Here is a 53112-nt window from a genome sequence, read left to right as displayed (position 1 = left end):
CAGTGGCGCTGTCGGCAGGCGTACGGCCATCGGGCAGATAGGCTTCGGCCGGCAGCATGTCGAAGGCTTTCGACACGGCCAGACCATCATCAGCGATAATCGGGAAACCGGGGTTGGCCTTGCCGTATTCCTCGATGTCCTTTTTCCACTTCTTGTGGTCCTCGACACCATCGACCGACACACCAATGACCTTGGTGTTCCGCGCCGCCCATTCGTCGTTCAACTGTGCAACGGCCGAAAACTCGGTGGTGCAGACAGGGGTGAAGTCCTTGGGGTGCGAGAACAGGATGGCCCAACTGTCGCCAATCCAGTCGTGAAACTGAACGGTGCCCTGATCCGTTTCAGCGGTGAAATTCGGGACGGTATCGTTGATGCGCAAACCCATTAGGAATCTCCTTTCCTGTGAAAAACTCCGAGTCGGTTGATGCCAACCTAATCACTTTGCGCAGAGGTTAAACCATTCATGTTGCTCTGTCAGAAGATTTGGCAGATACATAATTTGATCAAATTATGATTTCCCACTTGCCCCGCATCGGGTCGGGTGACAGAGTGCCCTAGAAAACCGACCGATCGGTCGATTGATTTCTGCTCCGGAGGATGAGCCATGATCGAAAAACGCGATTTCTATATCAACGGCAAATGGGTCGCCCCCTCGGCGGCAAATGATTTCCAGGTAATCAACCCGTCGACCGAAGAGCCCTGTGCCGTGATTTCTCTGGGGGCCGAAGCTGATACGAATGCTGCGGTCGCCGCCGCCAAGGCAGCGCTGCCCGGCTGGATGGAAACGCCAGTGGAAGAGCGTATCGCGCTGGTGGAAAAGCTGATCGAAATCTACCAGACCCGCGCCGAAGATCTAGCGCAGGCCATGTCGCTGGAAATGGGCGCGCCGATCAACATGTCGCGTACACAGCAGGTTGGTGCCGGGACCTGGCATCTGAAAAACTTCATCCGAGCAGCCAAGGCGTTTCAGTTCGATCGCCCGCTGGGGGATCATGCCCCCAACGACCGCATCATTTATGAAGCCGTAGGTGTTGCCGCGCTGATCACGCCATGGAACTGGCCGATGAATCAGGTCACGCTCAAGGTCGGTGCAGCAGCCATCGCAGGCTGCACGATGGTGCTGAAACCATCCGAGCAGAGCCCGCTGAACGCGATGATCTTTGCCGAGATGATGGATGAGGCAGGCTTCCCCGCCGGTGTCTTCAATCTGGTGAACGGGGACGGTGCCGGCGTTGGTTCGCAGCTTTCGGGGCACCCCGATGTGGATATGGTCAGCTTCACCGGTTCGACCCGCGCCGGAACCGCGATTTCCAAGAATGCAGCCGATACGCTGAAGAAGGTGCATCTGGAATTGGGTGGCAAAGGTGCGAATGTCGTCTTTGCCGATGCCGATGAAAAGGCGGTCAAGCGGGGTGTTCTGCACATGATGAACAACACCGGCCAGAGCTGTAACGCACCCAGCCGTATGCTGGTGCAGCGCCCGATCTACGATCAGGCTGTTGAGACTGCGGCAGAGGTTGCAAACAAAGTTGCTGTTGGCCCCGCTCAGGACGAAGGTCGCCATATCGGTCCCGTCGTGAACGAGGTGCAGTGGGGCAAGATTCAGGACCTGATCCAAAAGGGCATCGATGAAGGTGCGCGTCTGGTTGCAGGTGGCACCGGACGCCCCGAAGGTCTCAACAAGGGCTATTATGTACGTCCGACCGTCTTTGCCGATGCGAACAATCAGATGACCATCGCGCGCGAAGAGATATTTGGCCCGGTTCTGACCATGATCCCCTTCGACACCGAAGAGGAAGCCATCGAGATTGCCAATGACACCCCTTACGGCCTGACCAACTATGTCCAGACACAGGATGGCGCACGCGCCAATCGGATGGCACGGCATCTGCGCTCGGGCATGGTCGAGATGAATGGCCAGTCCCGCGCGGCTGGCTCACCCTTTGGCGGTATGAAACAGTCAGGCAACGGGCGCGAAGGCGGCCTTTGGGGTCTGGAAGACTTTCTTGAGGTCAAAGCGGTTGGCGGCTGGGCTGCAGAGTAAGCATTCCGCTTGCTGATGATCTAAGGCGAGGCACGGTTTCGTGCCTCGCTTTTTTCTGTCAGGCAGGTCGCACGATCAGCTGTGGCTCTCCGTTCGATGTATGCCGGGTGGATCGGCCGTCCCAGCCAATTTCGCCCGTAACACGCTGACGAAACGCCGAGAAACTGTCGAATTGAACCACGTCTACCGGCGTATCAAAATGCAGGGTTATGCGTCGATGAGAGCCGTCGCCCATCATGGTTAAACCCCGGATTTCTGCTGAAAAAGACTGTCCGAGATAGCGGCCCTCGACCCGGTCGCCGACCCGAAGCCGCATCCGGTTGCCCGCCATTGCATGCAGCGTATTCCAGTCCTTTACACCATGCTGATGCGCAACTGTTTCCAGCGCCTCGCTGTGGGACAGCTTAACACCAGCGCCGCGCAGTCGTTCACGCAGCCGCCTCGCCTGCGTCTTCAATTCTTCAATCGAAGCGATGTTTTTCGTATTTGCCATTCTTTGCCTCGTTTCCTTTAACGGGCGCGAAGTCTGGACGGTGTTCGCATTGCCATCCGCGCGCCAGAAATGGGGCATCAGATGTTAGTTCAATCGGGTTTCACCATGGCCAACGACCGCGAACGGCAGGGTTCCCGAACCTGCGCAATTCCTGACATCGGTCACACGAACTGTCAATTGGCCACCGCTGCCTTCAGCTCAGAATCCGGCTCGAGATGGATTACAAATACCGACCCCGGGTATTTTTTCAGCAGCGCCTCTTCGATATCGTCGCAGATGTCATGAGCAGCAGCCACTGACATATCGCCGGCTACGACAAGGTGGAACTCGACGAAAATGACGCTTGCTGACCTGCGACCCCTCAGATCGTGATACTCCAGCGCGGGTCCGAGATTGGCATCGATCGCTGCGCGAACGGTTTGCAGATCCTGTTCAGACAATGAGGCATCCATGAGCCCGTCAACAGAGGAACGAATGACTTTCCAGCCCTCCCAAAGGATGTTCAGAGCGACCAGAATGGCGATAATCGGATCAAGGATCAGCCAGCCCGTAGCCAGCGCAAATAGAAGACCCACAACAACCCCGACAGAGGTCATGACATCGGTGAAAATGTGCTTTGAGCTGGCCTCCAGCGCGGGCGATTTCTCGCGTCTTCCAACGCGCAGCAGAATGACAGCCCAAGCGCCGTTGATGCAGGTCGCGACGGCGTTGACAGCTATTCCGATCATCGGAGCATGATCCAAATGCGGAGATGGCAGCGCCGAGACAGCCTCGCGAATGATCAACAACGCCGCCAGAACGATCAACGTCCCTTCAGCAACGGCCGAGAGATACTCGGCCTTCTTATGCCCAAAAGGGTGTTTCTTGTCCGGTGGTCGGCCCGAAATCTGCACCGCAAAATAGGCCAGAAGTGCGGCCGCAACATTCACAATGGACTCGAGCGCATCCGAAAGCAGCGCGACCGAGCCAGTCAGCCACCAGGCCAACAGCTTCAGCAGCAACACGGCAAGGGACACCGGAATGGACCAGGCGGCAAACTTCTGAGACATCAGCCTAATTTCTTGCGTCATCCCCTATCGTCTACCACAAGGGTCAGGCTTGGGGGCGGCTTTTTTCAGCCGACGCCTATGCGTCGGCCTGCGCTGCCTCATAGGCCAGCATCGCACGCTTGACGGGCAGCCCCCAGTGATAACCACCCAAGCCACCGGATTTGCGCAAGGCGCGATGGCAGGGGATCAGCCAGCTGACCGGATTGCGCCCGACCGCCGTGCCCACCGCGCGAACGGCTTGTGGCGATCCCACTCGCTGGGCGATCTCGGAATATGTCGTGACCTGGCCCGATGGTATTTGCATCAACGCCTCCCACACTTTGATCTGCAGCGGTGAGCCGATCAGAAAGAGCGGTGTAGGCTCTAACCTTTCACTTTCTGCCCCGAATGCACTAAGCACCCATGGTCGCAGAAGCATCGGGTCTTCGACAAATCTGGCCTTGGGCCAGCGAGAGAGCATGTCTTCCATCGCTTCTTCCTCGCCAGTTTCCGCACCAAAAGCCATGCCGCAGATACCCTTGTCGGTGCCCATGACCAATGCAGGGCCGAACGGGCTTTCGAACCAACCCCAATAGATGGTCAGGCCTTCGCCCTTGCGGGCATATTCGCCGGGGCTCATCGCTTCCCATTTGAGAAACAGATCGTGCAGGCGTCCACTGCCGGACAGCCCCACATTGTGGGCGGTTTCCAAAGTCGTGAACCGTTCCCGCAACAGCGCCTTGGCATGCCCAAGGGTCAGGTATTGCTGATATCGCTTTGGCGAAACTCCGGTCCAGCGTGAGAACAGCCGCTGAAAATGCGCAGGGCTCATATCCATCTGACGTGCAAGTTCATCAAGGCTGAGCGTTTCACCGCCCTGATCGATCAACTCGATCGCGCGCCGCATGACGTTGTAGTGATAGCCGGTTTCTGGGTTCTGTACGTTCATGTTGCACCTCTTCGCTTACATAAACATTACCTCGCCCTGACCAATGCCGCGACCCGGAACCTGCGCATATATTTGTCAACTGAGTTGACGAATCGCTTTGCGCCTATCTAGATTAAGGGCATGGGACATTCATTGGATCAGCTCTATCAGGCAGTTCAGGCCACGCGGCCCCTGCTGCGCAACATCACCGCCGCGGTTGAACGCGGCAGCAATCGTGAAGGCGTAACTGTAGGACAACGTGCCATCCTTGAGGGGCTATCCCTTTTCCCCGGAGCGACAGCCCCGCAGTTATGCACCGAGTTGCAGCTGAAACGGCAATACGTCGCGCGCATCCTGCAGGAAGTGATGAAGGCCGGTCTGATCGACAGTCGCGCCAACCCCAAGCGCGCGCGTTCTTACTGCTATCGGCTGACACCCACAGGCCAAGACATCATCACCGCGATCCGAGCAGATGAGATGTCAAAACTGGCCAGTTTTTCCAAAGACTTCTCTCCCGAAGAGCTTGCGACTTACCATAAGGTACAACTGGCGCTCACACGGTTTTTTGCCGATCTGGCTGAGGAGGTATGAGATGTCGGTTCTTTGGATCATCGTCGCCGGAATTGTGATCGCGGTTCTCTATATTCTCATTGAAATTCGCAGGATCGGTACACCCACAACAGGACCGGCAATTGATTTGGCCGTGCGCCCGAAAACAGCGCTGGTGGTGATCGACATGCAGACTGACTTCACCTCGGCACCCGGATGGGATGCCGCTGAGTTGGATGCAGCAATTTCGAACATAAGAGACTCCGTCAAGCAGGCCCGCGAGGACAGGATGCCCGTGATCGCCATTCGGCACGTTTTCAAGGGCAAGCTGGCGAACCTGCTGAACGGCTGGTTCAATCAGGGGCGTGGCAATGAAGGGTCGGCCGGGATCGAGACCGATCCGCGCCTCGGACTGAATGCGGATACGGAGTTTGTAAAAACCGTAGGCGATGCCTTTTCCTCGACCGCGTTTGAGCAGTTTTTGGAAGACAACCAGATCGGAACCCTGATCCTGACCGGACTTGATGGATGCCATTGCGTCAACAAGACAGCGCAGGGGGCGCTGAACCGGGGCTATCGGGTACACATCGATCCGACAGCTGTTCTGGCAGCCAATCCAGCACATTGGGCGAAGGTTAAAGAGAAACTGGAGGTAAAGGGGGCGGAACTCCGCGGGCTATCGGCGTGATACTCCTATAGCAGCCACCCAACACTCAGCCATTCGTGTTGCCAATTCCCGGCCTTTTCAATTGCGAGCAGCGATCCGGCAGGGCATACCGTGCTGGATGGCTAAACAACTCGACTACCACACGATCCGCGAGATCTTTACACGCTTTCAACAGGCCGACCCGGAACCCAAGGGCGAGCTTGATCATGTGAACGTCTACACCCTGGTCGTGGCAGTGGCGCTGTCAGCGCAAGCGACCGATGCGGGTGTCAACAAGGCGACACGCGAACTGTTCAAAATCGCTGACACGCCGCAGAAGATGCTGGATCTGGGCGAAGAGGGTCTGATCGAACATATCAAGACCATCGGCCTGTTCCGTCAGAAAGCCAAAAATGTCATCAAGCTGAGCCGCATTCTGGTCGAAGACTACGGCGGTGAAGTCCCTAATTCTCGTGCCGCCCTGCAATCTTTGCCCGGCGTCGGGCGAAAAACCGCCAACGTGGTTCTGAATATGTGGTGGCATTATCCGGCGCAGGCAGTAGACACGCATATCTTTCGGGTCGGTAACCGCACCGGTATCTGTCCCGGTAAAAACGTCGACGTTGTTGAACGCGCTATCGAGGACAACATACCAACCGATTTTCAGCTGCATGCGCATCACTGGCTGATCCTGCATGGCCGCTATCACTGCAAGGCACGCAAACCGATGTGCCCCACCTGTATCATCCGCGATCTTTGCGAATTTGAGGATAAAAACCTATGAAAACTTACCAGCTGACGGGCATCGGGAATGCCGTTGTGGACGTGATTTCCCAAGCCGACGACAGTTTCCTGGAGCTGATGGGCATTGAAAAAGGCATCATGCAGCTGATCGAGCAGGAACGCGGCGAAGTGTTGTATGCCTCGATGGAATCACGGGTGCAGACGCCCGGCGGCTCGGTTGCCAACACGATTGCGGGTGCCGGTGCGCTGGGACTGGATGCAGCCTTTATCGGCCGCGTGCATGACGATGCGCTGGGTCGGTTCTATGCGGATGCGATGAATGAAGACGGTGTTGATTTTGTGAACCCACCGGTGCCGGGCGGCGAGCTGCCAACCTCGCGTTCGATGATCTTTGTCTCGCCCGATGGTGAGCGGTCGATGAACACCTATCTGGGGATTTCTTCGGAACTGTCATCCGAGGACGTGTCCGGGGATGTGGCAGGCAACAGCCAGATCATGTTCCTGGAAGGCTACCTGTTCGACAAGGAAAAGGGCAAAGCCGCGTTTCTTGAGGCAGCGCGCAATTGCCACAAGGGCGGCGGCAAGGCGGGCATCGCGATTTCCGATCCGTTCTGCGTCGAACGCCACCGGGTCGATTTCCTGCTGCTGATTGAGAACGAGCTGGATTTCGTCATCGGTAACGAAGCGGAAATCAAATCGCTGTTCGAAACCGATGATCTGGAGGACGCACTGGCCAAAACCGGTGAGATCTGCCCGCTGGTTGTTTGCACCCGTTCCGGTGACGGGGTGACCGTTCTGAACGAAGGCAAGCGCATCGACGTGGCAGTGGAAAAGGTTGTACCGGTGGATGCAACCGGCGCAGGCGATCAGTTCGCTGCCGGCTTCCTGTTCGGAATGGCCACAGGCCGCGACTATGAAACCTGCGCCCGTATCGGCAATGCCTGTGCCCGTGAAGTGATCAGCCACATTGGCCCACGGCCCGAAGCAAACATGCTGGAGCTGCTGCGCGAAGAAGGGCTGCTGTAAGCGGTCTTTCAGGATCCAGCGGCGGCATCATTCAGCGCCCAGTCATACTCATATCCGCTGATGCGGGAGGTTTGAGACAGACGGGCGCTGAGAGCCGGATCCGCCGCAGTCGCAAGATAAGCAAGCACGGCCCGGTCGTCTGGCCCGAAATCCTCTCGGAACCAGATGTAGATCTTTGACAGGATCAGCCGCCCGCGGGTGTCAAACCTGACGCCGCGCGGGTCGTTAACGTAGGCATTTTCGGCGACCGAGAAATCACGTTCGAGCGTCTCAGCCTGCCACGCCCGATCCATCAGGTTCGGACACCCCACCGCAGCGCAGTTCAACGCGTAATGAATTCGTGGTTCGTTGAATGTAGGTCGTATGATGCGGTGTTCGATATCGTTCAGCGTCAGGACCTGACCCGCGACCTGCGCCAAAGGCCGATCCCACGGGCCAAAGGAAAACGCACCATCTGTAATGTCGCGGATCGAAGCGACGGGATAGTTTTCAAGGATCAGGTCCACGGTCAGTGCGTTATAAAGATTGATCCAATAGGCCAGTTGCTGATCACGTGTCAGACGGGCAGGATCAACCGATTGAAGATCACTCAGGTACTGGTCCAATCGAGTTTGATCAGCCTGAGTGACCTGCGCATAGGCGACCCTGTTTACCCCTTGTGTGTCGGTAGCGACGTAGCGCGCGAGAAAGCTGCTCCAATCGCGATGATCGACACGATCACCGGGCGGTTGCGCCGCGCGGGTCAGATTGGTGTCGGCAAACGGCACAGCACTGGGCAGCGCCAGACGTTCGACACTGGCGCAAGCCGCCAGAAGAGGCAGAAGCAGGATGAGCCAAAGAGCTTTCATGATTTTCCCTTCCGGTTCTGACGCCGCGCACGCAGCTGACCTTTGAGCTTCTTGATCGGGGCCTGTTCAGGACTATCCAGACCGGGCAACTCAGGGTGGCGGGACAGATCTCGCATGGCAGAGTTCCACCAATAGGTCCCCATTGGACCGTCAACTTTGTCAGGCATGGCCAGATGCAGGTCACGCTGGGCGTTGTGAACACACATGGACAACGGGCCGTTGCCCGTGGCGACCATGAACACACAGGACGCACAGCGATCTTCCTCCAGCGCGTCGGCAGCCATGAAGTTATGGATGAATACCGCCTGTCGCCTGACCCGACCACGCAACAGACCCATCCCCAATCGAAGGACACAGCCCGCAAGATGCGCAGCGGCCCGCAAGGCAAGGCCCGGCCTCCGAAGAACCAACCGCCGAACGCTGTCGCGCGTGTCGAGATATGCATCCGCCGATCTGTCCATCTGCTCCAATGCGGCGATTACCTGTTGCACCAGACGCTGATGCGACAGGACGGAAATCGCCCGCCCACCGGCGGTCAGGACAGAAGCGTATCGATTACATCCGGAATGCCCGACCGCCGCCGCATCGAAATGCAGTGGGGTGCCATACCCCTGCTCCACCGCCCGCATGACACTGCTCTGTGTGATTGAATCCGGTCGCTCACGCAGAACACCCCTGCCGGTGTCGGCCTGCATCTGGAAGGAGACAAATGCGATCTCGGGCTGGTCCCGCATGAACCGCGCCAATGCGGGGAGATCGGACAGATTGCCATCAAACACAGTTGTGTTGAACAAAATGCGCAGACCAAGCCCGTGCGCTGCGACTATGTAGTTGCGACGTACGGTGTTCAGCTCAATCTCGCTGTCAAAACCTTTGCGCTCTTGGGTCATGTCCACGTGAAACGCCACATCGTCCAAACCTGCCGCTGCCAGTCGGGACAAGAACGCGCGACTCGCGCGGATACCGTTGGTCATCAAACACGACCGCATTCCAAGGCGGCGAATTTCACGGCAAAGCGCCTCAAGATCCTCGACTTTGCGCAGGGTTGGGTCACCTCCGGTGAGTTGCACCGAAACACCCGGGCCATAATGGCTGTGGATCGTGGCCAGCCGCGCAAAGAGAACCGACAAAGGCGGATCATAGGTCATCTCCGCCCGATCCGAGAGGTAGCAGAGCGTACAATCAAGATTGCATCGCTGGGTCACCTCAAGCGCAACACAGGCGATCGGATAAAAGCGGCCCGCGGTTTGAGAATGTCCGTATTCGCCACATCCTTGCAAACCTTCCCGCAAAGTCGCACGACGGTCGGAGCCGCGAAACACTCGCCCTGCGGGAACGACATTGGAATGGCCTGGCGCGATATCTTTCATACGCGCCAAGCTAAAGCTGCAGTTTATGGCGGACCACGCCCCCTCACGGCAACGTGCTGGGCGGTGATCACATCAGCCGCAGCAACCGCCTGACACTTTGGCAGCCGGGGCGGTCGGTGCTTCATCGATGTTTGCACCACGACCCAACCATGTGCGTTCCGCCAGATAGAAGTCAGTAAACCGGCCGAGAAAATCCTCAGAGACCGATTTCTGCGGAAGACCTGTGTCCAGCAATGACTGCTGCCATGCCTTCACCTTTGGATAGGCGGCAAGCATGTCATGGCCACTGTGGTCTGACACAATCGCTGCACGATGCAGCAGTGGCAACCAGGCCATATCCACATTGCCAAGCGTCGCCCCCGAGAAATAGGGGCCTTCACCAAGCTGGCTTTCGGCCTTCTCGAAGGACTTGCTCAGCTTTTCCATACGCTCATCAAAGATAGCTTTGTCCGCGCTTTGCATGGTGCTGCATTGTACGAGATAGTGTTTGCTGGCTTGATAGCTCCATGCCCGGTTGAGCGCACGCTGCTCGGGCGTCAGATCTGCCTGCAGAGGGGCGGTGATTTCATCGATATATTCGACAATCGCATCGGATTCGAACAGAGACACGCCACCCTCGGTGACCAGAACCGGAACCTGCCCTGTCGGGGACAGCTCAAGAAACCAATCCGGCTTGTCGCTGAGGCTGATATAGTCGATCTGATAGGGTACCTGTTTGGCTTCGAGCATGGCGGTCACACGCTGAACGAAGGGGCAGATTTTGAAACTAATGATACGGATCATTTGTCTTTCCTTTTGGTGGTTTCATCTGTCAGACGAAGCCCGCGCCCAAAAGACGACGTTCAGATCAACAATTTTTGCAGCTGGCCGGTTTTTCCTGAACGTCCGAGATGTTTCCCCGCACGTCCATCGAAATATTGCAGCATGCCTCAAATGCCTTGCGCAATTCCGCCCGCCCCTTTTGAACGCGTGATTTCAGGGTCGAGTAGGACAGACCGTGTTGCTCAGCATAATCTCGCTGCGACATACCCTGTATATCAATGGCCATCAGCATCTCTGCAGTTTCTTCAGGCAGGCCGAGAATGAAGGGTTCGACACAGCCCTCGAGATCCTGACGCGTTTCCGGATCGTCCCGGTGATACCAAAGATCATCTGGATGCGCGGCGGACCGGCCGGATTTACGGTAGAAATCAATGATGGTTCGGTCGGCGGTCTGAAACAACCAAGGCTGCAGCCTGGCCGGATCCTGCAGACCGGGCAGACCGGTGAACACCTTGATCGAGATATCCTGCAACAAGTCATCCACATCCGCAGGGTTTGAGACCCGCGAATGAAGAAACGCCTTCAGGCGGGCGCGGTACTTGGGCCAGATATCATCAATACGCATGTCACGTCCCTACGGCTGGTTCAGCCCGGATTATGACAGGTGAGCGTCGAAAGCAGCAACCACCTGCTCATACACTGCGCGTTTGAAGGGAACGATTTCCTCGACTGAGCAGTTGAAATCGCACCACGCAGAAAAGTCAGCTCCAGACGTCCAAAATTTGCCTCAGTCTCACTTTAAGTCTTTGCTGACTAATTTGAGATCGGTTTTTTTTATGACACTTCGAGTAGCTGTTTTGGTAGACGGCGATAATCTTAGTCCCGTCCATGCGGAAAACATTCACAAGATTGCCCGGAGATTTGGCCAGATCGATATCTCACGGGTTTATTTGAACGCTCAGAGTCATTCAGCCTGGCATGATGCCACTGCGTATCACCTCATCCACAGCGGAACAGGAAAGAACGCCACAGACCTGCTGTTGGCCATTGACGGTATTGAGTTTGCTTTACAACGTGACATTGCGACCATTGTAATCGCCAGTTCTGACGGAGATTTTGTGCACCTTCACCGCCGGTTGCGCGAGCATGGCGTAACCACAATTGGCGCAGGTGAGGCAAAGACCCCGGAAGTGGTTCGCAAAGCGTGCTCGAAGTTCTGTGAACTCGAGGCTTTGTCAGGTAGTTCCAAAACCGGCGCGGTCGAAAAGCCCGTCTCTGAAATGGATCAACAGATCCGGACCATCATAGCTGCCAACAGCAAGAACGGGGCAGGAATGCGGCTGATGATACTCGGGGCAAAGATGCATCGGCAACACGGCGTTAAGATCAGTGAAAGCCAGGAAAAAACATGGCGGCGATATCTGCAATCCAAACCAGAATTGTATGATCTGGATGAAGCGGGACAGAATACTAATGTGCGATTCAAACCACAGGGGTTCTCACGGCAGGCCTAGGTCAGATTGTCCGCAAAGGCAGCAACCACCTGCTCATACACTACGCGTTTAAAGGGAACGATTTCCTCAATCAGACGATTGGGCTCTTGCCATTTCCAGTGCGTGAATTCGGGATGTTCCGTCTGGATATTGATCTGGTCGTCACGACCGGTGAACCGCATCAGGAACCATTTCTGCTCTTGCCCGCGGTAGCGGCCTTTCCAAATCTTCGGCACGATGTCGTGGGGCAGGTCATAGGGCAGCCAACCGTCGGTCTCGGCGATGATCTCAACCAGATCAGCCGTCACACCGGTTTCTTCCCATAGTTCGCGCAGGGCTGCATCGCGGGGGTTTTCGCCCTTGTCTACGCCGCCCTGGGGCATTTGCCAGGCGTCCTTGTGGCGGTCATTGCGCTGACCCACGAAAATCTTGCCGTCGGCATTCATCAGCATCAGGCCAACGCAGGGGCGATAGGGCAGTTTGGCAATGTCTTCAGGGGTCATGCGCGGCCTCATGGGTTTGGTCTGCCCACCTCTAACAAGCGTCGCGACGGCAGCAAAGGGGGTGACGTTAGGTTTCGCGTGACAAAGGTTACGTGCACGTCAATTTAGTTGTGCACTGCAGGCAGGGAGAGTTGCGATGACTGCGTACCCAAACATGCTGGCCCCGCTGGATCTGGGCTTTACCACGTTGAAGAACCGCGTCCTGATGGGTTCGATGCATACCGGGCTGGAAGAGACTGGTGACTGGAACCGTGTTGCCGAGTTTTATGCCGACCGGGCGCGTGGCGGTGTAGCGCTGATGGTGACCGGTGGAATCGGTCCCAATCTGGAAGGTTCGGTACTGCCCGGTGCTGCGATGATGACGACCGACAAAGACGTCGCCAATCATTCCATCGTGACGGACCGCGTACACGAGGCGGGTGGCAAGATCGCCATGCAAATCCTGCATGCCGGACGTTATTCCTATGGGCCGAAATGTGTAGCGCCGAGCCCGGTGAAATCCCCGATCTCACCTTTCCCGCCGAACGAACTGGACGAAGACGGGATCGAGAAGCAGATCAGCGACATCGTCAACGCCGCCGTGCTTGCTCAGAAAGCCGGATATGACGGGGTCGAGATCATGGGGTCAGAAGGGTATTTCCTCAACCAGTTCCTTGTGACCCATACCAACAAGCGCGAAGACCGCTGGGGTGGGTCTTATGAGAATCGTATGCGCCTGCCCATCGAAGTAGTGCGCCGCACACGCGAAGCGGTGGGAACGGATTTCATCATCATCTACCGTCTGTCGATGATCGATCTGGTGCCCAATGGCTCGACCCATGATGAGGTCGTCCAATTAGCGCAAGAGATCGAGAAGTCCGGAGCCACCATCATCAACACCGGTATCGGCTGGCACGAGGCGCGCATTCCGACGATTGCAACCTCTGTACCCCGGGCGGCATTTGCCTGGGTGACCAAAAAGCTGATGGGCAAGGTATCGATCCCGATTATCACCTCGAACCGAATCAACACGCCGGAAGTGGCCGAAGAGGTGCTGTCGACTGGTTGCGCCGACATGGTCTCACTGGCTCGTCCGATGCTGGCGGATGCGGATTTCGTCAACAAGGCGATTGCTGGAAATGGGGCAAAGATAGCCCCCTGCATCGCCTGCAATCAGGCCTGTCTGGATCACACATTCGGCGGCAAACTGACATCATGTCTGGTGAACCCGCGTGCGTGCCATGAAACAGAGCTGGTGATCGGCAAAACCGATGCTACGAAAAAGGTCGCCATCGTAGGCGCAGGACCGGCGGGTTTGTCCACAGCGATGACCGCCGCCCAGCGCGGCCATGACGTCACCCTGTTTGACCGGGCCGACGAGATCGGCGGACAACTGAACATGGCCAAGCAGGTTCCCGGCAAAGAGGAATTCTGGGGGCTGGTCGACTGGTATCGGACAATGATTGCTGATCTGGGCGTCACGGTTGAATTGGGTCGCGAAGTTGGCGCAAACGATCTGAGTGGATTTGACGAAGTGATCATTGCCACTGGCGTCACCCCGCGCGACCCGCAGATTCCCGGTCAGGATCGTGACAATGTCCTGAGTTACATCGACGTCCTGCGCGGCAAGGCTCCGGTCGGAGAGTCCGTCGCGGTGATCGGGGCCGGTGGCATCGGTTTTGATGTCTCGGAGTTCCTGCTTGAGGACGGCCACAGCCCAACTACAGATCTGCCGCTGTGGATGAAGGAATGGGGCGTGACCGACCCCGCCGAACATCGGTCCGGTTTAGCACCCGAAGGCCCGCAACCCGAAGCGCCCGCACGTGAGATCACGCTATTGCAGCGCAAGAAACAGGCCCATGGCAAGGGGCTGGGTAAAACAACCGGATGGATTCACCGGGCGACGTTGAAGATGAAGAACGTTAATTTTGTCGGCGGGGTGAATTACGAACGCATCGATGACGAAGGCCTGCATGTCAGCTTTGGCGAGGAGCGGTCGGACCCGACCGTAATCGCGGCAGATACCATTGTGTTGTGCGCCGGTCAGGTCTCAGACCGTAGTTTGGCGGATGATCTGATCGAACGCGGGATCACACCTCATGTGATCGGCGGCGCGGATGTGGCGGCTGAACTGGATGCCAAACGAGCGATTAATCAGGGTACGCGACTGGCGGCAGCGCTCTGATTTTCAGAGCCGTGGCAACGCGCATCCGCTGAATCACGTTGTTTAGACACTAAAAGGCCGCTTCTGCAGAGGCGGCCTTTTTCTGTTTACGCATTGACTCTTTTGTTACCTTGGTACATTGGTAACTCATGAGTGAGAGAATTGAACGTACCCAGACCGGAATTCGAATCGAAAAGCGATTGCTGAAAGTCCTGAAGGGGCTGGCAGAATCGCTGGACATGTCCGTTGGCGACCTGATTGAGGGCATCGCCTTGCATAGTTTTGAAAACAAACCGCCATTCTCGCCTGAGACGCTCAAAAAGATCAGCCAGTTAAAAGAGGTTTACGAGTTGGACTGGACCGCCGAGCACAGCCACAAATTCAAGGAGATCGGGGAATGACCGAAGCAGTTCAGATATCTGAGATTACCCGCGCGTTCGAAGCGCATGCCATCGACAATACGACTTTCGCTCATGCCGAGCATGTACAGGTGGCCTTTGACCTGTTGAGGAAATATGACTTCATCGATGCGGCTGCGATCTATGCCAAGGGCATTCGCACACTGGCCACAAACGCCGGTGCGCCCGGTAAGTTCAACCTGACAATCACCTATGCGTTCATGAGCCTGATTGCCGAGCGTATGGCTGGCAATTCCCATCAGAATTTCAATGAGTTTGTCAGTGAAAACCCTGATCTGATGTCGAAGAATGTCCTTGGCAAGTGGTACGGAAATGACAGGCTGAACTCGGATCTTGCCCGCGGTGTTTTCCTGCTACCCGATGCGGCCTGAGGTCGGCGCCTGTTCACGATCGGTCAACCCATAGTCGCGCATGACCGCTGCTACACGCAGTCGATATCCCTTGAACAGACCCGATTTCCCTCGCGATTGTGCTGTGCGGTGCTCGTTCATGCGGCGCCACTCGGCAACCGCATCCTCATCGCGCCAGAAGGAAAGCGACAGATATCTGCCGGGTGTTACAAGACTTTCAAACCGCTCAACAGAAATGAACCCATCGATATTATCCAGCAGGGGACGAAGATCGGCTGCAATGTCGAGATAGGTCTGCGTTTCACCCTCGGCAGGCTCCACTTCAAAAATGACAGCAATCATGATTGTCCTCCGTGCGGGGTCGAGGCGAGCTTGAGCCATGTACGGTCTTCGCGCAGAATGAACCGTTCTTTCTGGGCAAAGGCATAGTTCTCCTGCCCCAGGGGATCCGCAGCCAGTCGCGTGCGATAGGCTTCGTATTCGGCGAGGCTTTCGACATTATAGATACCATAGGCCAGGGTCGATGACCCCTCGTGCGGGGCGAAATAGCCAATCAGATCCGCCCCACAGCGCGGTATCGCCTGCCCCCAGTTTTGAGCATAGGTATTGAACTGTTGTTTTTTGGTCGGATCGATCTGATAGCGGATGATACAGGTCAGCATAAAAGGCTCCTTAATTTACCAGCTCAGATTACACGCTCGACTGACGCATATGTTTCGACTATGGTCGAACTATGAAAGACGGACCGGATATCGCCCAGATCGCTGCGTTGATCGGAGACCCCGCGCGCGCAAACATGCTGACCGTACTCATGTCGGGAAAGGCTCTGACAGCCGGGGAACTGGCGCGAGAGGCCGGAATCAGCCCGCAAACCGCCAGCTCACACCTGAAAAAGCTTCTGGATGGCGGGTTGCTGCGAGTTAAAGGACAGGGCCGGCACAAGTATTATGGCCTGTCTGGCGACGATGTGGCGCATACGCTGGAAAACCTGATGGGTCTGGCAGCCGGTCACGGTCATTTGCGGACACGTACCGGACCCAATGATCTGGAAATGCGTGAGGCGCGGGTTTGCTACAACCATCTCGCGGGCAGCAGGGGGGTTCAGTTGTTCACCTCAATGCGGGCGCGGGGTTTCCTTGATGTTTCGGATGATCTGGTGTCGCTGACCGAAACCGGCGCGCGTTTCTGTACAGATTTCGGAATCGATCTGGATGGTCTGAACAAAAGTCGCGCACCGCTCTGCCGTCCTTGTCTGGATTGGAGCGAACGCGAAACCCATTTGGCTGGCAAGTTGGGGCGCGCGATGTTGTCCCGAATGGAAGAGTTGGGGTGGCTGTCCCGGAAACCGGGCAGCCGTATCATTCAGTTTTCACGCAGCGGGTCCGCTAAGTTCTCAGAGCAGTTCGGGACCTGAGCATTACTCGACAGTGATCGTTATGACTTCGGACACAATCGGGGTCGCATGCGGCACATGCCCGGCATCACCCAGCACCAGTTGAAGGGTGTGGGGGCCCGGCGCCAGATCCAGAGTCACCTCGGTCTGGCCACCACCAAAATGCAGATGGTTGTCGTCAGCGGGCAGGCCGTAGGCCAGTTCATCCGCACCATCTTCGCCTTCACCAATCGGCGGACGGTCAATCAGCAGATGGTGATGACCTGTGTTTTCCTTTTCAACACCTGATGGGGCGACACCCATACCACTCAGGCCAAAAACAACGGTCACAGGCGACTGAACTGTGTCGCCATCCGCGAGATTTACAAAATAGACTTTCGCATCCGGGTTCGACGGTGTTTCCCCTCCGGCCCATGCGATGGACGCTGAAAGGGTGAATAAAGTGGCTGCAATAATGGCTTTCATGATCTCCTCCCTCGTCACAAAAATGCCATTCTCAGGATAGCATGATTTAAGAAATTTCCAGAAAACCCGCCCAATAAGGGTCTGGAGCGATACTGGAAACCACTGTTTCCGCGTTTCCGAAGTGCAAACGATCCGATTCAAATCCCTGATATTATCCCATGTCTGCCGCGATCTTGCCCAGATTTGACGCGAAGGTACCTCAACGAACAAAGACCTGGGGAACGAGAATGGATCGACTGACCGAAATGGAGGCCTTTGCCAATGTGGTGGACCAGGGTGGCTTCACCGATGCGGCCAAAAAGATGGGCATATCCAAATCGGCAGTGTCAAAGCACGTGTCGAGCCTTGAAGCACGACTCGGCGCTCGCCTGCTGAACCGGACCACACGCCGTGTATCTCCGACCGAGATCGGACTGGCCTATTATGACCGCGCGCGCCGCGTATTGAATGATGCAGGCGAGGCGGATGCGCTGGTAACCTCGATGCAGTCAGCGCCTTCGGGCCTGCTGCGCATAAGCGTTGCAACCGATTTCGGCGTTAATCACCTGTCACCTGTATTGTCCGGGTTCCTGTCTGCCTACCCCGACATCACGGTGAACATGGTGCTGAACAACCGCTATGTTGAGCTGATTTCCGAAGGATTCGATGTTGCGGTGCGCATCGGTGAACTGGAAGACAGCACTCTGCGTGCGCGTAAACTCACGGAAACTGTCAAACGCATGGTAGCTGCCCCCAGCTATATCGAAAAGTTCGGGCGGCCGCAGAAGATTGACGATCTGAACGAGCACAAGCTGCTGCATTACTCCAGCCAGTCTTCCGGCAATGTCTGGAAGCTGACTGCGCCTTCGGGCGAAAAGAGGCAGGTTCGTACAGCTGGCTGGCTGAGCGTCAATGACGGCCAGTCGCTGCTGAATGCAGCGATTTCAGGTCTGGGGATCGCCTATCTGCCCAGCTACCTCTATGCGGAGGCTTTGAAAACAGGACAGGTGGTGGATGCAATGCCATCCCTGCCGGATGAGGTTCAGGGCGTTTACGCAGTGTACCCGCCCGGCCGTTTTACCCAGCCTAAAGTGCGGGCCTTCATAGATTTTCTTGTCGAATCCTTTGCCGAAAAGGGTCCGATGGACTGGTAATTTCTCCCGGTGAACTTGCACAGCCCGCGCGAACTTTGCGCGGGTTTTTTTTTGTGTAGTCCGGTGTAACCAGCAGCGGCTTAGAATGTTTCAACCCAAGGCCGAAGCGTCAGTTCATTGCTCCAGGCCGAGCGATCCTGCTGGATCAGGTGCATATATTCCTGCGCGATTGCATCCGGGTTCAGAAAGCTGTCGGGATTGTCGGCACTGTCACTGTATCCTGCACGTGCCGGGTTCCGTATGGCCCCGTCAATGTTGACCCAAGCGACATGTATGCCTTTGGGATGAAGCTCGCGCGCCATGGATTGCGCCAGCCCGCGTTGTGCAAACTTGCCCATCGCAAAGGGTGCAGACAGGGGAAACCCTTTTACCCCGGCCGAGGCACCGGTGAACAGGATTGTCCCGCGCCGATTGTCCCGTAGATCCTGCTCAAGCATTCGACGCGCCGCAGCCTGCCCCAGCAGAAACGCCCCATAAGCCGTCACTTCGACAGCTTTGCGAACTGTTTCAGGATCAAGTTCAGTGATCGGACCACGCTGACGGGCCGAAGGGTTATAGCAGGCAACGCGCAGTTCGCCCGGCAAGTCTGCAACCAGAGATGCCATCCCGTCAGTATCGGTTCCGTCAAGCTGGTGGAGCTCTGCACCTGTTTCTGCCGCTAAAGGCTCAAGATCGTCGATGTTGCGGGCAGTCAGATGCAGACCATAACCAGCCTTTGCCAAAGCACGCGCAAATGATGCTGAAAGCCCCGCCCCTGCGCCGACAATCAGCGCTTTTGGAAGTAGTTCATGATCTGACATGACAGCTCCTTTTGCCTTAGGTTAGAGACTGTTTGGGAATTATCAAATCAACTAAGCCTGATCGTTCAGTTGACCAGCAGCACCGCCTCAACCCGCCGGTTCAGATCGCGCCCTTCCGCTGTCGCGTTCGAAGTGATTGGGGCCAGATAGCCGACACCCTGCGCCTCGATCCGGTCTGCCGCTACGCCATGAGCATCAATCAAACGCTGTCGCACCGCCTGCGCGCGCTTGGTGCTGACGGCAGTATTGGCCTGAAGGTTACCAGTGTCATCAGTGTGCCCGACCAGCGCGAGCCGGGTGTCCGGGTTGTCCTGCAAATAACCGGCCAGCAAAGACAAAGACGCGAAGGGTCCGGCGCCCAGCGCAACTTCACCGGTCTGGAAATGCAGATCGTCCAGAATAACGTGGCCATCCTGCTGCAACTCGGTCAGCAGGCCACCTGATCCCTGCACCGTTTCCTCGATCACCAGTGGTGGAGGCGTGGTTGCCCCGACCGGTGTGACACGGATCAGCTGTACGTAACCATCAGGTGGATTGCGACTGATCAGCAAGCTCAGAACATCCCCGCCGCGCGAGGCTGAAAGGAACCGGTAATCATTGATCGCCACATACATATCCGGCGTTGGCACGACCTCGGTGTTGAACCGAAAGTCAAAACCTCCGCAGTTGCGGGCCTCACATTCGAACAGAATGTCATAGCCCTGCGCCACGATCTGTTCGCGTAGCGGGGCCAATATCTGCAACGTCGTGCTGGAGCCTGCCTGCAAACGCCAAGTATACCGTTCCACCCGCCCTTCGACATTGCGAGAGGGCACTTTGCCATCCGCAAAGGCCCCGATCGGCAATTCATAACTGTCCAGAGCGCTGATACGCTCACTGACCTGCCGCGCACTGGACGGAAAGGTCAGGTTCTGAGCCGCTACCGGTGCGGCCAGCAAACAAAGACAGAGGGCGAGAAATCGGTTCATCTGAACTGCGCGTGGTATTCGTCGTTCGGGACCATCGCAGTGGCACTGGCCACGCGGTTGGACATGTTGAAGAAGCCAGTAACGTTGGCGATGTCCCAGATATCACGATCTGAGAAGCCCACATCCCGCAGATGCTGGCGGTCCTGCTCTTCGATTTCGGCACTGGCCGTAGTCATCTTGGCCGCGAAATCCAGCATTGCGCGCTGACGACTATCCAGCGGAGCCACGCGATAGTTCATCACCAGCATTTCACCCAACCGAGGATTACCCGACAATTGTCGCACCGCGGCCCCGTGCGCGACGAGACAATAAAAGCACTTGTTGATCGATGAGACGACAACGGCAATCATCTCACGCTCGAGCTTGGACAGCCCACTGTCTGCCAGCATGAGGTCATTATACATGGCGGTGAACGCGTTCAGCTTGTTGATATCAAACGCATTCGCCTTGAGAACATTCGGCACCATGCCCAGCTTTTCAACGCAGATATCAAAGTATTTCTGCGTCTCGGGCGGCAGTGGATCCACCATCGGCAAATCCAGCGCAGTGGGCATCTTCTGATCAGTCACGATTGTCTTTCTCCCCTCAGACAAGCTGGCGGTAATGATACTCTCCCACGATCTGCATCCCGAGAGAATGGTAGAGGCCATTCGCCCCTTCATTCGCTTTCGTGCAGATCACGCTAAGGGTATGGGCGCCGTTGTCCAGCGCCCAAAAGGCCGCGGCACGCATGGCCCACTGTCCCAGACCCTGACGACGGTGACTTGGCAGAATCTCAAGCGCATGCACCATGGCAATTCCATCATGGATCGCGACAAAACCCACACCGCCGGGCTGATCCTTTTGACGCATCAGCAGGCCAGTCTTCGGGCCGTTGGCCCGATCCATGACTGCCAGACGTTCCGGCCCGATGCCGCTCTGCGCCCAGATTTCGCGCATGATGGCCAATGGCTCCCAGATGGTGAAAACCGTGACACGAGGAATTGGAACATCCGTCAGCTGCGCAACCGGGCAGTCATAGATGTTGACCGGATCAAGAACCTCATAACCGCGGGCAGCCAGTTGGGTGTCCAGCACCTCATCCCCTGGTCGCAGGCAGAAAATGCGTTTCTGTCCCATCGCCAGCATCGCCTGTTCGGCATTGTCCAGATCAGCGTCGGTCACATCCCCAATCCTGCTCGCAGCAGACACGCGCGAGCCACCGCCCTGCCCTTCACGCAGTTGGAATGGACCTTGCTTCTCATACCGCGCTGCAGGCCAGGTGCCGTCGACCACGTCAGCCCAGTTGACGCTCAAAGCTCCAGCTCCCTGGCCAGCCGGGTAATTGCCGCATCGATACGTCCGCCATCGGTGCCGCGCACAACCACATTCGCACCGAACACGCCGTTGACCTGAAACCCGTAACTGCCGATTGCCAAATCACTGAAATCCTCGGCCAACACAGACAGGGTTGCAGCGATGTCACCTTCACCCCGGTTTACACGCAAAGTCTGCGACAGCAGCGGCTCACCCCCGGTCAGTGTGGGTAAAACGCTTGCCACCATAGCCTGAAACACCGAAGGCACCCCGGCCATCACATGCACATTCCCGATAGTAAAACCCGGTGCGGTTGAAACCGGATTTTCGATCAAAGCCGCGCCATCCGGAATGCGCGCCATGCGCAGCCTGGCCGTGTTCAGCTCAAGCCCGGATTTCTCGTAGTGTGCCTCGAGCAAGGCTCGGGCATCATCCCGCACATCAATGTGTGCACCAAACGCGCGAGCGATACAGTCCGCGGTGATGTCGTCATGCGTGGGGCCGATACCACCGCTGGTAAAGACGTGTTCGAAACTGTCGGATAATGCCCTGACCGCGTTTTCGATTGCATCCGCATCATCACTGACGACGCGCACCTCTTTCAGATCGATGCCATGCTTGGTCAGTTCCTGTGCCAGAAAGTTCGTGTTGGTATCCTTGGTGCGACCGGACAGGATTTCATCCCCGATCACCAGCATCGCTGCGGTTGGGTTTGGCATGGCCTGTCCTTTCTTGCTGCGGGAGGTGTTTGCAAAATATCCGTCCTGACCCGCCCCGCAAGACTTGTTTGTCACGAGCGCAGGGATTCTGCCGGTAAGTCCCCCGTAACACGCTGGAACAGATCCATGTCGTTCATTGCGCGAGCAAGGATCATCGCACCTTCCAGCCTAGCAATAACTTCGCCGGATCTTTTGCGTGGGTCTTGCACACCGGCGGCTTTGAAAACGGTATCAAGCCATTCAAGGTTGCGTTCGAAGAAGGCTCGGGTTCGCTCTGAAACCGGCGCGGGCAATTTGGCTATTTCCGCGCCAAACATGCCGCAGAGGCACATCAACTGCTGCTCAATCAACGCTGCCCGGTAGATCGACACATAGCGCGAAAGCATTTCAATTGGTTCTGCATCGTCAGCTGCACCCAATGCGTCCAGAAAGCGGTTGGTGTATCGCTCGACCAGCGCCTCTCCCAAGTCCTCTTTGGTTGGGAAATGGTAGTGAATGCTGGCGGATTTGATGCCGATCTCACGTGCGATATCCCGGAAGCTGAACGCATTGTAGCCGCCTTGCCGCGCCATACGCTCGGCCACATCCAGAATTTGGATCGCCGTGTCGGACAGTGCTTTGTCAGGTTTTTTCATCAGTCGTCCACCCAGAAATTTTACCTATCGTTAGATAGGGGGTTGATTTTGAAATTGCTACTTCAATATATCTACCTATCAGTAGATAGGGAATCAGATCATGACTGACACAACAACACTCATCATCGGCGGATCCAGTGGAATGGGTCTGGCAGCAGCGCAACAAATCGTGGCCAAGGGGGGGCATGTAACGCTTGTCGGCTCTTCAGCTGACAAACTGAATGCCGCCAGGACCGGGCTGGGTGCTTTGGCAGATATCCATCAGGTAGACTTGCGCGACGCGGGGCAAGTTGATGGCTTGATTGAAAACATCAAGGAGAACAATCGTCATATTCAGGGTCTGATCAATGCTGCAGGAACATTCTCACCCAAACCATTTCTGGAGCACACCTCCGAAGACTACGAAAGCTATATGGACCTCAATCGCGCCACGTTTTTCATCACGCAGGCAGTCGCCGAGAACATGAAAGCCAATGGTGGTGGCAGCATCGTCAACATAGGCTCTATGTGGGCAAAACAGGCCGTTCGTGCGACCCCGTCATCGGCTTATTCAATGGCCAAGGCCGGGCTTCATTCACTGACTCAGCATCTGGCGTTGGAGCTCGCACCGCATGGTATTCGGGTGAACGCTGTATCGCCCGCAGTTGTTGTCACCCCGATTTATGGGGCCTTCATTGAACCGGAAAAGATCGAGGAAACACTGACCGGCGGGTTTGATGCGTTCCATCCGATCGGCCGTGTGGGCCGGCCCGAAGATGTGGCCAGCACGATTACGCATCTGCTGTCCGAGGACGCTTCGTGGGTTACCGGCGCGGTCTGGGATGTTGACGGGGGTGTCATGGCCGGTCTGGTCTGACACTTCCCTTGCAGGCAGGTGCGGGGTAAGGCGGTAGGCATGAAATTTGCCACGCCGCTTGTCCCCGCCCGCCTTATCCGCCGCTACAAACGCTTTCTGGCCGATTGCCGGTTGGAGGACGGGCGCGAGATTACCGCGCATTGTGCCAATCCCGGTTCAATGATGGGGTTGGCCGAACCAGGTGAGAAAATCTGGCTGGAGCCCAATGACGATCCGAAAAAAAAGCTGAAATACGGCTGGCGGCTGGTTGATCACGAAAACGGGCACCTCACAGGTGTCGACACTTCGGTGCCAAACAAGGCTCTACGTAAGGCGTTGGAAGACCAACAGATCCCCGATTTTGCCTCCTATGAAACTGTCCGACCCGAGGTGAAATACGGGGAAAACAGCCGCATCGACTTTCTTCTGACCCAACCGGGGCTGCCCGACGCCTATGTCGAGGTCAAAAGCGTGACTCTGTCGCGCGAACCCGGTCTGGCAGAGTTTCCCGACAGCGTCACCGCGCGCGGCACCAAGCATCTGGGAGAACTGGCCACGATGGTGGCTCAGGGACATCGCGCGATCATGTTGTATCTGGTGCAGCGCACAGATTGTGACCGGTTTGCTTTGGCAGCGGATATCGACCCGGCCTATGCGGCTGCATTTGAAGAAGCGCAGGCAAAAGGCGTGGAGCGATTGATCTATGGGACACGGATATCACCGGAAGGGGTTTGGGTTAGCCAGCAGAAATTTTCGACTTAACTTCCCCTACACCCAATTGATTTTTATCGCCCAATCGGTGCGAAAGATCATGAAATCGCCTCAATTTCCCTGACAAAATTATACCGCGGCTGCGCATGTGAGTTTTACCAATGGGTGAGGCAGAGAAATGAGAATACTGGCTGGGGTTGTCTTCACGCTTGGGGCCATATTGATGATTGGTGCCGCATTGATGGCGTTCGACACATACATGACGGATGATCGCCGTACGGCAGCCCGCGATGCCCTGAACGCTCAGTTGGATGAGGGCGCAGCCGAATATGAGAAAAGTCGCGAGGATGGGTGCAGACGCCGGTGCGGAGGCCTTGGGTCCCTCTCGCATCTCATCGTCAATATACGAGATGGTATATTCCTGTCTCTGCCCTTTGATCCGTCCGAAGTTTTTCCGGCAACTCAACCAGGTTGGACAATGACTGGATTCAGTATCGAAGCACTCGAACCAATGCTGGGCCAGCCGAAGACAAACGGTAGAATTGGCACAACGAGCGAACACGATCTATGGTCAGATCTGAACCGGGTCACCAAACAGGCCAAGTCGGGTGCCGTCCGTGTCTATCGCCAAGGCGACAAGACCATTGCACTTGGTATCAAGATCTACCGAGAGGGGCTGCATGCCGCCAGAGATGGCGAAAAGTTTCGTCTGAGAAAGACGACTAAGCCCTTTGCTGAAATCGACGGCGTCCTCGTCCGTAAGCATCCGCAATTCTCATACAGTATGGTGACACGAGACTATACGCCGACCGACTACCAACTCCTGTCAATTTACATGGATGGTCAGGTGGAGATCACGGTTGTATCTGACGCATCAAACGAAGAGCTTGAGGCATTTTTTTCAGCATTTGATCTGACCCCAATCGTTGAAAACCTGCCCAAAGCCCCTTCTAACTATGCGCCCGGCAAGGGAGTGATCATCTATGAGAGCCGTGCAGAAGGTGAAAGCGATTCCTGACCAGTAGTTCGGCAGCTGCCGCCAACGTCTCCGACCACCTCTTGGAAATTCACTTGAACAATTGTGTTTCGACGCCATTTGTTCGATCTCAAGAACTCGCACACCCTCTGGTACTTTCTGCACAAGCAGCGTAAAAGAAGTGCTGCGCGCAACATTTGGAGCTTAGCGTCGATGAAAGAACATCGTGGCCGCCTGACCAAGGACGGCATCCGCATCTACGAACAGGGTGACTTTGCCGGCATGCACGCGGCAGGGGCCTTGGCCGCGCGGATACTCGACGATATTGCCGACCATGTCTTTCCCGGCCAAACCACGGGCGCGATTGACGGGCTCATCACACAAATGGTTGAGGACGCAGGCGCGACCTCGGCGACCATTGGCTACAAGGGTTATCAGCACGCCAGCTGCATCAGTGTGAATCACGTAGTCTGCCACGGCATTCCCGGCGACAAGCGGCTGAAGGATGGCGATATTCTGAACATCGACGTCACCGTCATCGTTGATGGCTGGTTCGGCGATACCTCGCGCATGTATGTTGCCGGCAAACTGCCGCGCAAAGCCGAACGCTTGATTCAGGTGACTCACGATGCACTGTTCAAAGGCATCGAAACGGTCAAGCCGGGCAACACGTTCGGTGATATCGGCCACGCCATTCAGGCTTATGTCGAAGCACACCGGATGAGTGTTGTCCGCGATTTCTGCGGTCACGGTCTGGGTCGCGTGTTCCACGCACCGCCGAATGTGCTGCATTATGGCCGCCCCGGCACAGGTGCGGTTCTGGAAGAAGGCATGTTCTTCACCATCGAACCGATGGTGAACCTGGGCCGCCCGGAAACCAAAACTCTGGCCGATGACTGGACCGCCGTGACCCGCGACAAATCGCTGTCGGCCCAGTTCGAGCACTCGGTAGGTGTGACGGCAGATGGGGTTGAGATCTTTACGCTCTCACCCGGCGGCAAGTTCCATCCGACCTATTCTTCCTGATCGGCAGACTGCTCGCGCCAGAGCTTCAGCAACATCGTCTCAGCCCCCCATGGTGTCACCGCATCGTGGATGAACACCGGCGCGCGCATGGGTTTTGGCGGTGGGCCGGTGGCTGTGTCCGTATCCTGAGCGAAAGCCCAGTATGATGGGGCTATGGCACGATCCATGAGACAGATAGTAACATGTCCCGGTCATATTCCCAAAAGCTCTGGCACCTCAGCCATATCACTAAAAACTTCAGCACCCAGGACCGCGAGGCGCGCACCATCATCATGGGCGGCAAATCCGAGGCATCGCATCTGGGCCCGGATAGCTGCGGTGACACCATTCTCGCTGTCTTCGATGACAACCGGGCGGGCTGATCCAAAGCGTTCGGCGGCCTTCAGAAACATCGCTGGATCAGGTTTGCCAGTTCCTAATACATGCGCGGAATACATCACGCCCTTGAACCGGTCCCATAAACCGTTCTGCCCCAGAGTGATCTGCATTTTGTCCGGACTGCCGTTCGAAGCGACACAATAAGGAATATCCTGCTGATCAAGGCGGTCCAGAAGCTGGGACACCCCGGCGACCAGCGGCACGCCCAATCGCAACCGATCATAGGTTTCAGCATAAACTTCGTCGATCCAGTTATCGGGCAATGCAGCGCCCAAATCCCGTGCCTTGTCCCGGACCCCAACCATGGTGCCTCCGACAAACAAAGACATGCATTCCTGTAGCGTCAGGTTCAGACCATACCGGGCCAGATTGCTGACCAGAACCTGGTTCGAGACAACTTCGCTGTCTACCAGAACGCCATCGCAATCAAAGATGACCAGATCGTGCATGTGAACCTCCGCCGTTTACAAACTCGGCGTAGCCGGGACGTGGAACACATGCAAATCGGCATTCGGCATTAACCTGCCTCGCCTGTTTCAGCCTGAAACACTGCGCCACATCAAAGAGATATGGGTATCGCCGTATTTTCGCGCGTCCTGCAGTTCAAACCCGTCCGGAGCCGCCATCGGAGCATTTTCCTCCCACACCAGAAGGGCGCCTTCGGCCAACCAGCCACCGGCGATTGCCGCTGCTATCGCCTTTTGCCCAAGCGACTTGCCATAGGGCGGATCCAGAAAGATCAGGTCATAAGCCGCGTTTGGGTTTTGCCCCAGACGCGTTGCGTCACGGCGGACTAGATCTGTACTGTCCGCACTTCGGGTCAGTTCGATGTTCTTGCGGATAAGTCCCTGCGCCACGCGACCATCATCGACAAATGTGACATGCGCCGCACCACGTGACAGTGCCTCAAGCCCCAGTGCGCCGGTTCCGGCAAACAGGTCGAGTACACGCAGATCGCCAAAGTCGATCTGATGGCTCAGGACATTGAACAGACTCTCGCGAACCCGGTCGGTGGTCGGGCGCAGATGTGCGCCCGCATCCCCTTTGCCGACCGAGGCCAAAGCACGGCCCCGGAAATCTCCGGCGATGATCCTCACGCCTTGAGAAGCGGCTTCAGATCCGCGCTCGGGTCGGCAACAACAGCCGGATCAGCGGTCTTACCCGAGTCGATCAGACGCTTTCCGATCATGTAGGCGCGCGGGTCGTTCATTGCATCGACCGCAATCAACTGATCACCCTTATAGTACCAGAAGGAGACCGTCTGACCTTCGCCTTGACGGGTCACAACGCGGTCATAACCGGTATTGAGGCCTGCAATCTGCAGTTTGACATCATACTGATCCGACCAGAACCATGGCGTCGCGACATAATCCTTGGCAGCGCCCAACATGTTCTGCGCCACGATCTCGGACTGGTCGATTGCGTTCGGCACACTTTCGAGCCGGATACGCTCGCCCTGATGCAGGAACGACGCGCAATCGCCCGCCGCCCAGATCGATGGGTCAGAGGTGCGGCCATGGGCATCCGTCTTGATGCCGTTGTCCAGCTCAAGCCCTGCCATCTCAGCCAATTCGGTCGACGGGGCAATGCCCACACCCACGATGACGAAATCAACGTCCAGCTCGGCCCCGTCGGTCAGAATTGCCCCGGTAACCTTGCTGTTCTCACCCACCAGACGGTCCAGCCCGACACCTTCTCGGATATCGGCGCCGTATTCGTTATGCAGTGCCCGGAAATAGTCGCTGGTTTCAGGGGCCGCTACACGCTGCAGGATACGGTCTGCCATCTCAACCAATGTGACCTTGACGCCGCGTTTGGCGCAAACTGCAGCAGCCTCGAGCCCGATGTAACCGCCGCCCACGATCAGTGCCTTGGAACCTTCGGTCACCCATGGCCCCATATCGTCAACATGTGCGAGATCACGCACGACATGAACACCTTCGAGATCGCCACCAATCGCTGCAGGAAGACGACGCGGATCAGAACCTGTGGTCAATGCAAGCTCGTCATACGAGATGACTTCGTCACCCAGGGTCACTGTTTTGGCCTGAGGATCGATACCTGTCACCCGCTGACCTAGACGCAGCGTGATGTTGTTTTCGGAATAAAAACTTTCGGGCCGCAGAAACAGTCGCTCAAGCTCCATTTCTCCCAAAAGGTAAGCTTTGGACAAAGGCGGTCGCTGATAGGGCAGATGCGGCTCGGCACCGATCAAAGTGATGTCCCCTTCAAACCCGTCCTTGCGAAGCCTGGCAACAAGCGAAGAACCCGCTTGTCCGGCACCAATTACGACAATATGGCTCATGTTTCTCCCGCCCTGTCGAATTCCCGTGGTTTCATCCACCTGCACCCCTATATTGCGCTTAGGACTGACTCTGCAAATCCAATCGACAGGAGTAATAAGATGATTTCAGCCGGTGATACTTTGCCAGATGCGACATTGACACAGATAGGTGCCGAAGGGCCTGAGGAGGTACGTATCTCCAGCAAGCTCAATGGGCGCAAGGTGGTGATCTTTGCCGTTCCGGGCGCGTTTACGCCAACCTGTCATTCCGCGCATGTGCCTAGCTTCATGCGCACCAAAGATCAGTTCGACGCCAAGGGTGTGGACGAGATCATCTGCGTCTCGGTCAATGACCCGTTTGTCATGAAAGCCTGGGGCGAGGCAACCGGTGCAACCGACGCGGGCCTGACCATGCTTGCCGACGCAGCATCTGAATTCACCAAGGCCATCGGCATGGATTTCGATGCGCCGCCAGCCGGGCTGATAGCACGATCCAAACGGTATGCGATGCTGGTTGATGACGGCAAAGTTGTCGCGCTGAACCTTGAGGAAAATCCCGGTGCCTGCGAAATCTCGGCGGGGGAAGGATTGCTGGAAGCAATCTGATTTCATTGGCCCCGGCAGCCCCGGGGCCAACCAATCGTATTTAACTTGGCCTGCAACGCCCCGATGTGCAAATACTTGAGCATACAACTGGGGAGTTCATTGATGAAACTTAAATTAATCACTCTTGCCTTGGGCACTGCCGGTGCATTGGCCGCTTGTGGCCCGGCCCCAACCCCGCAACAGCAGGCTGCACGACAGCACGAGATTGCCTGCCTCGGCGGTACGCTGGGTGGCGCATTGATCGGCGGCGTGATCGGCAACCAATTTGGGGGCGGTTCGGGCAAAACCATTCTGACCGCGGCAGGTGCCGCTGCAGGTGGGTTCGAAGGTCAGAGATACTCATGCTGAGGAGAGCCGGAATGAAACGTGGAATTTTCGTAATTGCGGCTGTGATGATGGCCAGTGCAGCTTCAGCCGAAAGCGTCGCTGAATTGAATGAAAAGGAATTGAACGCGATCGACTCGAACAATGACGGCTTTCTGTCAAAGGACGAGTTCAACGCCTTTTCCGATTATGCCTTTCAGGAAATGGATGAAGACAAGAACGGCACGCTGGGGCTGGACGAAGCCAAGCCGTTTCTTGACATCAAGCAATTTCAAAAGGTCGACCGGGACGAGGATAACGCTATATCCCGAGCCGAGTACGATACGCAGATGAACGAAGACTTCATCAATGCCGATCAGGACGGAAACGGCCTGCTGGACTGAACATCAGCGGATTAGATTAACGCTCTGCCCCGGAATGTACCGGGCAGAGCATCGCAAAACAGGAGCGTGCAATGAACAAATGGGTTTATCTGGGCGTTCTGAGCCTGCTTGCCGCATGTGATGTTCCGCAAGCGCCCGTCGTAACCGGGGCAGACGGTCAGGCGCGTATTCAGATCAATACCAGCGGTTTGACCTGCTACAACACCCGGTGCCTGGATATCAATCCGGCCGCACGCAGTGTTCGATCAGTTGGGAATCGGACGACAAGGATCCCGGGCAATATTGATGTCAGCAGCGGAACCGTCACACCTGCTGAATTCGAGCAGATGGGTGTCGCCGCCTCTCTGGCAGGTGGTGTGGGATCGGGTAATCGTTAACAGAGACTGTCCATCTTGCGCGCCAGCTTGGCATCCAGCGAGGACAGGCCACCCACGTCATGTGTCGACAACACAACTTCGACCGTACGATAGACATTCGACCATTCGGGGTGGTGGTTCCACTTTTCCGCGAAAATCGCCACCTGTGTCATCCAGCCGAAGGCATGGACGAAATCTTCGAAAATGAAGGTCTTGGTGATGGCGTCCCGGTCTTCAACCATGGTCCAGCCGTTTTTGAATAGCGGATCCAGCAGCGGGCCGCGGGTCTCGGTCGACAAAAGTTCCGTCATTGCTGTTCCTCCGGGTTCGACTTTCTGAACGGGCCATAATCCGTCAGAATCTCGATCTCTTCTCCCACTGCACGGCCCTCGGCATCAAGATATTTCGACACCGCGTCGGCAAAACCCGGATCACCGATCCAATGCAGGCTATGCGTACGCACAGGAAGATATCCACGCGCAAGCTTGTGCTCGCCCTGCGCACCGGCCTCGACCCGGGCCAGGCCATGGGCAATGGCAAAGTCGATCGCCCTATAGTAGCACAATTCGAAATGCAGACAGGGATGGTGTTCGGTGCAGCCCCAATAGCGGCCATAGAGCGTTTCGCGCCCGATGAAGTTCAGCGCACCAGCCACCGCATAGCCGTCGCGCTCCGCAAGCACCAATGCCATGTCATCAGCCATGGTTTCATGCGCAATATCAAAGAACTGACGCGTAAGATAAGGTGACCCCCATTTGCGCGCGCCGGTATCCTGATAGAACTGCCAGAAGGTATCCCAATGTTCGGGTTGAATATCAGACCCGGTCAGGGTGCGGATTTCCCCACCAAAATCACACGCCTGTGCACGTTCTTTGCGAATATTCTTACGCTTGCGCGAAGACAACGCGGCCAGAAAGCCATCGAAATCCGAATAGGTGTCGTTGAGCCAGTGAAACTGCTGTGAACTGCGAGTCAGCAGCCCCATTTCTGCCCCCGCGAGGGCCTCGGCCTCGGTACAAAATGTGGCGTGCAGCGAAGATACGCGGTTGTCAGCGGCTAGCTGTACGGCGCCCTGAACCAGAGCGGACATGCCGATCGCCTCATATCCGGGGCGAACCAGAAAACGTCTGCCCGTGGCTGGTGTAAACGGAACAGCAATCTGCAATTTGGGATAATAGCGCCCGCCAGCGCTCTCATAAGCATGCGCCCAGCTGTGGTCAAAGATGTATTCACCCTGACTGTGTGACTTGGCATAGAGCGGTGCCGCAGCTATCAGCAGACCGTCCAGATACGCGGTCAGATATTGCGGCTGCCACCCTGTTCCCCGACCAACCGATCCGCTTTCCTCAAGCGCCAGCAGGAATCGATGCGTGGTGAACGGGTCAAGCGGGCGACCACCATCAGCTGTTTCCGGGCAGGCACAACTATCCCAGTCCGCAGCAGAAATCTGCGAGAGCGATCCGAGAACCTGAACTTCAATTTGTGCCTGATCCATGTACCCTCCGCGCTTCAACATTATCTGTGACAGCGAAGGACAGGTTCAACCCGAATACGCGGCCAAATAGCCTTCGAAGGTCACATTGTCGGCAACCTTGCGCGCTTCAGCCTCTTGTTCTACCGAGCGGACGGTCCAGCACAGGATGGGCACACCTTGCGCCTTTAGTTCGGCAACGCGGGGCCGGTCCAGATCATGCACTTCATGGCTGATGAAGCTTGCGCCAACACGGTCGAAATCTGGAATATCCCGCAATTGGTCGCAGATGTCCGCAGGCAGCAACCACTCCTTCGGGTCATAGGAACTGGTGACGATACCCCGGGGTACATGCGGTGCCAAACGCGCCAATTCAGCTACGCTGTTGGGATTGAATGACATCAACGCCAATGGGCCATCATAGCCTTCAAGCGCACGGATCGCGTCCTGTTCCAACGGCCCGATGCCTTTGCCCATCGCCCCGTCTTGATCCTTGAATTCGATCAACAAGGGCACTTTGCCATCAATCAGTTCCAGCACGTCCTGCAACGACGGAATGCTTTCATCATCGGAATGCAGCAGCGTCACAGCCGCGGCCTCATCCGACGAGATCTGCCGGATCGGTCCTGATTGTCCGGTCAAACGGGTCATATCGTAGTCGTGGAACACCATCGCTCGGCCATCAGAGGTGAGCTGCAGATCAATCTCGACCCCATACCCGGCATCCATCGCCGCTTGTACGGCTGCGAGACTGTTTTCCGGGCGTTTGTCCGCTTTGTCATGCAACGCCCGATGCGCGATCGGGCGTTGCATGAATTCTTTTGGCAGGCTCGGCGTCATTGGACTTCGAAGATACCTTCGATCTCAACCGCAACACCCAGAGGCAGAGACGCTGCGCTGACGGCAGAGCGTGAATGGCGGCCTGCATCGCCCAGCGCCTCGACGAGGAAATCGGAGGCACCGTTGATCACCTGCGGCTGCGCCGTGAAGTCAGCGGTCGAGTTCACGAATCCGGTCAGCTTGATCACGCGCACCAGCTTTTCGATGTCACCACCGCAAGCGGCTTTAACCTGAGCAAGCAGGTTGATCGCGCAGACTTTCGCCGCCGCTGCGCCCGCGTCGACATCCATGTCATCACCCAGTTTTCCGGTGATCAGATCGTCTGCCTTGGAAATCTGGCCAGATACGTAGACGATATTGCCCACACGAACAAAAGGCACATAGTTCGCTGCTGGCGCAGGTGCGTCCGGCAGGCTGACGCCGAGGCTTTCCAGTTTTGCTGCGATGCTCATTTGATGGTCCTCACCTTAAAATCGACTCGCGCGGACGCTAACCGGGAAGCCCGACTTGGGAAAGCCGGAAACGGCAATTTTACAAATGTACAAGATCTGGGCGTAACTTCTCTTATTCCGGAGTGTTGATCCTGTGTCACTTTACCTCGGTCGGGCATGCGGGTTAAACGCTAGTTGTTTCAATTAGAGTTTGAAACTTCTATGTGACAGCCACTTGAACCCTTGAAGTCCGACCGCAACAGTATTGATTGAAAGCCAGATCATTCACCTCTGGCACCTTGGAGTACAAATATCGTGTCGAGCAGACTCCGTTTGAAGCACCTTATCATTCTGTCCGTTATGACGGTGCTGAGCGCCTGTGCATCGCAACCTGCGGATCAGGCAGCCCGCGGCGAAGTGTTTGACCCTTACGAAAATGCCAATCGCGGAATTCATAAATTCAATCTGGGTGTCGACCGGTTCCTGTTCCGCCCTGCCTCAAAAGGCTATGTGAAGATCGTCCCCGACCCGATGGTGACAAGCTTCAATCATTTCGCCGAAAACATCTCGCTGCCCGGTCAGGCTGTGGATTACCTGCTGCAGGGCAATCCCAAGCAAATGGGTAATGCGCTGTTGCGGTTCGTCATCAACATGACTGTCGGTGGCATTGGCCTGTCCGATCCAGCCAGCGAGCTGAACCTGCCGCCCGTGGATACGGATTTCGGCGAAACCCTGCATGTCTGGGGTTTTGGCGAAGGTGCTTATGTTGAACTGCCGTTTTATGGCCCCTCAACTACCCGTGATGCCGTTGGAGTTGTGGTCAACCTGTTTTCGAATCCGATCAACTTCACCCCGACACGGCCAGCCGACAACCTGGGTGTTTACGCCGAAGTTGTCCGCCGGATGGGGGATCGTGGTCGATTCTCGGATACGGTGGACTCGATCCTGTATGAAAGCGCGGACAGCTATGCTCAGGCAAGGACCATCTACCTGCAAAACCGTCGCTTTGAACTGGCAAGGGATGATGAGGACGCCTATCTGGGTCTGTATGATGACCCCTATGCCGAAACCGGGACCGACCCTGTCAGGGACCCCTACCTAGACCCCTACGAGGACCCCTATGCCGAGTAACCATTTGAACCGTCGTGGTTTTGTCGCCACTGGCCTTGCCGGTCTGGCGCTTACAGCCCTTCCCCTGCCCGCTTTTGCTCAGACCGAAGCTGAGGCCAAGGCGCTTGTCGTCAGCGTCGTTGATGACATCAATCGGGTAATTGCCTCGGGCAAATCCGAGAAGGCGATGATCCGAGATTTCGAAAAAATCTTCGTGCAATACGCCGATGTGCCGATCATGGCCCGCTATGTGCTGGGGGCTGATGCCCGTTCGGCCAGCCCGTCGCAGCTGAAGCAGTTCACCAATGCGTTTCAGGGTTATATCGCGAACAAATATGGCCGCCGGTTCCGCGAGTTCATCGGCGGTCAGGTCACTGTCCGAAATGCACGCAAGATCAAGGCGGGCTACGAGGTGCGCACCTCGGTCAAGCTTCAGGGCTCGTCCCCGTTTGAGGTGACCTTCCTTGTCTCGGACAAATCGGGGCGTGACAAATTCTTCAACATGTTCATCGAAGGCGTGAATATGCTGCTGACCGAGCGGACCGAGGTTGGCGCCATGCTGGATGCGCGCGGCGGCGACCTGAACCGTTTGATCAAAGACATGAAACAGAACAGGCTCAGCTGATAACTGCAAGCGCGGCTTGTACAATCGCAGTACTCGTTCGAAACACTATATGCTAGGAAAGCCCGCAAACGGCTTTCTTAGCCCAGCCTCTTGAAATCCGCCCTTCAAGCTAGCTACCTTCGCAAACTGCGACGAGATGTGAGCTGGCCCTCATCCTTTCAAAGGACTTTTGGTCGTATTTCCAAATGTAAGCGTCACCTTCCAAGAATTTGTAGATTCGGGGCGATTGCTCGCCAATAATCCAGGTCAGATCCAGATCTTCTATCTGCTGAATTCGACGCGAGCCGCTCAATTCCGACGCGAAATAAAACCTGATCGGTTGGCGAACAACGCACTCAGCCTGCAAATCCATCCCGGTAAGAGTGCGTTTTAACTCCGCCGTCAAAACGAAATGAGCAAATGCGACGCCTATAGGGAAGCTCAGGACCAATAAACACACCAAATATACCGCCGATCGCCTACTGGATATGATAGCAAATCCAAGTGCGACGAGACCTGCGTAGATCACGAAATCAAGACCACAATTGGTGAACCTGTTGTATCCTCCTGACAGCCCGCCAAAGGCGCATTCGAGTCCACTAAGTAACGAACCGAATACCAAGATCAAGGTTGCGATAAAAACGCCTAAAAACAAACGCTTTGACCTATCCACATAGACAAGCAGAAGAACCGCACAAAACAAGATGAGTGTCGAGCGCTGGCCAACCACAAGTGAGGGGTAGACCCAAGTGTTCCCTTTTGTCGCCAGTACCACGTAAATCAGCGGGAATGCGCAGCAGGCAATAACAAGGCAGAGCAGGAACTGGGGTACAGAGATGTACTTTGACATGCGCGTTTCCAAACACGGAATTGAAGTGTCCGGGAAAGCTAGATGCGCCATCGCGTAGTTTATGATCAGCTCATACGCAATTTTGGTGCAGACGGCTGGTTTTAGAAACGCCTATCGATCAAGGCAATTTTGAAGGTATTTCGAAAGGCCGCAAGTCTTCGCGGCCAACCGAAGTATCATAACTGGGTCAATTCAACCGCTCACCAGTTTCCTTGGCAAAGTACGAAACCTTGCTCATGTCAAAGGCGAGGTTCAGCATCTCACCTGCCTGTGCACTGGTCTCGGCGTGCAGTCGTGCGGTGACCTGTTTTCCGCCAAGTTCAGAGACCACGTAAGTGTCCGCCCCGGCCGGTTCGACCATATCAACAAGGCACTCTGCCTCTTGCACCCCTGCACCTGCCCGGAAGCCTGCCTCGGCGATGTCTTCGGGGCGCAGGCCCAGAATGACATCCTGAGGCAGATTCAGATCGCGCGAATCCGTCAGAGTGATTGGTGATCCGGAATCGCGGGCGATCGAGATATGCGTACCGGTCCCATTCCGCTCGGTTCTGGCCGGAATCAGGTTCATCGCAGGTGAGCCCATGAAATCCGCTACGAACAGGTTGGCCGGGTTGTTATAGATCTCGGCCGGGCTGCCGATCTGCTGCACGATGCCGCCTTTTAGCACCACGATCTTAGTGGCCAGCGTCATCGCCTCGATCTGGTCGTGGGTCACGTAGACGATGGAAGCATCCAGTGTTTGGTGCAGCTTCTTGATTTCGGTCCGCATCTCGACCCGCAGTTTGGCGTCGAGGTTTGATAGCGGTTCATCAAACAGGAACAGCTTGGGATCGCGCACCAGCGCTCGGCCCATCGCCACACGCTGCCGCTGTCCACCGGATAACTGGCTTGGGCGCCGGTTCAGCAACTGCTCGATCTGCAGCAGGGATGAGACCTCTTTGAGCTTGGCCTCCTGCGTTGCCGCATCCACGCCGCGCACCTTCATGCCAAAGGTGATATTCTTGGCGACCGACATCGTCGGGTACAAAGCGTATGACTGGAACACCATGGCGATGTCGCGGTCCTTGGGGCTGACATGGGTCATGTCCTTGCCGCCAATGGCCAGTGTCCCACCGGTGATCGGCTCAAGCCCGGCGATGCAGTTCAGCAGGGTGGATTTACCGCAACCCGAGGGGCCGACCAGCACCAGGAAATCGCCCGGTTCGATCGAGATGTTGATGTCTTTCAGAATCTCGGTCGCGCCGTAATTCTTGTAGAGATTGTTGATATCGAGGATGGGAGCCATGGGTTATCCCTTCACGGAACCAGCGGTCAGACCGCGGATGAAATACTTACCGGCAACGACATAGACGAGCAGCGTCGGCAGCCCCGCGATGATCGCGGCGGCCATGTCGACGTTGTATTCTTTGACGCCGGTGGTGGAGTTTACGATGTTGTTGAGCGCAACGGTCACGGGCTGGGTGCCCGCCTGGCTGAACGACACGCCGAACAGGAAGTCGTTCCAGATCTGTGTGAACTGCCAAATGACGGTCACCACGATGATGGGCAGCGACAGCGGCAGGAAGATCGACCAGAAAATCCGCAGGAACCCGGCCCCATCAACGCGGGCCGCCTTGGTCAACTCGGCCGGAATGGTGACGTAGTAGTTGCGGAAGAACAGCGTGGTGAAACCAAGACCATAGATCACGTGGACGAAGATCAGGCCCGGAATGGTCCCGGCAATCCCCATGATCCCCAGCAGACGCGCCATCGGCAGCAGTACAACCTGAAACGGGATGAAGCAGCCGAACAGCATCAGCGAGAAGATGATGTTCGCCCCTTTGAACCGCCACTGCGCCACGACATAGCCGTTCAGCGCACCCAGCAGGGTCGAGATCGCCACCGCAGGCACCGCGATCAGGACCGAGTTCCAGAAATAGGGCCGCAGACCTTCGCACTGGATTCCGGTACAGGCCCCGGACCACGCGGTTTTCCAAGCGTCCAGGCTGACCTCGCGGGGCAGCGACATCAGGCTTCCGGTCCGGATCTCCTCAAGGCTTTTCAGTGAAGTGGTCAACATCACAAAAAGCGGCATGAGGTAATAGAGCGCAAAGAGGCCCAGAAGGACATAGAGCAGCCAGCGCAGGGCGATCTTGCCCATGGCGCTTTGGGTGCGGGTTTGGGGCATCGACAGATCAGTCATTTTTCGCCCTCAGTTCTGAGTAGAGATATGGAACCACGATGGCAAAGACGACCAGCATCATGATCATCGCGGACGAAGCTGCCTGACCGATATCGCCGCGCGAAAAGGCCATGGCGTACATGTAGGTTGCAGGCATGTCTGTGGCATAGCCCGGGCCGCCGCCGGTCAACGCGATGACAAGGTCAAAGCTTTTGATTGCAAGGTGCGCCAGCACGATGAAAGCAGACAGGAAAATGGGGGCCATTGAGGGGATGATGATCGCTGTGTAGATGCGCCATGTTGGGATACCATCGACCTGCGCGGCCTTGATGATTTCACCATCAACCGAGCGCAGCCCGGCAAGGAACAGCGCCATGACAAATCCCGAACTTTGCCAGATCGCAGCCAGAACAATGGTGTAGATGGCGTAGTCCGGGTTCACCAGCCAATCGAACTCGAAATTCGGAAATCCCCAGCCCTGCACCATCGCCTCGATCCCCAGACCCGGGTTGAGAATCCATTTCCATGCAGTGCCGGTTACGATCATCGACAGCGCCATAGGGTACAGATAGATCGTGCGAATGGCCCCTTCGACGCGGATCTTCTGATCCAGCAGGATGGCCAGCAACAGGCCCAGCACCATCGCGATTACGATGAACAACGCACCAAAGATATACAGGTTGTTGATCGCCGTATCCCAACGGGGCGAGTCGAACAGGCGTTCATACTGGATGAATCCCTTGATCTCGTATTTCGGCAGTAGTTTCGATCGGGTCAGCGACACCCACGCGGTCCATCCGATAAATCCGTAGACAAAGATCAATACGGCGATGAACGACGGTGCCAGCACCACCTTGGGCAGGTGGTTTTCCAGCCATTCGGACATTTTTTCCTCCGGGGAAAGATGCTCTGCCCCTCAGTATAGGGGGCAGAGCGTATTGGATCAGTAGCTGTTTGCCACTGCGTCCGCCAATTGCTGAACCGCGTCAGCCGAGGACATATCCGAGTTGAAATGCGCGGTCACAACGTCGGTGATCGCACCAGCCTGCGCACCGCGCAGTGCCATACCATGCGCGTAGGACGGCAGCAGCGAACCGCCTGCCGAGGTCGAGCCCATGTCTTCGGCCGAGATTTGCGCGCAGATGTCGAACGCATCCAGTGCAACGTCGGTCCTGGCCGGGATCGAGCCTTTGTTCAGGTTGAACACTTCCTGAAAGTTTGGCGCAACGATCAGCTTGGCCAGCAGTTCCTGACCGGCGCGCTTGTCGTCACCTTCCACGTCAAACATGGCAAAGCTGTCGACGTTGTACAGGTAGCCGTCGCCGGGGGTCGAGGCGCACAGGAAGTCTTCGCCGGGCTTTTTGCCAGCCGCAAGGAATTCACCCTTGGCCCAGTCACCCATGATCTGGAAGGCTGCTTCGCCATTCATCACCATGGCAGTGGCTAGGTTCCAGTCACGGCCTGAGAAGTTCTCGTCCACGTAACCACGCAGGGTGCGCATCTGGTCAAAAACCTGAACCATCGTGTCCGAGGTCAGCGCCTCTGGGTCCAGATCGACAAAAGCCTTCTGATAGAATTCAGGTCCGCCAAGACCCAGCGCAACGGCTTCGAACACGGTCGCGTCCTGCCATGCCTGTCCACCATGGGCCAGCGGGATCACACCGGCAGCCTGCAGCTTCTCAGCTGCGGCGTTGAATTCTTCCCATGTGGTGGGCATTTCGATACCGTTTGCAGCCAGCACGTCGGCGTTTGCCCAGATCCAGTCGATGCGGTGGACGTTTACAGGTGCGGCGCACCATGTGCCTTCGCACATCATGTGACCGGCAATCGATGCAGGCAGTACGTCCGCCCAACCTTCAGCCTCAGCCACGTTCGAGATGTCAGCCAGAACGCCTTCTTCGTACCATTCCTGAATGGCAGGACCTTTCAACTGAACGGCGGTTGGTGCGTTGCCGGCCAGAACGCGGGCACGCAGCGCGGTCATTGCCGCGTCACCACCACCACCCGCAACGGGCATATCGGTCCAGGTTCCGCCATTCGAGGCAAACTCTTCCTGCAGAACGGCGACCGACTTGGCCTCGCCACCTGATGTCCACCAGTGCAGAACTTCGGCCTGCGGCTCGGCAATAACCGAGGTGCCTGCCACCACGGCCAGAGTCGAAACTGCAGACAGTGCAAAACGTTTCATTTGGTATCCTCCCAGAAACTTCAGTGCCGCCGATCCGGCAGCGATGCGCGATATTACGGGTTGTCGGATACGGTCTGGCAACGCGTATTCTGGGGCAAGACCCAAAGAAGGTGGAAATATTCACCCCTTTTGTTACAGCGTGTTACGTTGGCCTTGAATCTGTTGCCGTTCGTTACAATTGACGGCAACGGTTGAGGGGGAACCGGGGAGGATAAGGTGACCATTCCGCGTCTATTGGTGGTGGATGACGACCCGGACATGCGGTCGATGATGACCCAGTTCTTTCAAAAAAACGGTTTCATCGCGCTGCCCGCCGCGACTGAAAAAGATGTGCTGACCCATTTGCGCGCGGGCCGGATCGATCTGATCCTGCTGGACGTCATGCTGGGTGACGAAAACGGGGTAGAGATCTGCGCCCGCCTGCGCAACGAACAAGATGTGCCGATTATCTTCGTGTCAGCGCTGTCTGCAGATCATCAGCGTATGGCAGGCTACGAAGTGGGCGCCGATGACTATATAGCCAAACCCTTCAACCCCCAGCTTTTGCTGGCACGGGTCCGGGCGGTGATGCAGCGCGCAAGACGGACACCATCGCTGGCCTATCGTCGGCGCACCAAAACATTCCGCTTTGACGGCTGGGTTTTCGACGGCAAGCGGGATGAGGTACATTCACCTGATGGCTATCTCGTATCCCTGTCCCAGCGTGAGACCGCACTGCTCAAGGTGCTGCTGGCAAATCCGCATATCCCTCTGAAGCGTGATGAAATCGCGGCAGCACTCGACGTCACCGGTAGCGATGACAAGCCCGAGGCTCAGGGTCGCGCGATCGATATGCTGGTGGGTCGTCTGCGATCCAAGATTGAAACCAACCCCAAAGAACCCAGAATGCTGCGCACCGAACGCGGTGTGGGTTACATCTTTTCCGCCGAGGTGACCGTGGAAGAAGATGCATGACCCTGCCACTGCGCCGCCTTGGCTGGATCTGGACACTGGCCGCATTTGCTGCGGGCCTTTTGTCCGGAGGGCTTTGGTTTACCTCGGCGCAGTCCTGGGATCGGTATCTGACACAGTCCTTTGTGGCCGGCTTTGCCGTGTACGAAGAATTGCGAACCGGCATGGCTTCGCCGCAGGATGTTTCGATTACGCCATTGTCACCGGACGCGGCGATCTTGGCCGAAGAAGGCAAATTTGAACAAATTCCGGGCTTTTCGGGCCGCCGTTTCGTAACCAACCTGTCGATATTGACCGACAGTTCTTCACCGCTCAGCGGGCGCGAACTGACGCTGGCGGTGATGTCCGACCGGCTGGTCTATCCGGTTTCTGATATTGTTTCGGGCAGCGATCAGACCGGGCCGCAAAAGATGGGAAACCTGACCCGGTTGCTGGCGACCTATTGCAGTGAGCCGATCCTGATCGCCAGATTCGGTCGGGGTGACTGGCAAAGTGTCGATGGAACTGCTGTCTGGGGATGCGAGGCGGCACCAACCGATCTGCGCCTGCCCGCCATATTGATTGCTGTAATCGCGCTTGCCGTCATCCTGACGTCAGTGGGCAACGTGACCGACACCTTTGCCCGGTTCGCTCAGGCACTGCGGGATCGCAGACGCAGGGGTGGGCCGGACAGCTATGACGCGGACGGCCCCGAGGAGTTGCGCGAAATCGTTTCCGCCGTGAATGACCATCTGGACGATGAACGTGCCCAGCTTGAGAAACGTGCGATTGTCCTGTCGGGTGTCAGCCACGATCTCGGCACACCCGCCACCCGGGTACGTCTGCGCGCGGCGTTGATCCCGGATGATGAGTTGCGCGAAAAGCTTGAGGCCGATGTGGATCAGATGACCGGCATGATCGAAAGCGTCCTGACCTATACCCGGTCCGAACTCAGCATCGAAGACCCACGCCAGATTTCATTGACTGCTTTAGTCGAATCTCTGGTCGCCGACTATCAGGATATGGACCTTCCGGTTTCGCTGAAACAAGTTGCTCCTGTAGTGGTAGAAGGCGCCCAATCAGTCTTTGCATCCCGGCGCGGGCAGGGATCGCTGCCTGAAACCAGGCGCATTCTGATCATGGGCCGGCCGATCTCCCTCAAACGCGCACTCAGCAACCTTATCGACAATGCGTTGAAATATGGCCGCCATGCCGAAGTTGCATTGGAAACCGATGCGCAGACAGCGACAATCGTCGTCGAAGACAAGGGAACCGATCTGTCTGTCGAGGATGTCGAGGCCCTGATGGCGCCGTTCCAACGCGGCTCTAACACAGGCTCTTCGGATGGGTTTGGACTGGGCCTGACGATTGCCGCCACCGTAGCCGAACAACACGGCGGGACGCTCAGCTTTGAGGCCGGTGATCAGGGTCTGCGGGCGCGGCTTCGAATTACGCGCCAATAGATTGTCACCTCAGCACTATGGCACGTAGCTGCGCACCAGCGCTCCGGCGATCAGGGCCCAACCGTCAGCTATGACAAAGAACGCCAGTTTGAACGGAAGAGACACCGTTGCAGGCGGCACCATCATCATGCCCATCGACATGAGCACGGCAGCAACCACGAGATCGATGATCAGAAACGGCAGAAAAATCAGGAAACCTATTTGAAAGGCACGCGCAATCTCGGACAGCATGAAGGATGGCATCAGCACCGAGATTGGCGCTTCGGGTGACAGCTGCATCGCCTCACCACCCGGGCGCAGCGCTGCCATCGAATAAAACGTATCGGCATCCAATCGGGCGGCCATGAATTCACGAAACGGAACCAATGCCCGTTCCAAAGCAGGCTCTACATCAAGCGTTTCTTCTACCATTGGACGAATGCCCGTGTCCCAAGCTTCGGTAAAGACCGGCTCCATTATGAAATAGGTCAGGAACAAAGCGAGGCTGACAATCAGCATGTTCGGTGGTGATTGCTGCAGGCCAATACCCTGTCTCAGAATGGCGAGAACCGTGATAAGAAAAGGAAAACAGGTGATCATGATTGCCAGACCCGGCGCCAGGCTGAGGATCGTGATCAGCAGGATCAGCTGTATTGTTCTAGCCGAGATCGAGCCGCCATCACCCAATGACAGGGACAGTTCTTGCGCCGTTGCAAATGAAGGCATCAACAGAAGGCCTGCGAGACCCAGCCAGAACAATTGGCGCATCATCCAATACCGTTCTGCAGGTCAGATATCTCAGTTAAGCGTACGGCGAGCCGGCCTGACTGGTCTCCCTCAAGCTCCTCCAACAATCCGCGCGCGACCAGTTGATCGCCAACATATAGATCCACCGGATCTTCTATGCGTTTGTCCAGCGTGAGCACGGCATTCTCACCCATGTTCAGCAGATCGCGGATCAGAGGACGGGCGCGCCCAACTGACACGGTGACCTCGATCGGCACAGCCTCGAACGGGTTCTTTTCGGGTTTCGGGGTCTGGGGATCACTCATTTGACAAAGCCTCTTTTGCTTCATGGAGATATGCGTCGAATGCCCGCGCGATGGTGGACAGCAACGCGCTGTGATCAACCGCGCGCCGCGCCGTACCAACCTGCAGCCGCGCCTGCCCCGGCTGAAGCGCAGGGTCTTCGATGACCTGTGGGGATGGTGAAAGCGCGTCGGGCACTAGGTTCTGCACCGCTTCTGATGAACCTTCAGGCACCACAAGCTGCATGGGTTGGCCAATCTGATCCTGTGCCATTTGGCATAACTGCTCGACGATCTGTGTTGCAAAGCTTCGATCGACCACTTCAGGCAAAATGACACCTATTAGACTCTGAAACATCGGCTCCAGAGACAGAGTCATTCGTGTCATTGCCTCGTGATAGGTAAAGGACACATCCTCGAGTGATCTTGCCAGCTCATCCGTGAGGCGCCCGCTCTGCTGTTCCTGCGCCTTTATCGCGTCTTCCCATCCGGCACCGTAGCCGTTTTCAAAAGCGGCCAGACGCTGTTCTTCCAGCGCATCTTCATCCAGCAGATGAACTGCGGCACCGTCGGACTGGGCCGTGAAATCTTCAAGGAGATGAGCGATGGACATCACACCTTCTCCTCGCTTTCCTCGAGCCAGCTGCGCAGGATCTCAACCGTTTCTTCCTGCTTGTCACCGATCATCGCACGCAGGCGATCCACGGCATCCTCGCCTTTGGCTGACGGCAGTGCGGGTACGCCTGCCTCTGCTTGCGCCTGACCCGGCAACGGAGCGAATTCCGATGATTCATCTGCTGCAATCTCACCCGTCAGATAGGGCGCGGCCTCTCCATCGGGTGCGCCGCCAGCAGGTAGCAATGCAGGTACGACAGCTTGCTTGGATAGTATCGGACGGATCACAAACAGTGCCAGAACCAACGTGACCAGCGCCAGAACTGTCATTTGAATCAAGGACATGACGTCGAGGTGAACTCGGCTCAAAAGTGAAGATGACGCCAATGTGCCCTGTGGTTCAACCGCCGGAAGGTCGAGGGATTTGAGCGTAATCACATCACCCCTTTCGGCATCGAAACCAACGGCAGAGGCGACGAGCTCACCCAAGGCATCCAGTTCGACCTGCGGCATCGGAACGAATGTCTCGACACCTGCGGCATCAATGGTTCGTTCCCCATTGACCAATACCGCAACGGTCAAGCGCTTGATCGCACCCGGGGCACGATGCACTTCGAGCTCGGTTTCGGAGATTTCATAATTCACCCGTTCGCGCGTTTGGGTGGCGTTCGAATTCGATTCATCCCCTCCGGATCCATCGCCATCCGGCAAATTCGACGCAACGGTGACATCAGAGGATTGGTTGTGAGCACTGTCCGACCTTTCCTCAACATCTGTACTGATCGCTACTCGACCTTTTGGATCAATGCGTCGTTCGCGAATGGATTCGGTTTCGGTCACAGTATCTACACTGACTTCGACAACCGCATTCCCGGCGCCAACACGCGCTTCGACCAGGCGCATCACCCTTTCTCGCAGCTGGCGCGCCTTGTCATCGGCAGTATCGGCGGCGACTGCGGTCTCCTGAGGTCCGATCACTGTGCCATTCGAATCGATCACCGAGACGTTTTCCGGGGCCAAACCGCTAACTGCCGAAGAAACCAGAAACCGGATTGCCTTGGCCTGATCGCCCGTGATCTGGCCACCTGAAGGCACCAAATAGACCGATGCTGTTGGCGACACGCTGCGCTGAAACGGATTGGCTGATCCGTTCGCAATGTGAACGCGCGCCTGGCTGACATAGGAACTGCCCACGATAGTGCGCGCCAGCTCGCCTTCCTTTGCGCGCCAGTATGCAGCGTCGAACATCTGCGACGTGGTGCCAAATCCGCTGAGGGAATCGAGCAGTTCGTAGCCTCGATTTCCGTTGGCGGGCAGGCCCTCGCTCGCCAGCGTCATACGCAATTCGTCACGCTGCGCACCGGGCACATAGATTGAGCCGCCTCTGATTTCGTAAGTAACCCCGCGCTGATCAAGCGCACGTACGATATCGCCGGCTGCGCCACTTTCGAGCCCGGCGTATAGCAGTGTCATCGACGGCGCGGTCACCAGACGGGACATGCCGAGGATTCCAAGAAACACCAGCGCTACGGCGCCAGCGACGATAATTTGTTTGCGCCTGTCCAAACTTGCCCAGACAGTTCCGATCTGCTGCACGCTCACCTCCGACTCGCCGACATTCTGTGCGGCTCTGCCTCTGTTTGGACGATTGCCCTTAACAATCGGTTAGTCCCTGCGGGGTTATGACAGTTGCCGAACAGATCGATGAGGACGTCATGACTGACGCAGCTATGGATGAGGCGGAAGCCTCCGAAAAATCAGGGAAAAAAGGGCTTATCGCAGGCGTTGTCCTGGCCTTGGCCGGGGCTGCGGGCGGATACTTCCTGACCACGTCGGGTGTATTGCCAATTGGCGGGAAAGCAGATGTTCAGGCGGCCAATGAGAATGCCGATGGCACGCCTGCAAAGGCCTTACCTGCTGTCGGTTTCGTCGATCTTCCACCGGTGATTGTCTCGGTAAATGCCGGTGATTCCCGTCATCTGAAATTCCACGCTCAGCTAGAGGTGAATGCCAAGTACATCGCCGACGTGGAAAAGATGCAGCCCCGAATCATGGATGTGTTGAACGGGTATCTTCGCGCGCTCGAGATCTCGGATCTTGAGGATTCGCTGGCCCTGATCCGCATCCGCGGACATCTGCTGCGGCGCATCGCCATCGTCACCGGCGAAGGTCGCGTGCGCGATGTTTTGGTTATGGAATTCGTACTGAACTAGGAGACGAAGTTGGAACTTATCGCGGATATTCTGCTGGTCGCAGGCGCGCTTGGGGCGGGTCTGTACTGCTTTGTTCTGGCCCGGCGCCTGAAACGATTTACTGATCTGGAAAAGGGCGTGGGCGGAGCTGTATCGGTTCTGTCAGCGCAGGCTGAGGAGCTGAAAAATTCGCTCGAATCGGCCCGACACGCATCGGACCAGTCCGGTCTAACACTGCAGGATCTGACGCAGAGGGCGGAATCCGTTGCCCAGCGCCTGGAACTGATGATGGCATCGATGCACGATGTGATTCCTGAAGACTCCATAGATGAAAATACGCCCCCGGCTGAGGCTGAACCGGGAGAAGAATCGGAAGAAGAATCTGCTGAAACAGAGACTAACATTGAAGATTTCAGAGAAAATCAGGAGCTTGAGCCCCCTGCCAAAGAGGCCACAAAACCTCCCGAAGGGCTGATGTTCTTTCGCCACGCACCGCAGCTGGACGAGGCCAGCAGATGAGGCTGAACAGAAAGGGCAAATCAGGCCGCCAGCGCAGCGGCGTTCTGACATTGATATCGGCCCTGATGATCGGCTCCGCCGTTATTCGGTTGAGCCTGGAGGCCGGACCCGCTCTGGCGCGTGGCGATCAGACAGGATCGACATCGCAACCTCAATCCCAACAATCGGGGTTTGAAAAACAGGAACTACAAGTCGTGCTGACCGAATTACGGCGGCGTGAAGAGGCAATCGAGAGGCGTGAAAGGATCGTGCAGGATCGTGAGAAGGCTTTGGAAATAGCTGATCTGGCCATTGCGAGCCGGTTGATCACACTACGCGAGGCAGAAGATGCGCTTCGCGCAACTGTTGCAGTCGCCGATAACGCCGCCGAGGCAGATCTGACCCGACTTACTGATGTCTATCAGAACATGAAGCCGAAAGACGCCGCGGCGTTGTTTGAGACTATGGATCCAATTTTTGCAGCCGGTTTCCTGTCTCGTATGCCGCCCGATACAGCCGCTGGTGTCATGGCCGGTCTAAACCCCGAAGCCGCCTATACCATCAGTGTTGTAATGGCCGGGCGCAACGCGCTGGCTCCACAGGAGTGACACCTGTGTCTTTCAAACCCTCAGTTCGCGCCGTTGGAGATCGTATATGCTTGGGATCGTAGGTATTGTCGTCATTTTCGTGATGGTATTCGGCGGATATCTGGCTGCTGGCGGCAAGATGGCCATCATCATGAAGTCGCTTCCCTTTGAAATGATGATGATTGGAGGCGCCGCAGTCGGCGCATTCATGATCAGTAATGATTTTGGCGGGGTCAAACATACCGCCAAGGACATCGGAAAAGTGTTCAAGGGGCCGAAATGGAAACCCGAAGACTATCGAGATCTGTTGTGCCTATTGTTTTCACTGATCCGCATCGCACGGGCAAATCCCGTCGAGTTAGAGCAACATATCGAAGATCCCGAGAGCTCTTCGCTGTTTTCCACCTACCCAAAAATTCAGGCCGATCGCGAAGCTGTTGACTTGATCTGCGACACGATGCGCTCAGCCTCGATGAATTATGATGATCCGCATCAGGTTGAGGAGGTTTTGGAGAAGCGGATGGAAGCAAACTTCCATCACGCGATGCACTCCAGCCATGCGCTGCAGACCGTGGCAGACGGCCTGCCTGCGTTGGGTATCGTTGCTGCGGTTCTTGGCGTGATCAAGACGATGGGATCAATCGACCAGCCTCCGGAAGTTCTGGGCAAGCTGATCGGTGGTGCTCTTGTCGGCACATTTTTGGGTGTATTCCTGGCCTACGGGCTGGTGGGGCCGTTCGCGGGAAAGGTGAAGGCCGTCGTTGAAGAGGACAACCACTTCTACCAACTGATCAAAGAGGTTCTGGTAGCCAACCTGCACAACCACAACACCGCGATGTGTATCGAAGTTGGACGCCAGAATACTCCGACGCATAACCGACCCGGTTTTACTGAGCTTGAAGATGCGCTGAAAGAACTGAAACAGGCGGCAGCATGATCAGGAAATGCGTCCTCTCGTTTATCCTGGTCTTTTCCGCAACATGTGCAAATGCACAGGAAGTCCGAGTGCGCTCGGGTGAGCATGACGGCTTTACAAGGCTGGTCCTTCAGATACCGCCCAAGACAGACTGGACGCTGACTCACGAAAAAGATGGTGCCCGGATAGATGTTGAGCTTGATGGCGTCACATACAACACCAACTCGGTGTTTTCACGGCTGTCCGAAAACCGCCTGAAATCGCTGTCACAAGAGAAACCGGGTACAGCTCTTGAAATGGAGTTTGGGTGTGCCTGCGCCGCATCGGCCTTTTTGTTCAGGGATAACATGATCGTCGTTGATATCGCGCCCGGTGAGCCCTCGCTGTCCGTGACCCAAGACCTCCCTCCGATGGTTTTGCTGCCTGATCTGCAGTTAGACGATGAATCAGAGATCGAAGAAACACCTGACCCCGTGCCATCGCTGCAATTGAATGGCCGAGCGTTAGAGGATCAACTGATGTCGCGAATGCTACAGGGAGCTGATCGTGAGATCGTCGATCTGCAGCTTTCCGATATTGGTCCAAGATCAACAGAAAAGGTCGCGCCAGGCAATATTCTGGAAGACTTGCCAGCGAACGTAATGGTCTCATCTGTTCTGGATGAGCTTCGCGGGCTCGAAGGGCTGTCTTTGCCTCAGATTGAAACGCAGCCCACCTGTATCTCTGATAAAGATCTGGGGTTTGCTTCGTGGTCTGATGGACGCCCGTTTCCGGAACAGGTTGCAGAGCTGCGGACCGGTTTGTTTCTGGAGTTTGATCGCATCGATGTAGAACGGGTTGAGAAGCTGGCCCAGCTTTATGCCTATCATGGCTATGGGGCTGAAGCGGTTCAAACGCTCGAACTACTTGCGAACGCCCCTTCAAACAGCGCGTGGATTATTGCGATTTCCAATTTGCTAGACGGTCGGCCCCAGTCAGAGCCGAACCCGTTTCAAAGCCTCCAGAGATGCGAGGGTGACGCTGCTTTGTGGGCGCTGTTAACCGAGGGGGATTTGCATCCCGATGCGCAGCTTTCTTCGATCGAACAATCTTTTGCGAGGCTGCCGGATCATCTGAGGCGTTCGTTGGGGCCCGAACTTTCCGAGATTCTGGTCAACGCCGGGGAATTGGAAGCAGCCCGCCGTGTCTTACGTTCAGTCGATCGTATCGATGCGGACTCGCAGCCAAAGGTTACGTTGGCTAAAGCAGATGTTGCAGAAGCTGCCGGTGACAAAGCTGAAAGCGAGGCATTGCTGTCCGAAGTCATTCAGGCCTCAGAGTCGGATTTGGAAACCCCCTTGGCTTTGGCGCGTTTGGTGGAAAAGCGCTGGTCGGATCGTGGCGCCATAACCTCTGAAGAACTTGAACTGGTGGCTGGATTTGCCATCCAGCTCAGACGATCAGAAATAGGCTCTGTTATGGCGCAAAGTCATGCAGTCGCTCTTGGTTTGAATCAGGAGTTTGGCCCCGCCATGGAACTGATCCGGGCACATTCGGAAGACCAAGATTGGGCTGGGGCTTCAAACCGCGTGATGCATTTGTTGTCCGAACGCGCGGATGACGTGACATTCTTGCGCTACGCCCTGAACCTTCGTCCGGTATCGGGTGACACGTTGGAAACCGAAACAGCAATAGCGCTGTCAGAGCGTCTTGCAGAGCTTGGTTTTGCCTCTCAGGCCTATGCGCTTGCGAACCGGCCACAGGATCGGATCAAACGGAAAGACAGAGCCAGACTTCGCGCCCGCGCCGCATTGTTGCAGGGGCAACCGCATCGGGCATTACTGGAGATTACTGAGGATGACTCTGATGAGGCGCAGCTCCTGCGCGCCCGGGCCCTAGCAGACACGGCAGACCTATCTACTGCAGCTTCGCTGCTTCGTGCGACTGGTGAGAATGATGAAGCGGACCGTCTGTTCTGGCTCGCAGGACAGACAGAAGATATCAACGGCACCTCTTCGAGCAAGTTTGGAACGTTGAGTGAACTGGATCAGGCCCTGGGCCAACCGGTTTCGCGTTCACCGGACACTCCACTCTCTGATGCGAAAACACTTCTGTCAGACAGTGAATTGACCCGTGAGCGGATTGAAGAGTTACTCACGATCGCAGCCAATAAGTAATGTAAAAGGGGCGCAACTGGCCGGAACAGGTGTCTTTCCGGCCAGTCCTCATCTCAATCAGTAAGGCGCTTCTACGTCGTTCATCGAAACGTAGACAGTTTTCATTTCGCTGAAATGGTTGATCGCCAGTTTCGAGTTTTCACGACCCACACCCGACATTTTCGACCCACCAAAGGGCGCTTCGACCGGGGCAAGGTTGTAGGTGTTGATGTAGCAGGTTCCCGCCTCGAAACCGGCCACGATGCGGTGCGCACGCGTCACATCATTGGTAAACACACCAGCCGCCAATCCAAACTCGGTGTCATTGGCTCTGGCCAGAACCTCTTCTTCGGTTTCGAAATCCAGCACTGACATCACAGGCCCGAAGATCTCTTCGCGGGCGATGGTCATATCGTCGGTCACGTCTGCAAACACAGTTGGTTGTATATAAAAACCGTCGCCTTCGATGCGTTCGCCACCATAGACAAGGCGCGCGCCCTCTGACTTGCCTTTTTCTACATAGCCCAAAGCGATGTTCATCTGATTTTCGCTGACCATCGGACCGAAATTAACCTCCTCATCCAACGGATCACCGATTTTCGCCGTCGCCAGACGCTCTGACAGGCGCTTCAGGAAGGCTTCTTTGATCCCTTTCTGAACAAACACGCGCGTGCCGTTTGAGCAAACCTGACCCGACGAATAGAAATTGCCCAGGATCGCGCCCGAAACAGCGTTTTCGATGTCAGCATCATCGAACACGATCATCGGGGATTTGCCGCCCAGTTCCATGGTGACGTGCTTCATGCCGTCTGCTGCGGCTGCATAGACCTTGCGGCCAGTCGGGACAGATCCAGTTAGCGAGACCTTCGCAACGCGCGCATCGGTCACCAGCGAAGCACCGACATCGCCGTAACCCTGAATGACGTTATAGACACCTTTGGGAGCGCCAGCTTCGATCAGGATCTCGGCAACCTGCAATGCAGACAATGGCGTAGTCTCAGACGGCTTGAACACCATTGTGTTCCCACAAGCCAGGGCCGGGGCACCTTTCCAGCAGGCGATCTGGGTCGGATAGTTCCACGCGCCGATCCCGACGCAGACGCCCAGCGCTTCACGGATCGTGTAGACAAAATCTCCGCCACCCAACGGGATGTGCTCACCGGTTAACGAAGCGGCCATTCCGCCAAAATACTCCAACGCATCCGCACCGGAGGTAGCATCCGCCACCAGCGTCTCTTGTAGGGGTTTGCCGGTATCATGGGTTTCGATAATGGAAAGCTCGCGGTTGCGTTCACGCATGATATCGGCTGCCCGACGCAGGACACGGCCGCGCTCGGTTCCGGACATCGCGGCCCATTCAGCCTGTGCTGCTTTTGCACTGTTTAGAGCCTGATCCACGATTGTGGGGGTCGCCGAGTGCAGCCTCGCAATCACCTCGCCCGTAGCGGGATAGATTACATCGATGGGTGCGCCGCTGGTGTCCTCAACGTATTCGCCGTTGATGAAATGGCTGGCCTTGGGCTGAAACTTCATGCCGGGTCCTTTTCTTTGCAAACGCGCCCGATCCATTGGGGCGACAGTAACAGTTCAATTCGCAGGTAATGGTTATTGATTGGTCAGTCAATAAAACACTGCAACCGGCGAGAACTTGCCTGTAAAACAGGCCCCCCTCTTGAAATGAATAGTTAATGTTCCATTTATGTTCTACATAGTCAGAGGATAAACCGATGACCCAAGCAACACGCAAATTGGCCCCGAACGGGCCTACGAACGACTACCATCTTCTTCCGGTCACCGACCGCCAGATGCGCTATGCCCGCGCCATCGCAGAACAGACGGCTTTGGAGATACCGGTTGAAGCGCAGCGTGACCGCAGATCAATGTCGGATTGGATTTCGGCGAACAAGCCTCATGACCCTTCGCCGTTTGCGAGCTATCCAACCGGCAAACAAGTTGCGTTTGCTGAACGCATCTCGCGCTCGAAGCGTCGGCCGATTCCGTCGGAGTGTTTTCGCGACAAGCAACTCATGTCGCAGTGGATTGACCGCAACAAATAGGTTTCTTGAGCTAATTTCTCAGAATTAGTGCCTGTGATGGCCGTGAGATCGGCCATACAGACCCACTGCGGCGGCAACAAACAATCCCAACAATATGTAGCCGGTTATTGCCTCGGCCACGGCCAGTGCCCGGCACATTCCGACAGGTCGCAGATCGCCAAAGCCCACCGTGGTGAATGTGACATACGAGAAATAGAGAACATCTGCCGGACCATTGGCTCCGGTCACACACACATCATCGTAGCCGAACGAGCCGTAAACAGCGGCAAACAGGAACGGCACGACCTGGATGAATGAGATTCCCATCAGCATCAGCTGCCGCTTGGGCGATCTGACAAGGCTGATATGATACCAGGCCTGAGAAATGAGCCAGACAATGAGGCCAAGCGTGGCTATGCCCCCAACAGTATCACCAGCCGTGGT

Annotated in this window: 66 protein-coding genes (2 of these 66 cut by a window edge); 29 read left to right on the top strand and 37 right to left on the bottom strand. The window is 56.4% G+C overall.

What is annotated here, in order from left to right; translation table 11 throughout:
- Positions 1-385 carry the 5' portion of a peroxiredoxin gene (locus GOX61_RS19400; protein ID WP_155146372.1) on the bottom strand. Its footprint begins 266 nt before the window's first position, so only the first 385 of its 651 coding nucleotides appear in the window; the start codon lies at positions 383-385; the stop codon falls past the left edge of the window.
- A 219-nt stretch (positions 386-604) separates the two neighbouring features.
- Here GOX61_RS19400 and GOX61_RS19395 point away from each other — a divergent pair, with 219 nt between their 5' ends.
- Positions 605-2044: an aldehyde dehydrogenase family protein gene (locus tag GOX61_RS19395; RefSeq protein ID WP_170336407.1), complete on the top strand. Its 1440-nt coding sequence runs from the start codon at positions 605-607 to the stop codon at positions 2042-2044.
- 58 nt (positions 2045-2102) lie between these two features.
- On the opposite strand, the gene GOX61_RS19390 is transcribed toward GOX61_RS19395, so the two are convergent.
- The 3 genes from GOX61_RS19390 to GOX61_RS19380 all read right to left on the bottom strand — a co-directional run bounded on the left by GOX61_RS19390 (position 2103) and on the right by GOX61_RS19380 (position 4514).
- A complete protein-coding gene (locus tag GOX61_RS19390; RefSeq protein WP_170336405.1) occupies positions 2103-2537 on the bottom strand; it encodes a glyoxalase superfamily protein in 435 nt (144 codons plus the stop codon).
- Between the two features lie 173 nt (positions 2538-2710).
- Positions 2711-3586 carry a cation diffusion facilitator family transporter gene (locus tag GOX61_RS19385; RefSeq protein ID WP_217353933.1) on the bottom strand — a complete coding sequence of 292 codons (876 nt, stop codon included), beginning with the start codon at positions 3584-3586 and terminating at the stop codon, positions 2711-2713.
- A gap of 76 nt (positions 3587-3662) precedes the next feature.
- The gene (locus tag GOX61_RS19380; protein ID WP_170336401.1) at positions 3663-4514 is read right to left on the bottom strand and encodes a methylated-DNA--[protein]-cysteine S-methyltransferase; all 852 of its coding nucleotides are present in this window, start codon (positions 4512-4514) and stop codon (positions 3663-3665) included.
- 120 nt (positions 4515-4634) lie between these two features.
- Here GOX61_RS19380 and GOX61_RS19375 point away from each other — a divergent pair, with 120 nt between their 5' ends.
- From GOX61_RS19375 to GOX61_RS19360, 4 genes are all read left to right on the top strand, one after another.
- Positions 4635-5084 (top strand): MarR family winged helix-turn-helix transcriptional regulator, encoded by a 450-nt coding sequence (locus GOX61_RS19375; protein WP_170336399.1) that lies wholly within the window; start codon positions 4635-4637, stop codon positions 5082-5084.
- Position 5085: 1 nt separating this feature from the next.
- Entirely contained in the window at positions 5086-5730 is a 645-nt protein-coding gene (locus GOX61_RS19370; protein ID WP_170336397.1) for a cysteine hydrolase, read from the top strand.
- Between the two features lie 97 nt (positions 5731-5827).
- Positions 5828-6472 (top strand): endonuclease III, encoded by a 645-nt coding sequence (nth, locus tag GOX61_RS19365; RefSeq protein ID WP_155146386.1) that lies wholly within the window; start codon positions 5828-5830, stop codon positions 6470-6472.
- Positions 6469-7458 carry an adenosine kinase gene (locus tag GOX61_RS19360; RefSeq protein WP_170336396.1) on the top strand — a complete coding sequence of 330 codons (990 nt, stop codon included), beginning with the start codon at positions 6469-6471 and terminating at the stop codon, positions 7456-7458. Before nth ends, GOX61_RS19360 begins: the two co-directional genes overlap by 4 nt.
- Positions 7459-7466: 8 nt before the next feature.
- Here the strand turns inward: GOX61_RS19360 and GOX61_RS19355 are convergent, their stop codons facing one another.
- From GOX61_RS19355 to sigZ, 4 genes are all read right to left on the bottom strand, one after another.
- Positions 7467-8306, bottom strand: coding sequence for a DUF547 domain-containing protein (locus GOX61_RS19355; RefSeq protein WP_170336394.1), 840 nt, complete (start codon positions 8304-8306; stop codon positions 7467-7469).
- Positions 8303-9676: a radical SAM protein gene (locus GOX61_RS19350; RefSeq protein WP_170336392.1), complete on the bottom strand. Its 1374-nt coding sequence runs from the start codon at positions 9674-9676 to the stop codon at positions 8303-8305. The genes GOX61_RS19355 and GOX61_RS19350 overlap by 4 nt, the downstream gene beginning before the upstream one ends.
- 72 nt (positions 9677-9748) lie before the next feature.
- Positions 9749-10459, bottom strand: coding sequence for a glutathione S-transferase family protein (locus tag GOX61_RS19345; RefSeq protein ID WP_170336390.1), 711 nt, complete (start codon positions 10457-10459; stop codon positions 9749-9751).
- A gap of 64 nt (positions 10460-10523) precedes the next feature.
- The gene (gene sigZ / locus GOX61_RS19340; RefSeq protein ID WP_170336389.1) at positions 10524-11063 is read right to left on the bottom strand and encodes an RNA polymerase sigma factor SigZ; all 540 of its coding nucleotides are present in this window, start codon (positions 11061-11063) and stop codon (positions 10524-10526) included.
- A 211-nt stretch (positions 11064-11274) separates the two neighbouring features.
- On the opposite strand from sigZ, the gene GOX61_RS19335 reads away from it, so the two are divergent.
- Complete coding sequence (locus GOX61_RS19335) at positions 11275-11952, top strand: NYN domain-containing protein (protein WP_170336387.1); 678 nt, start codon at positions 11275-11277, stop codon at positions 11950-11952.
- On the opposite strand, the gene GOX61_RS19330 is transcribed toward GOX61_RS19335, so the two are convergent.
- Positions 11949-12434: an RNA pyrophosphohydrolase gene (locus GOX61_RS19330; protein ID WP_170336385.1), complete on the bottom strand. Its 486-nt coding sequence runs from the start codon at positions 12432-12434 to the stop codon at positions 11949-11951. The genes GOX61_RS19335 and GOX61_RS19330 overlap by 4 nt on opposite strands.
- 136 nt (positions 12435-12570) lie before the next feature.
- Between GOX61_RS19330 and GOX61_RS19325 the strand changes: the two genes are divergently transcribed.
- From GOX61_RS19325 to GOX61_RS19315, 3 genes are all read left to right on the top strand, one after another.
- A complete protein-coding gene (locus GOX61_RS19325) occupies positions 12571-14598 on the top strand; it encodes an NADPH-dependent 2,4-dienoyl-CoA reductase (protein WP_170336383.1) in 2028 nt (675 codons plus the stop codon).
- Between the two features lie 128 nt (positions 14599-14726).
- Positions 14727-14978: a hypothetical protein gene (locus GOX61_RS19320; RefSeq protein WP_170336381.1), complete on the top strand. Its 252-nt coding sequence runs from the start codon at positions 14727-14729 to the stop codon at positions 14976-14978.
- Positions 14975-15367 (top strand): hypothetical protein, encoded by a 393-nt coding sequence (locus GOX61_RS19315; protein ID WP_170336379.1) that lies wholly within the window; start codon positions 14975-14977, stop codon positions 15365-15367. The genes GOX61_RS19320 and GOX61_RS19315 overlap by 4 nt, the downstream gene beginning before the upstream one ends.
- Here the strand turns inward: GOX61_RS19315 and GOX61_RS19310 are convergent.
- Positions 15350-15688 (bottom strand): antibiotic biosynthesis monooxygenase family protein, encoded by a 339-nt coding sequence (locus tag GOX61_RS19310; RefSeq protein WP_170336377.1) that lies wholly within the window; start codon positions 15686-15688, stop codon positions 15350-15352. The genes GOX61_RS19315 and GOX61_RS19310 overlap by 18 nt on opposite strands.
- Positions 15685-16008 (bottom strand): NIPSNAP family protein, encoded by a 324-nt coding sequence (locus GOX61_RS19305; RefSeq protein ID WP_170336375.1) that lies wholly within the window; start codon positions 16006-16008, stop codon positions 15685-15687. Before GOX61_RS19305 ends, GOX61_RS19310 begins: the two co-directional genes overlap by 4 nt.
- A 71-nt stretch (positions 16009-16079) precedes the next feature.
- On the opposite strand from GOX61_RS19305, the gene GOX61_RS19300 reads away from it, so the two are divergent.
- Positions 16080-16760, top strand: coding sequence for an ArsR/SmtB family transcription factor (locus tag GOX61_RS19300; RefSeq protein WP_170336373.1), 681 nt, complete (start codon positions 16080-16082; stop codon positions 16758-16760).
- Positions 16761-16763: 3 nt separating this feature from the next.
- Here GOX61_RS19300 and GOX61_RS19295 read toward each other — a convergent pair whose 3' ends face one another.
- The gene (locus tag GOX61_RS19295) at positions 16764-17204 is read right to left on the bottom strand and encodes a DUF4399 domain-containing protein (protein ID WP_170336371.1); all 441 of its coding nucleotides are present in this window, start codon (positions 17202-17204) and stop codon (positions 16764-16766) included.
- 227 nt (positions 17205-17431) lie between these two features.
- Between GOX61_RS19295 and GOX61_RS19290 the strand changes: the two genes are divergently transcribed.
- On the top strand, positions 17432-18337 hold the full coding sequence (locus GOX61_RS19290; protein WP_155146414.1) for a LysR family transcriptional regulator: 906 nt from the start codon (positions 17432-17434) through the stop codon (positions 18335-18337).
- 80 nt (positions 18338-18417) lie between these two features.
- On the opposite strand, the gene GOX61_RS19285 is transcribed toward GOX61_RS19290, so the two are convergent.
- The 6 genes from GOX61_RS19285 to GOX61_RS19260 all read right to left on the bottom strand — a co-directional run bounded on the left by GOX61_RS19285 (position 18418) and on the right by GOX61_RS19260 (position 22755).
- Positions 18418-19137 (bottom strand): SDR family NAD(P)-dependent oxidoreductase, encoded by a 720-nt coding sequence (locus tag GOX61_RS19285; RefSeq protein WP_170336370.1) that lies wholly within the window; start codon positions 19135-19137, stop codon positions 18418-18420.
- A 65-nt stretch (positions 19138-19202) separates the two neighbouring features.
- Positions 19203-20105, bottom strand: a complete 903-nt coding sequence (locus tag GOX61_RS19280; RefSeq protein WP_170336368.1) for an OmpA family protein — start codon at positions 20103-20105, stop codon at positions 19203-19205.
- Complete coding sequence (locus GOX61_RS19275; protein ID WP_170336366.1) at positions 20102-20674, bottom strand: peroxidase-related enzyme; 573 nt, start codon at positions 20672-20674, stop codon at positions 20102-20104. The genes GOX61_RS19280 and GOX61_RS19275 overlap by 4 nt, the downstream gene beginning before the upstream one ends.
- A 16-nt stretch (positions 20675-20690) precedes the next feature.
- A complete protein-coding gene (locus tag GOX61_RS19270; RefSeq protein WP_170336364.1) occupies positions 20691-21401 on the bottom strand; it encodes a GNAT family N-acetyltransferase in 711 nt (236 codons plus the stop codon).
- Complete coding sequence (locus GOX61_RS19265; protein ID WP_155146423.1) at positions 21398-22120, bottom strand: competence/damage-inducible protein A; 723 nt, start codon at positions 22118-22120, stop codon at positions 21398-21400. The genes GOX61_RS19270 and GOX61_RS19265 overlap by 4 nt, the downstream gene beginning before the upstream one ends.
- A gap of 71 nt (positions 22121-22191) precedes the next feature.
- Positions 22192-22755 (bottom strand): TetR/AcrR family transcriptional regulator, encoded by a 564-nt coding sequence (locus tag GOX61_RS19260; RefSeq protein ID WP_170336362.1) that lies wholly within the window; start codon positions 22753-22755, stop codon positions 22192-22194.
- Between the two features lie 100 nt (positions 22756-22855).
- On the opposite strand from GOX61_RS19260, the gene GOX61_RS19255 reads away from it, so the two are divergent.
- The 4 genes from GOX61_RS19255 to map all read left to right on the top strand — a co-directional run bounded on the left by GOX61_RS19255 (position 22856) and on the right by map (position 26303).
- A complete protein-coding gene (locus GOX61_RS19255) occupies positions 22856-23611 on the top strand; it encodes an SDR family NAD(P)-dependent oxidoreductase (RefSeq protein ID WP_170336360.1) in 756 nt (251 codons plus the stop codon).
- Positions 23612-23650: 39 nt separating this feature from the next.
- A complete protein-coding gene (gene sfsA / locus GOX61_RS19250) occupies positions 23651-24352 on the top strand; it encodes a DNA/RNA nuclease SfsA (RefSeq protein WP_170336358.1) in 702 nt (233 codons plus the stop codon).
- Between the two features lie 127 nt (positions 24353-24479).
- Positions 24480-25319 carry a hypothetical protein gene (locus GOX61_RS19245; RefSeq protein WP_170336356.1) on the top strand — a complete coding sequence of 280 codons (840 nt, stop codon included), beginning with the start codon at positions 24480-24482 and terminating at the stop codon, positions 25317-25319.
- Between the two features lie 171 nt (positions 25320-25490).
- Complete coding sequence (gene map, locus GOX61_RS19240; RefSeq protein WP_170336354.1) at positions 25491-26303, top strand: type I methionyl aminopeptidase; 813 nt, start codon at positions 25491-25493, stop codon at positions 26301-26303.
- Here map and GOX61_RS19235 read toward each other — a convergent pair.
- The 4 genes from GOX61_RS19235 to GOX61_RS19220 all read right to left on the bottom strand — a co-directional run bounded on the left by GOX61_RS19235 (position 26291) and on the right by GOX61_RS19220 (position 28986).
- Complete coding sequence (locus GOX61_RS19235; protein ID WP_155146433.1) at positions 26291-26470, bottom strand: hypothetical protein; 180 nt, start codon at positions 26468-26470, stop codon at positions 26291-26293. The two genes, map and GOX61_RS19235, sit on opposite strands and share 13 nt — an antisense overlap.
- Positions 26471-26494: 24 nt before the next feature.
- Positions 26495-27130: an HAD family hydrolase gene (locus tag GOX61_RS19230; RefSeq protein ID WP_170336352.1), complete on the bottom strand. Its 636-nt coding sequence runs from the start codon at positions 27128-27130 to the stop codon at positions 26495-26497.
- 87 nt (positions 27131-27217) lie between these two features.
- A complete protein-coding gene (gene rsmD / locus GOX61_RS19225) occupies positions 27218-27778 on the bottom strand; it encodes a 16S rRNA (guanine(966)-N(2))-methyltransferase RsmD (protein WP_170336350.1) in 561 nt (186 codons plus the stop codon).
- Positions 27775-28986: an NAD(P)/FAD-dependent oxidoreductase gene (locus tag GOX61_RS19220; protein WP_170336348.1), complete on the bottom strand. Its 1212-nt coding sequence runs from the start codon at positions 28984-28986 to the stop codon at positions 27775-27777. The genes rsmD and GOX61_RS19220 overlap by 4 nt, the downstream gene beginning before the upstream one ends.
- 99 nt (positions 28987-29085) lie before the next feature.
- On the opposite strand from GOX61_RS19220, the gene GOX61_RS19215 reads away from it, so the two are divergent.
- The 4 genes from GOX61_RS19215 to GOX61_RS19200 all read left to right on the top strand — a co-directional run bounded on the left by GOX61_RS19215 (position 29086) and on the right by GOX61_RS19200 (position 30655).
- Positions 29086-29571, top strand: a complete 486-nt coding sequence (locus GOX61_RS19215) for a peroxiredoxin (protein ID WP_155146440.1) — start codon at positions 29086-29088, stop codon at positions 29569-29571.
- 102 nt (positions 29572-29673) lie between these two features.
- Positions 29674-29919 carry a glycine zipper 2TM domain-containing protein gene (locus GOX61_RS19210; protein WP_155146442.1) on the top strand — a complete coding sequence of 82 codons (246 nt, stop codon included), beginning with the start codon at positions 29674-29676 and terminating at the stop codon, positions 29917-29919.
- An 11-nt stretch (positions 29920-29930) separates the two neighbouring features.
- Entirely contained in the window at positions 29931-30278 is a 348-nt protein-coding gene (locus GOX61_RS19205) for a hypothetical protein (RefSeq protein ID WP_170336346.1), read from the top strand.
- Between the two features lie 71 nt (positions 30279-30349).
- Entirely contained in the window at positions 30350-30655 is a 306-nt protein-coding gene (locus GOX61_RS19200) for a hypothetical protein (RefSeq protein ID WP_170336344.1), read from the top strand.
- Here the strand turns inward: GOX61_RS19200 and GOX61_RS19195 are convergent.
- The 4 genes from GOX61_RS19195 to GOX61_RS19180 are packed head-to-tail and all read right to left on the bottom strand — an operon-like array spanning position 30652 to position 33397.
- The gene (locus tag GOX61_RS19195) at positions 30652-30945 is read right to left on the bottom strand and encodes a 4a-hydroxytetrahydrobiopterin dehydratase (protein ID WP_155146448.1); all 294 of its coding nucleotides are present in this window, start codon (positions 30943-30945) and stop codon (positions 30652-30654) included. The genes GOX61_RS19200 and GOX61_RS19195 overlap by 4 nt on opposite strands.
- Positions 30942-32129, bottom strand: coding sequence for a GNAT family N-acetyltransferase (locus tag GOX61_RS19190; RefSeq protein WP_170336342.1), 1188 nt, complete (start codon positions 32127-32129; stop codon positions 30942-30944). The genes GOX61_RS19195 and GOX61_RS19190 overlap by 4 nt, the downstream gene beginning before the upstream one ends.
- Before the next feature lie 45 nt (positions 32130-32174).
- Positions 32175-32945, bottom strand: coding sequence for a glycerophosphodiester phosphodiesterase family protein (locus GOX61_RS19185; protein ID WP_170336339.1), 771 nt, complete (start codon positions 32943-32945; stop codon positions 32175-32177).
- A complete protein-coding gene (locus GOX61_RS19180; protein ID WP_170336338.1) occupies positions 32942-33397 on the bottom strand; it encodes a RidA family protein in 456 nt (151 codons plus the stop codon). The genes GOX61_RS19185 and GOX61_RS19180 overlap by 4 nt, the downstream gene beginning before the upstream one ends.
- 339 nt (positions 33398-33736) lie before the next feature.
- Between GOX61_RS19180 and GOX61_RS19175 the strand changes: the two genes are divergently transcribed.
- Positions 33737-34507, top strand: coding sequence for an MlaA family lipoprotein (locus GOX61_RS19175; RefSeq protein ID WP_155146569.1), 771 nt, complete (start codon positions 33737-33739; stop codon positions 34505-34507).
- On the top strand, positions 34497-35111 hold the full coding sequence (locus GOX61_RS19170) for an MlaC/ttg2D family ABC transporter substrate-binding protein (RefSeq protein ID WP_170336336.1): 615 nt from the start codon (positions 34497-34499) through the stop codon (positions 35109-35111). The genes GOX61_RS19175 and GOX61_RS19170 overlap by 11 nt, the downstream gene beginning before the upstream one ends.
- Before the next feature lie 109 nt (positions 35112-35220).
- On the opposite strand, the gene GOX61_RS19165 is transcribed toward GOX61_RS19170, so the two are convergent.
- From GOX61_RS19165 to GOX61_RS19145, 5 genes are all read right to left on the bottom strand, one after another.
- The gene (locus tag GOX61_RS19165) at positions 35221-35940 is read right to left on the bottom strand and encodes a hypothetical protein (protein ID WP_170336334.1); all 720 of its coding nucleotides are present in this window, start codon (positions 35938-35940) and stop codon (positions 35221-35223) included.
- Between the two features lie 187 nt (positions 35941-36127).
- A complete protein-coding gene (locus tag GOX61_RS19160) occupies positions 36128-37225 on the bottom strand; it encodes an ABC transporter ATP-binding protein (RefSeq protein ID WP_155146456.1) in 1098 nt (365 codons plus the stop codon).
- 3 nt (positions 37226-37228) lie between these two features.
- Positions 37229-38122 (bottom strand): carbohydrate ABC transporter permease, encoded by an 894-nt coding sequence (locus tag GOX61_RS19155; RefSeq protein ID WP_155146458.1) that lies wholly within the window; start codon positions 38120-38122, stop codon positions 37229-37231.
- On the bottom strand, positions 38115-38987 hold the full coding sequence (locus tag GOX61_RS19150; RefSeq protein ID WP_170336332.1) for a carbohydrate ABC transporter permease: 873 nt from the start codon (positions 38985-38987) through the stop codon (positions 38115-38117). The genes GOX61_RS19155 and GOX61_RS19150 overlap by 8 nt, the downstream gene beginning before the upstream one ends.
- Before the next feature lie 57 nt (positions 38988-39044).
- Entirely contained in the window at positions 39045-40289 is a 1245-nt protein-coding gene (locus GOX61_RS19145; protein WP_155146462.1) for an ABC transporter substrate-binding protein, read from the bottom strand.
- A gap of 216 nt (positions 40290-40505) precedes the next feature.
- Here GOX61_RS19145 and GOX61_RS19140 point away from each other — a divergent pair, with 216 nt between their 5' ends.
- Complete coding sequence (locus GOX61_RS19140; RefSeq protein WP_170336330.1) at positions 40506-41243, top strand: response regulator transcription factor; 738 nt, start codon at positions 40506-40508, stop codon at positions 41241-41243.
- A complete protein-coding gene (locus GOX61_RS19135) occupies positions 41240-42682 on the top strand; it encodes a sensor histidine kinase (RefSeq protein ID WP_170336328.1) in 1443 nt (480 codons plus the stop codon). Before GOX61_RS19140 ends, GOX61_RS19135 begins: the two co-directional genes overlap by 4 nt.
- Before the next feature lie 15 nt (positions 42683-42697).
- On the opposite strand, the gene fliP is transcribed toward GOX61_RS19135, so the two are convergent.
- From fliP to fliF, 4 genes are read right to left on the bottom strand one after another with little or no spacing between them, the layout of a single operon-like run.
- Positions 42698-43429: a flagellar type III secretion system pore protein FliP gene (gene fliP / locus GOX61_RS19130; protein WP_437436577.1), complete on the bottom strand. Its 732-nt coding sequence runs from the start codon at positions 43427-43429 to the stop codon at positions 42698-42700.
- Positions 43429-43713, bottom strand: coding sequence for a FliM/FliN family flagellar motor switch protein (locus GOX61_RS19125; protein WP_170336324.1), 285 nt, complete (start codon positions 43711-43713; stop codon positions 43429-43431). The genes fliP and GOX61_RS19125 overlap by 1 nt, the downstream gene beginning before the upstream one ends.
- Complete coding sequence (locus tag GOX61_RS19120; RefSeq protein ID WP_170336322.1) at positions 43706-44302, bottom strand: ABC transporter ATP-binding protein; 597 nt, start codon at positions 44300-44302, stop codon at positions 43706-43708. The genes GOX61_RS19125 and GOX61_RS19120 overlap by 8 nt, the downstream gene beginning before the upstream one ends.
- A complete protein-coding gene (fliF, locus tag GOX61_RS19115; RefSeq protein ID WP_170336320.1) occupies positions 44302-45900 on the bottom strand; it encodes a flagellar basal-body MS-ring/collar protein FliF in 1599 nt (532 codons plus the stop codon). Before fliF ends, GOX61_RS19120 begins: the two co-directional genes overlap by 1 nt.
- An 86-nt stretch (positions 45901-45986) precedes the next feature.
- Between fliF and GOX61_RS19110 the strand changes: the two genes are divergently transcribed.
- The 5 genes from GOX61_RS19110 to GOX61_RS19090 are packed head-to-tail and all read left to right on the top strand — an operon-like array spanning position 45987 to position 50653.
- A complete protein-coding gene (locus tag GOX61_RS19110) occupies positions 45987-46517 on the top strand; it encodes a flagellar basal body-associated FliL family protein (protein WP_254436928.1) in 531 nt (176 codons plus the stop codon).
- 9 nt (positions 46518-46526) lie between these two features.
- Positions 46527-47015 carry a hypothetical protein gene (locus GOX61_RS19105; protein WP_170336317.1) on the top strand — a complete coding sequence of 163 codons (489 nt, stop codon included), beginning with the start codon at positions 46527-46529 and terminating at the stop codon, positions 47013-47015.
- Complete coding sequence (locus tag GOX61_RS19100; RefSeq protein ID WP_170336315.1) at positions 47012-47602, top strand: MotE family protein; 591 nt, start codon at positions 47012-47014, stop codon at positions 47600-47602. The genes GOX61_RS19105 and GOX61_RS19100 overlap by 4 nt, the downstream gene beginning before the upstream one ends.
- Positions 47603-47648: 46 nt before the next feature.
- Positions 47649-48518, top strand: a complete 870-nt coding sequence (gene motA, locus GOX61_RS19095; RefSeq protein ID WP_155146479.1) for a flagellar motor stator protein MotA — start codon at positions 47649-47651, stop codon at positions 48516-48518.
- The gene (locus GOX61_RS19090) at positions 48515-50653 is read left to right on the top strand and encodes a tetratricopeptide repeat protein (RefSeq protein WP_170336313.1); all 2139 of its coding nucleotides are present in this window, start codon (positions 48515-48517) and stop codon (positions 50651-50653) included. The genes motA and GOX61_RS19090 overlap by 4 nt, the downstream gene beginning before the upstream one ends.
- Positions 50654-50710: 57 nt before the next feature.
- Here the strand turns inward: GOX61_RS19090 and betB are convergent, their stop codons facing one another.
- A complete protein-coding gene (gene betB, locus GOX61_RS19085) occupies positions 50711-52165 on the bottom strand; it encodes a betaine-aldehyde dehydrogenase (RefSeq protein ID WP_170336311.1) in 1455 nt (484 codons plus the stop codon).
- Between the two features lie 194 nt (positions 52166-52359).
- On the opposite strand from betB, the gene GOX61_RS19080 reads away from it, so the two are divergent.
- A complete protein-coding gene (locus GOX61_RS19080) occupies positions 52360-52689 on the top strand; it encodes a hypothetical protein (protein WP_170336309.1) in 330 nt (109 codons plus the stop codon).
- 24 nt (positions 52690-52713) lie between these two features.
- Here GOX61_RS19080 and GOX61_RS19075 read toward each other — a convergent pair whose 3' ends face one another.
- Positions 52714-53112, bottom strand: the 3' portion of a protein-coding gene (locus GOX61_RS19075; protein ID WP_155146485.1) for a potassium channel family protein. The gene runs 111 nt beyond the window's last position; 399 of the gene's 510 nt are visible here — the last part of the coding sequence; the start codon falls outside the window, past its right edge; the stop codon is at positions 52714-52716.

It is taken from the genome of Ruegeria arenilitoris, from assembly GCF_013030265.1.
Classification (GTDB): Bacteria; Pseudomonadota; Alphaproteobacteria; order Rhodobacterales; family Rhodobacteraceae; genus Ruegeria; species Ruegeria arenilitoris_E.
The sequence above is the reverse complement of the archived record's forward strand: the minus strand, read 5'-3'. Positions and strand labels throughout refer to the sequence as shown.

Bases quoted from the DNA above. Each gene is read 5' to 3' on its own strand.
- GOX61_RS19125 (WP_170336324.1), bottom strand. From the start codon at position 43,713: ATGAGTGATCCCCAGACCCCGAAACCCGAAAAGAACCCGTTCGAGGCT.
- GOX61_RS19120 (WP_170336322.1), bottom strand. From the start codon at position 44,302: ATGTCCATCGCTCATCTCCTTGAAGATTTCACGGCCCAGTCCGACGGT.
- GOX61_RS19320 (WP_170336381.1), top strand. From the start codon at position 14,727: ATGAGTGAGAGAATTGAACGTACCCAGACCGGAATTCGAATCGAAAAG.
- GOX61_RS19245 (WP_170336356.1), top strand. From the start codon at position 24,480: ATGAGAATACTGGCTGGGGTTGTCTTCACGCTTGGGGCCATATTGATG.
- GOX61_RS19090 (WP_170336313.1), top strand. From the start codon at position 48,515: ATGATCAGGAAATGCGTCCTCTCGTTTATCCTGGTCTTTTCCGCAACA.
- GOX61_RS19295 (WP_170336371.1), bottom strand. From the start codon at position 17,204: ATGAAAGCCATTATTGCAGCCACTTTATTCACCCTTTCAGCGTCCATC.
- GOX61_RS19255 (WP_170336360.1), top strand. From the start codon at position 22,856: ATGACTGACACAACAACACTCATCATCGGCGGATCCAGTGGAATGGGT.
- GOX61_RS19300 (WP_170336373.1), top strand. From the start codon at position 16,080: ATGAAAGACGGACCGGATATCGCCCAGATCGCTGCGTTGATCGGAGAC.
- GOX61_RS19385 (WP_217353933.1), bottom strand. From the start codon at position 3,586: ATGTCTCAGAAGTTTGCCGCCTGGTCCATTCCGGTGTCCCTTGCCGTG.
- GOX61_RS19180 (WP_170336338.1), bottom strand. From the start codon at position 33,397: ATGAGCATCGCAGCAAAACTGGAAAGCCTCGGCGTCAGCCTGCCGGAC.
- GOX61_RS19265 (WP_155146423.1), bottom strand. From the start codon at position 22,120: ATGCCAAACCCAACCGCAGCGATGCTGGTGATCGGGGATGAAATCCTG.
- GOX61_RS19170 (WP_170336336.1), top strand. From the start codon at position 34,497: ATGCCGAGTAACCATTTGAACCGTCGTGGTTTTGTCGCCACTGGCCTT.
- GOX61_RS19210 (WP_155146442.1), top strand. From the start codon at position 29,674: ATGAAACTTAAATTAATCACTCTTGCCTTGGGCACTGCCGGTGCATTG.
- GOX61_RS19200 (WP_170336344.1), top strand. From the start codon at position 30,350: ATGAACAAATGGGTTTATCTGGGCGTTCTGAGCCTGCTTGCCGCATGT.
- GOX61_RS19330 (WP_170336385.1), bottom strand. From the start codon at position 12,434: ATGACCCCTGAAGACATTGCCAAACTGCCCTATCGCCCCTGCGTTGGC.
- GOX61_RS19220 (WP_170336348.1), bottom strand. From the start codon at position 28,986: ATGAGCCATATTGTCGTAATTGGTGCCGGACAAGCGGGTTCTTCGCTT.
- GOX61_RS19290 (WP_155146414.1), top strand. From the start codon at position 17,432: ATGGATCGACTGACCGAAATGGAGGCCTTTGCCAATGTGGTGGACCAG.
- GOX61_RS19230 (WP_170336352.1), bottom strand. From the start codon at position 27,130: ATGCACGATCTGGTCATCTTTGATTGCGATGGCGTTCTGGTAGACAGC.
- GOX61_RS19380 (WP_170336401.1), bottom strand. From the start codon at position 4,514: ATGAACGTACAGAACCCAGAAACCGGCTATCACTACAACGTCATGCGG.
- GOX61_RS19335 (WP_170336387.1), top strand. From the start codon at position 11,275: ATGACACTTCGAGTAGCTGTTTTGGTAGACGGCGATAATCTTAGTCCC.
- GOX61_RS19315 (WP_170336379.1), top strand. From the start codon at position 14,975: ATGACCGAAGCAGTTCAGATATCTGAGATTACCCGCGCGTTCGAAGCG.
- betB (WP_170336311.1), bottom strand. From the start codon at position 52,165: ATGAAGTTTCAGCCCAAGGCCAGCCATTTCATCAACGGCGAATACGTT.
- GOX61_RS19325 (WP_170336383.1), top strand. From the start codon at position 12,571: ATGACTGCGTACCCAAACATGCTGGCCCCGCTGGATCTGGGCTTTACC.
- GOX61_RS19185 (WP_170336339.1), bottom strand. From the start codon at position 32,945: ATGACGCCGAGCCTGCCAAAAGAATTCATGCAACGCCCGATCGCGCAT.
- GOX61_RS19355 (WP_170336394.1), bottom strand. From the start codon at position 8,306: ATGAAAGCTCTTTGGCTCATCCTGCTTCTGCCTCTTCTGGCGGCTTGC.
- GOX61_RS19215 (WP_155146440.1), top strand. From the start codon at position 29,086: ATGATTTCAGCCGGTGATACTTTGCCAGATGCGACATTGACACAGATA.
- GOX61_RS19395 (WP_170336407.1), top strand. From the start codon at position 605: ATGATCGAAAAACGCGATTTCTATATCAACGGCAAATGGGTCGCCCCC.
- GOX61_RS19345 (WP_170336390.1), bottom strand. From the start codon at position 10,459: ATGATCCGTATCATTAGTTTCAAAATCTGCCCCTTCGTTCAGCGTGTG.
- motA (WP_155146479.1), top strand. From the start codon at position 47,649: ATGCTTGGGATCGTAGGTATTGTCGTCATTTTCGTGATGGTATTCGGC.
- GOX61_RS19360 (WP_170336396.1), top strand. From the start codon at position 6,469: ATGAAAACTTACCAGCTGACGGGCATCGGGAATGCCGTTGTGGACGTG.
- GOX61_RS19260 (WP_170336362.1), bottom strand. From the start codon at position 22,755: ATGAAAAAACCTGACAAAGCACTGTCCGACACGGCGATCCAAATTCTG.
- GOX61_RS19175 (WP_155146569.1), top strand. From the start codon at position 33,737: ATGACGGTGCTGAGCGCCTGTGCATCGCAACCTGCGGATCAGGCAGCC.
- sigZ (WP_170336389.1), bottom strand. From the start codon at position 11,063: ATGCGTATTGATGATATCTGGCCCAAGTACCGCGCCCGCCTGAAGGCG.
- GOX61_RS19165 (WP_170336334.1), bottom strand. From the start codon at position 35,940: ATGTCAAAGTACATCTCTGTACCCCAGTTCCTGCTCTGCCTTGTTATT.
- GOX61_RS19310 (WP_170336377.1), bottom strand. From the start codon at position 15,688: ATGATTGCTGTCATTTTTGAAGTGGAGCCTGCCGAGGGTGAAACGCAG.
- map (WP_170336354.1), top strand. From the start codon at position 25,491: ATGAAAGAACATCGTGGCCGCCTGACCAAGGACGGCATCCGCATCTAC.
- GOX61_RS19160 (WP_155146456.1), bottom strand. From the start codon at position 37,225: ATGGCTCCCATCCTCGATATCAACAATCTCTACAAGAATTACGGCGCG.
- GOX61_RS19285 (WP_170336370.1), bottom strand. From the start codon at position 19,137: ATGTCAGATCATGAACTACTTCCAAAAGCGCTGATTGTCGGCGCAGGG.
- GOX61_RS19205 (WP_170336346.1), top strand. From the start codon at position 29,931: ATGAAACGTGGAATTTTCGTAATTGCGGCTGTGATGATGGCCAGTGCA.
- GOX61_RS19305 (WP_170336375.1), bottom strand. From the start codon at position 16,008: ATGCTGACCTGTATCATCCGCTATCAGATCGATCCGACCAAAAAACAA.
- GOX61_RS19370 (WP_170336397.1), top strand. From the start codon at position 5,086: ATGTCGGTTCTTTGGATCATCGTCGCCGGAATTGTGATCGCGGTTCTC.
- nth (WP_155146386.1), top strand. From the start codon at position 5,828: ATGGCTAAACAACTCGACTACCACACGATCCGCGAGATCTTTACACGC.
- GOX61_RS19375 (WP_170336399.1), top strand. From the start codon at position 4,635: ATGGGACATTCATTGGATCAGCTCTATCAGGCAGTTCAGGCCACGCGG.
- GOX61_RS19110 (WP_254436928.1), top strand. From the start codon at position 45,987: ATGACAGTTGCCGAACAGATCGATGAGGACGTCATGACTGACGCAGCT.
- GOX61_RS19100 (WP_170336315.1), top strand. From the start codon at position 47,012: ATGAGGCTGAACAGAAAGGGCAAATCAGGCCGCCAGCGCAGCGGCGTT.
- GOX61_RS19190 (WP_170336342.1), bottom strand. From the start codon at position 32,129: ATGGATCAGGCACAAATTGAAGTTCAGGTTCTCGGATCGCTCTCGCAG.
- GOX61_RS19145 (WP_155146462.1), bottom strand. From the start codon at position 40,289: ATGAAACGTTTTGCACTGTCTGCAGTTTCGACTCTGGCCGTGGTGGCA.
- GOX61_RS19195 (WP_155146448.1), bottom strand. From the start codon at position 30,945: ATGACGGAACTTTTGTCGACCGAGACCCGCGGCCCGCTGCTGGATCCG.
- GOX61_RS19080 (WP_170336309.1), top strand. From the start codon at position 52,360: ATGACCCAAGCAACACGCAAATTGGCCCCGAACGGGCCTACGAACGAC.
- GOX61_RS19350 (WP_170336392.1), bottom strand. From the start codon at position 9,676: ATGAAAGATATCGCGCCAGGCCATTCCAATGTCGTTCCCGCAGGGCGA.
- GOX61_RS19155 (WP_155146458.1), bottom strand. From the start codon at position 38,122: ATGACTGATCTGTCGATGCCCCAAACCCGCACCCAAAGCGCCATGGGC.
- GOX61_RS19280 (WP_170336368.1), bottom strand. From the start codon at position 20,105: ATGAACCGATTTCTCGCCCTCTGTCTTTGTTTGCTGGCCGCACCGGTA.
- GOX61_RS19390 (WP_170336405.1), bottom strand. From the start codon at position 2,537: ATGGCAAATACGAAAAACATCGCTTCGATTGAAGAATTGAAGACGCAG.
- GOX61_RS19135 (WP_170336328.1), top strand. From the start codon at position 41,240: ATGACCCTGCCACTGCGCCGCCTTGGCTGGATCTGGACACTGGCCGCA.
- sfsA (WP_170336358.1), top strand. From the start codon at position 23,651: ATGAAATTTGCCACGCCGCTTGTCCCCGCCCGCCTTATCCGCCGCTAC.
- GOX61_RS19235 (WP_155146433.1), bottom strand. From the start codon at position 26,470: ATGGATCGTGCCATAGCCCCATCATACTGGGCTTTCGCTCAGGATACG.
- fliP (WP_437436577.1), bottom strand. From the start codon at position 43,429: ATGCGCCAATTGTTCTGGCTGGGTCTCGCAGGCCTTCTGTTGATGCCT.
- GOX61_RS19150 (WP_170336332.1), bottom strand. From the start codon at position 38,987: ATGTCCGAATGGCTGGAAAACCACCTGCCCAAGGTGGTGCTGGCACCG.